The 57,671-nt window shown below is 36.1% G+C and carries 53 protein-coding genes and 3 pseudogenes; 19 read left to right on the top strand and 37 right to left on the bottom strand.

Features of this window, described 5'->3' with window-relative positions:
* Positions 1 to 488 precede the first annotated feature (488 nt).
* Entirely contained in the window at positions 489 to 1,148 is a 660-nt protein-coding gene (locus AACQ49_RS08835; protein ID WP_161778999.1) for a hypothetical protein, read from the bottom strand.
* A 684-nt stretch (positions 1,149 to 1,832) separates the two neighbouring features.
* Between AACQ49_RS08835 and AACQ49_RS08830 the strand changes: the two genes are divergently transcribed.
* Complete coding sequence (locus AACQ49_RS08830; protein WP_004248088.1) at positions 1,833 to 2,294, top strand: GNAT family N-acetyltransferase; 462 nt, start codon at positions 1,833 to 1,835, stop codon at positions 2,292 to 2,294.
* 164 nt (positions 2,295 to 2,458) lie between these two features.
* Here the strand turns inward: AACQ49_RS08830 and AACQ49_RS08825 are convergent.
* Positions 2,459 to 2,608: pseudogene (locus tag AACQ49_RS08825) on the bottom strand (alkene reductase); the annotation flags it as partial.
* A gap of 584 nt (positions 2,609 to 3,192) precedes the next feature.
* On the bottom strand, positions 3,193 to 3,603 hold the full coding sequence (locus AACQ49_RS08820; RefSeq protein ID WP_161747707.1) for an ArsR family transcriptional regulator: 411 nt from the start codon (positions 3,601 to 3,603) through the stop codon (positions 3,193 to 3,195).
* A gap of 81 nt (positions 3,604 to 3,684) precedes the next feature.
* On the opposite strand from AACQ49_RS08820, the gene AACQ49_RS08815 reads away from it, so the two are divergent.
* Together AACQ49_RS08815 and AACQ49_RS08810 are read left to right on the top strand one after the other, a co-directional pair.
* Positions 3,685 to 4,752 carry an alpha/beta hydrolase family protein gene (locus AACQ49_RS08815; RefSeq protein WP_049198709.1) on the top strand — a complete coding sequence of 356 codons (1,068 nt, stop codon included), beginning with the start codon at positions 3,685 to 3,687 and terminating at the stop codon, positions 4,750 to 4,752.
* A gap of 104 nt (positions 4,753 to 4,856) precedes the next feature.
* Positions 4,857 to 5,141: a VF530 family protein gene (locus AACQ49_RS08810; RefSeq protein ID WP_004242975.1), complete on the top strand. Its 285-nt coding sequence runs from the start codon at positions 4,857 to 4,859 to the stop codon at positions 5,139 to 5,141.
* A 12-nt stretch (positions 5,142 to 5,153) separates the two neighbouring features.
* Here AACQ49_RS08810 and AACQ49_RS08805 read toward each other — a convergent pair whose 3' ends face one another.
* Entirely contained in the window at positions 5,154 to 6,323 is a 1,170-nt protein-coding gene (locus AACQ49_RS08805; protein ID WP_004242974.1) for a XylR family transcriptional regulator, read from the bottom strand.
* 188 nt (positions 6,324 to 6,511) lie between these two features.
* On the opposite strand from AACQ49_RS08805, the gene AACQ49_RS08800 reads away from it, so the two are divergent.
* The 4 genes from AACQ49_RS08800 (at position 6,512) to xylB (ending at position 12,023) form a co-directional block, all read left to right on the top strand.
* The gene (locus AACQ49_RS08800; RefSeq protein ID WP_071233724.1) at positions 6,512 to 7,681 is read left to right on the top strand and encodes a MalY/PatB family protein; all 1,170 of its coding nucleotides are present in this window, start codon (positions 6,512 to 6,514) and stop codon (positions 7,679 to 7,681) included.
* A 6-nt stretch (positions 7,682 to 7,687) separates the two neighbouring features.
* On the top strand, positions 7,688 to 9,163 hold the full coding sequence (gene nhaC, locus AACQ49_RS08795) for a Na+/H+ antiporter NhaC (RefSeq protein WP_004242972.1): 1,476 nt from the start codon (positions 7,688 to 7,690) through the stop codon (positions 9,161 to 9,163).
* A 10-nt stretch (positions 9,164 to 9,173) separates the two neighbouring features.
* On the top strand, positions 9,174 to 10,490 hold the full coding sequence (gene xylA / locus AACQ49_RS08790) for a xylose isomerase (protein WP_161778998.1): 1,317 nt from the start codon (positions 9,174 to 9,176) through the stop codon (positions 10,488 to 10,490).
* Between the two features lie 78 nt (positions 10,491 to 10,568).
* Positions 10,569 to 12,023, top strand: coding sequence for a xylulokinase (gene xylB, locus AACQ49_RS08785; protein WP_004248082.1), 1,455 nt, complete (start codon positions 10,569 to 10,571; stop codon positions 12,021 to 12,023).
* A 61-nt stretch (positions 12,024 to 12,084) separates the two neighbouring features.
* Here the strand turns inward: xylB and AACQ49_RS08780 are convergent, their stop codons facing one another.
* From AACQ49_RS08780 to AACQ49_RS08740, 9 genes are all read right to left on the bottom strand, one after another.
* Complete coding sequence (locus AACQ49_RS08780) at positions 12,085 to 12,684, bottom strand: LysE family translocator (RefSeq protein WP_004248081.1); 600 nt, start codon at positions 12,682 to 12,684, stop codon at positions 12,085 to 12,087.
* Between the two features lie 359 nt (positions 12,685 to 13,043).
* A complete protein-coding gene (locus AACQ49_RS08775) occupies positions 13,044 to 13,307 on the bottom strand; it encodes a DUF3811 domain-containing protein (protein WP_161778997.1) in 264 nt (87 codons plus the stop codon).
* Positions 13,308 to 13,478: 171 nt separating this feature from the next.
* Positions 13,479 to 14,504 carry an aminotransferase class I/II-fold pyridoxal phosphate-dependent enzyme gene (locus AACQ49_RS08770; protein WP_161778996.1) on the bottom strand — a complete coding sequence of 342 codons (1,026 nt, stop codon included), beginning with the start codon at positions 14,502 to 14,504 and terminating at the stop codon, positions 13,479 to 13,481.
* A 137-nt stretch (positions 14,505 to 14,641) separates the two neighbouring features.
* Positions 14,642 to 15,994, bottom strand: a complete 1,353-nt coding sequence (gene yegD, locus AACQ49_RS08765; RefSeq protein ID WP_161778995.1) for a molecular chaperone — start codon at positions 15,992 to 15,994, stop codon at positions 14,642 to 14,644.
* 91 nt (positions 15,995 to 16,085) lie between these two features.
* Positions 16,086 to 16,484, bottom strand: a complete 399-nt coding sequence (locus tag AACQ49_RS08760; RefSeq protein WP_004242961.1) for a DUF6122 family protein — start codon at positions 16,482 to 16,484, stop codon at positions 16,086 to 16,088.
* A gap of 57 nt (positions 16,485 to 16,541) precedes the next feature.
* Complete coding sequence (locus tag AACQ49_RS08755) at positions 16,542 to 18,017, bottom strand: TolC family protein (RefSeq protein WP_004242959.1); 1,476 nt, start codon at positions 18,015 to 18,017, stop codon at positions 16,542 to 16,544.
* Positions 18,014 to 19,870 carry an FUSC family protein gene (locus AACQ49_RS08750; protein WP_062814303.1) on the bottom strand — a complete coding sequence of 619 codons (1,857 nt, stop codon included), beginning with the start codon at positions 19,868 to 19,870 and terminating at the stop codon, positions 18,014 to 18,016. Before AACQ49_RS08750 ends, AACQ49_RS08755 begins: the two co-directional genes overlap by 4 nt.
* The gene (gene mdtN, locus AACQ49_RS08745) at positions 19,857 to 20,897 is read right to left on the bottom strand and encodes a multidrug transporter subunit MdtN (protein ID WP_004242957.1); all 1,041 of its coding nucleotides are present in this window, start codon (positions 20,895 to 20,897) and stop codon (positions 19,857 to 19,859) included. Before mdtN ends, AACQ49_RS08750 begins: the two co-directional genes overlap by 14 nt.
* Before the next feature lie 3 nt (positions 20,898 to 20,900).
* Positions 20,901 to 21,182 (bottom strand): YtcA family lipoprotein, encoded by a 282-nt coding sequence (locus AACQ49_RS08740; protein WP_004242955.1) that lies wholly within the window; start codon positions 21,180 to 21,182, stop codon positions 20,901 to 20,903.
* A gap of 303 nt (positions 21,183 to 21,485) precedes the next feature.
* Here AACQ49_RS08740 and mnmH point away from each other — a divergent pair, with 303 nt between their 5' ends.
* The gene (mnmH, locus tag AACQ49_RS08735) at positions 21,486 to 22,574 is read left to right on the top strand and encodes a tRNA 2-selenouridine(34) synthase MnmH (protein WP_036973414.1); all 1,089 of its coding nucleotides are present in this window, start codon (positions 21,486 to 21,488) and stop codon (positions 22,572 to 22,574) included.
* 201 nt (positions 22,575 to 22,775) lie between these two features.
* Here the strand turns inward: mnmH and AACQ49_RS08730 are convergent, their stop codons facing one another.
* Complete coding sequence (locus tag AACQ49_RS08730) at positions 22,776 to 24,182, bottom strand: MFS transporter (RefSeq protein WP_020945657.1); 1,407 nt, start codon at positions 24,180 to 24,182, stop codon at positions 22,776 to 22,778.
* Between the two features lie 92 nt (positions 24,183 to 24,274).
* Between AACQ49_RS08730 and AACQ49_RS08725 the strand changes: the two genes are divergently transcribed.
* The 3 genes from AACQ49_RS08725 to yidZ all read left to right on the top strand — a co-directional run bounded on the left by AACQ49_RS08725 (position 24,275) and on the right by yidZ (position 27,337).
* Positions 24,275 to 25,066, top strand: a complete 792-nt coding sequence (locus tag AACQ49_RS08725) for a helix-turn-helix transcriptional regulator (RefSeq protein WP_004248073.1) — start codon at positions 24,275 to 24,277, stop codon at positions 25,064 to 25,066.
* Between the two features lie 125 nt (positions 25,067 to 25,191).
* Complete coding sequence (locus AACQ49_RS08720; protein ID WP_161778994.1) at positions 25,192 to 26,376, top strand: MFS transporter; 1,185 nt, start codon at positions 25,192 to 25,194, stop codon at positions 26,374 to 26,376.
* A complete protein-coding gene (yidZ, locus tag AACQ49_RS08715) occupies positions 26,369 to 27,337 on the top strand; it encodes an HTH-type transcriptional regulator YidZ (RefSeq protein WP_161778993.1) in 969 nt (322 codons plus the stop codon). Before AACQ49_RS08720 ends, yidZ begins: the two co-directional genes overlap by 8 nt.
* A gap of 73 nt (positions 27,338 to 27,410) precedes the next feature.
* Here the strand turns inward: yidZ and AACQ49_RS08710 are convergent, their stop codons facing one another.
* Both AACQ49_RS08710 and AACQ49_RS08705 read right to left on the bottom strand, forming a co-directional pair.
* Positions 27,411 to 28,811, bottom strand: coding sequence for an amidohydrolase (locus AACQ49_RS08710; protein ID WP_004242950.1), 1,401 nt, complete (start codon positions 28,809 to 28,811; stop codon positions 27,411 to 27,413).
* A gap of 56 nt (positions 28,812 to 28,867) precedes the next feature.
* Complete coding sequence (locus AACQ49_RS08705) at positions 28,868 to 29,323, bottom strand: YaiI/YqxD family protein (protein ID WP_049217077.1); 456 nt, start codon at positions 29,321 to 29,323, stop codon at positions 28,868 to 28,870.
* A 251-nt stretch (positions 29,324 to 29,574) separates the two neighbouring features.
* On the opposite strand from AACQ49_RS08705, the pseudogene AACQ49_RS18460 reads away from it, so the two are divergent.
* Both AACQ49_RS18460 and AACQ49_RS08700 read left to right on the top strand, forming a co-directional pair.
* Positions 29,575 to 29,802: pseudogene (locus AACQ49_RS18460) on the top strand (ATP-binding cassette domain-containing protein); the annotation flags it as partial.
* Positions 29,803 to 29,804: 2 nt separating this feature from the next.
* Positions 29,805 to 30,986 carry an MFS transporter gene (locus tag AACQ49_RS08700; RefSeq protein WP_161779008.1) on the top strand — a complete coding sequence of 394 codons (1,182 nt, stop codon included), beginning with the start codon at positions 29,805 to 29,807 and terminating at the stop codon, positions 30,984 to 30,986.
* 3 nt (positions 30,987 to 30,989) lie between these two features.
* On the opposite strand, the gene AACQ49_RS08695 is transcribed toward AACQ49_RS08700, so the two are convergent.
* A complete protein-coding gene (locus tag AACQ49_RS08695; RefSeq protein WP_004242940.1) occupies positions 30,990 to 31,877 on the bottom strand; it encodes a LysR family transcriptional regulator in 888 nt (295 codons plus the stop codon).
* 72 nt (positions 31,878 to 31,949) lie between these two features.
* Complete coding sequence (gene accA, locus AACQ49_RS08690; protein WP_017827718.1) at positions 31,950 to 32,912, bottom strand: acetyl-CoA carboxylase carboxyl transferase subunit alpha; 963 nt, start codon at positions 32,910 to 32,912, stop codon at positions 31,950 to 31,952.
* A gap of 262 nt (positions 32,913 to 33,174) precedes the next feature.
* On the opposite strand from accA, the gene ydeE reads away from it, so the two are divergent.
* Positions 33,175 to 34,359, top strand: a complete 1,185-nt coding sequence (ydeE, locus tag AACQ49_RS08685) for an efflux MFS transporter YdeE (RefSeq protein WP_161778992.1) — start codon at positions 33,175 to 33,177, stop codon at positions 34,357 to 34,359.
* A gap of 6 nt (positions 34,360 to 34,365) precedes the next feature.
* On the opposite strand, the gene AACQ49_RS08680 is transcribed toward ydeE, so the two are convergent.
* A complete protein-coding gene (locus AACQ49_RS08680) occupies positions 34,366 to 35,211 on the bottom strand; it encodes a helix-turn-helix domain-containing protein (protein ID WP_161778991.1) in 846 nt (281 codons plus the stop codon).
* Positions 35,212 to 35,407: 196 nt separating this feature from the next.
* On the opposite strand from AACQ49_RS08680, the gene AACQ49_RS08675 reads away from it, so the two are divergent.
* On the top strand, positions 35,408 to 35,953 hold the full coding sequence (locus AACQ49_RS08675; protein WP_004242934.1) for a GNAT family N-acetyltransferase: 546 nt from the start codon (positions 35,408 to 35,410) through the stop codon (positions 35,951 to 35,953).
* 68 nt (positions 35,954 to 36,021) lie between these two features.
* Here AACQ49_RS08675 and AACQ49_RS08670 read toward each other — a convergent pair whose 3' ends face one another.
* From AACQ49_RS08670 to ddlA, 6 genes are all read right to left on the bottom strand, one after another.
* Positions 36,022 to 37,305, bottom strand: coding sequence for a cystathionine gamma-synthase family protein (locus AACQ49_RS08670; protein WP_004248059.1), 1,284 nt, complete (start codon positions 37,303 to 37,305; stop codon positions 36,022 to 36,024).
* A 135-nt stretch (positions 37,306 to 37,440) separates the two neighbouring features.
* On the bottom strand, positions 37,441 to 38,241 hold the full coding sequence (locus AACQ49_RS08665; RefSeq protein WP_004248058.1) for a MetQ/NlpA family ABC transporter substrate-binding protein: 801 nt from the start codon (positions 38,239 to 38,241) through the stop codon (positions 37,441 to 37,443).
* A gap of 216 nt (positions 38,242 to 38,457) precedes the next feature.
* Complete coding sequence (locus tag AACQ49_RS08660; protein ID WP_161778990.1) at positions 38,458 to 38,979, bottom strand: carbapenem self-resistance protein CarG family protein; 522 nt, start codon at positions 38,977 to 38,979, stop codon at positions 38,458 to 38,460.
* 189 nt (positions 38,980 to 39,168) lie between these two features.
* The gene (locus tag AACQ49_RS08655) at positions 39,169 to 39,546 is read right to left on the bottom strand and encodes a lysozyme inhibitor LprI family protein (protein ID WP_223293445.1); all 378 of its coding nucleotides are present in this window, start codon (positions 39,544 to 39,546) and stop codon (positions 39,169 to 39,171) included.
* A 257-nt stretch (positions 39,547 to 39,803) separates the two neighbouring features.
* Positions 39,804 to 40,187, bottom strand: a complete 384-nt coding sequence (locus AACQ49_RS08650) for a VOC family protein (protein ID WP_012367917.1) — start codon at positions 40,185 to 40,187, stop codon at positions 39,804 to 39,806.
* A 35-nt stretch (positions 40,188 to 40,222) separates the two neighbouring features.
* Entirely contained in the window at positions 40,223 to 41,323 is a 1,101-nt protein-coding gene (gene ddlA, locus AACQ49_RS08645) for a D-alanine--D-alanine ligase (RefSeq protein WP_004242920.1), read from the bottom strand.
* A 472-nt stretch (positions 41,324 to 41,795) separates the two neighbouring features.
* On the opposite strand from ddlA, the pseudogene AACQ49_RS08640 reads away from it, so the two are divergent.
* Positions 41,796 to 43,538, top strand: a pseudogene (locus AACQ49_RS08640) (ABC-F family ATP-binding cassette domain-containing protein).
* A 94-nt stretch (positions 43,539 to 43,632) separates the two neighbouring features.
* On the opposite strand, the gene yqfB reads toward AACQ49_RS08640, so the two are convergent.
* The 5 genes from yqfB to leuE form a co-directional block, all read right to left on the bottom strand.
* Positions 43,633 to 43,962, bottom strand: coding sequence for a N(4)-acetylcytidine aminohydrolase (gene yqfB / locus AACQ49_RS08635; protein ID WP_004242917.1), 330 nt, complete (start codon positions 43,960 to 43,962; stop codon positions 43,633 to 43,635).
* A gap of 44 nt (positions 43,963 to 44,006) precedes the next feature.
* A complete protein-coding gene (locus AACQ49_RS08630) occupies positions 44,007 to 44,870 on the bottom strand; it encodes a methylated-DNA--[protein]-cysteine S-methyltransferase (RefSeq protein ID WP_036918307.1) in 864 nt (287 codons plus the stop codon).
* A 79-nt stretch (positions 44,871 to 44,949) separates the two neighbouring features.
* On the bottom strand, positions 44,950 to 45,561 hold the full coding sequence (locus tag AACQ49_RS08625) for a DNA-3-methyladenine glycosylase family protein (RefSeq protein WP_161778989.1): 612 nt from the start codon (positions 45,559 to 45,561) through the stop codon (positions 44,950 to 44,952).
* Between the two features lie 121 nt (positions 45,562 to 45,682).
* Positions 45,683 to 46,300 carry a pyridoxamine 5'-phosphate oxidase family protein gene (locus tag AACQ49_RS08620; protein WP_004242912.1) on the bottom strand — a complete coding sequence of 206 codons (618 nt, stop codon included), beginning with the start codon at positions 46,298 to 46,300 and terminating at the stop codon, positions 45,683 to 45,685.
* Positions 46,301 to 46,395: 95 nt separating this feature from the next.
* On the bottom strand, positions 46,396 to 47,043 hold the full coding sequence (leuE, locus tag AACQ49_RS08615; protein WP_004251219.1) for a leucine efflux protein LeuE: 648 nt from the start codon (positions 47,041 to 47,043) through the stop codon (positions 46,396 to 46,398).
* Between the two features lie 839 nt (positions 47,044 to 47,882).
* Here leuE and AACQ49_RS08610 point away from each other — a divergent pair.
* From AACQ49_RS08610 to AACQ49_RS08600, 3 genes are all read left to right on the top strand, one after another.
* Positions 47,883 to 48,641 (top strand): GNAT family N-acetyltransferase, encoded by a 759-nt coding sequence (locus tag AACQ49_RS08610; RefSeq protein WP_004242909.1) that lies wholly within the window; start codon positions 47,883 to 47,885, stop codon positions 48,639 to 48,641.
* Between the two features lie 314 nt (positions 48,642 to 48,955).
* Positions 48,956 to 49,354, top strand: coding sequence for a RidA family protein (locus AACQ49_RS08605; RefSeq protein WP_161778988.1), 399 nt, complete (start codon positions 48,956 to 48,958; stop codon positions 49,352 to 49,354).
* Positions 49,351 to 50,322, top strand: coding sequence for a threo-3-hydroxy-L-aspartate ammonia-lyase (locus tag AACQ49_RS08600; protein ID WP_004248049.1), 972 nt, complete (start codon positions 49,351 to 49,353; stop codon positions 50,320 to 50,322). The genes AACQ49_RS08605 and AACQ49_RS08600 overlap by 4 nt, the downstream gene beginning before the upstream one ends.
* A gap of 94 nt (positions 50,323 to 50,416) precedes the next feature.
* Here the strand turns inward: AACQ49_RS08600 and AACQ49_RS08595 are convergent, their stop codons facing one another.
* From AACQ49_RS08595 to AACQ49_RS08565, 7 genes are all read right to left on the bottom strand, one after another.
* Complete coding sequence (locus AACQ49_RS08595) at positions 50,417 to 51,328, bottom strand: dihydrodipicolinate synthase family protein (protein WP_161778987.1); 912 nt, start codon at positions 51,326 to 51,328, stop codon at positions 50,417 to 50,419.
* A 23-nt stretch (positions 51,329 to 51,351) separates the two neighbouring features.
* The gene (locus AACQ49_RS08590; protein ID WP_004242903.1) at positions 51,352 to 51,963 is read right to left on the bottom strand and encodes a dihydroxyacetone kinase subunit L; all 612 of its coding nucleotides are present in this window, start codon (positions 51,961 to 51,963) and stop codon (positions 51,352 to 51,354) included.
* Positions 51,963 to 52,958, bottom strand: a complete 996-nt coding sequence (locus AACQ49_RS08585) for a dihydroxyacetone kinase subunit DhaK (protein WP_004242899.1) — start codon at positions 52,956 to 52,958, stop codon at positions 51,963 to 51,965. The genes AACQ49_RS08590 and AACQ49_RS08585 overlap by 1 nt, the downstream gene beginning before the upstream one ends.
* A 132-nt stretch (positions 52,959 to 53,090) precedes the next feature.
* The gene (locus tag AACQ49_RS08580; RefSeq protein WP_004242897.1) at positions 53,091 to 54,578 is read right to left on the bottom strand and encodes a tripartite tricarboxylate transporter permease; all 1,488 of its coding nucleotides are present in this window, start codon (positions 54,576 to 54,578) and stop codon (positions 53,091 to 53,093) included.
* A gap of 18 nt (positions 54,579 to 54,596) precedes the next feature.
* A complete protein-coding gene (locus AACQ49_RS08575) occupies positions 54,597 to 55,031 on the bottom strand; it encodes a tripartite tricarboxylate transporter TctB family protein (protein WP_004242896.1) in 435 nt (144 codons plus the stop codon).
* Between the two features lie 30 nt (positions 55,032 to 55,061).
* Complete coding sequence (locus tag AACQ49_RS08570; RefSeq protein WP_004242895.1) at positions 55,062 to 56,006, bottom strand: tripartite tricarboxylate transporter substrate binding protein; 945 nt, start codon at positions 56,004 to 56,006, stop codon at positions 55,062 to 55,064.
* Positions 56,006 to 57,319 (bottom strand): PfkB family carbohydrate kinase, encoded by a 1,314-nt coding sequence (locus tag AACQ49_RS08565; protein ID WP_226900813.1) that lies wholly within the window; start codon positions 57,317 to 57,319, stop codon positions 56,006 to 56,008. The genes AACQ49_RS08570 and AACQ49_RS08565 overlap by 1 nt, the downstream gene beginning before the upstream one ends.
* Positions 57,320 to 57,671 lie beyond the last annotated feature (352 nt).

The following is a 57,671-nucleotide window of genomic DNA, read 5'->3' as shown; positions in this document are numbered from 1 at the left end:
AAAAAAGGAATATTCATAAAAATATTTATATTCCAATATGATTATCTTTATGCGAGTATCTCTATAGGAATAATTTACTTTAACTATAATGGAGTTTTAATTTTATCTATTCTGATGTATTAAATATAGAAATAAGACGAACAAGGAAATATACAAAAATCACTCTTATATATGAGATGTGTTATATATTATGAGCATGTCGTCATTTCCTATAATAAACCTCGGCTAGCAATGTAGCATCAGCATATAAATTAAAGAAAGTCGGTTGGTTGGAAATACTAAGTTACCGAATGAAAAGGGGATTTTATTTACTTGAACCAGTATCACGTCTTGTTGTGCGCCAGTCAACTATTTAGCCATCAAGATTCGCATAATGTGTGACGCTATGTTACAAAAGGATTCTGAGCGATTGCGGTAAAATGATGTTGGGGTTTACCGCAATCGGGAAGGTTCGTCTTTACACATAGAGTGCATTGTGCGAATCAAAATTATATTCTCTTTATGATAGAGAATATATCTATTCTGATAGAATTAGAGGTAATTAGCTTTAGTTCAGCCATTTTTTCAAGAGTTGTTATTAGTTCACGCATATCTAGTTTGATTTTCTTAGATAATGATTCATGTATTTCAAATACCATATATTGTCGCTTTTTATTTAAAAGCATAAGTACTTCATCAGCTATATTATTATATCTTTCTTCTATAACAACATTAACTTGTTGATTTATTACGCTTTCAAGTCGTTCCTCTATTTTATTGATTTTTATGTCATTTTCTTTTAGTTCACCAATATTTTCATCAAGAGTTATTTTAACTTCTCTTTTTATACTTTCTTTCATTTCATTTAGTTTATCTTCTAGTGTTTTTTCTTTTTCAGGGGAGTGATAAATATGTTGCCTCATGTCTCCAACTGTTTCTTTCATCATAGAAAAAGTATCTGAATATAATTTATCAAATAATTTTTCTAATTTATCTACACTAGATTGAATTTTATCGGAGGACTTGGTTGTTTCTTTAGCTGCTTGATCAGACATTCTGAAAAAAACAATTGATAACCAAATCGCTCCAATGGCAAGTATTAGAGATGCAATTGATGCAACAAAACTGATAATTTCAAAAATAGTTTGCATTGTGCCTATGGGATCCATTAAAAAATCTTATAGCGAAAACTAAAACCCCCGTGCTGTACTACGGGGGTAGTCTCAGGGTAATACCAAGGTTTTTGCATAAGTGATTAAAAAACACTCACACCAATTAATCATTTACATCAAAAATCTTTGTCAAATTTAATATAACATATTCTTATGTGTTTAATAGCATCAGATATCATATTTCTAATAAGGCTTTATTAAAATTCTTTCTAAAGTAGTATCTGATAAAAAGACAAAAAACATTGGGTTCCAACCAACATAATCAATCAGCCAAAAACAGAGATTTCAGCGACTATCCGTATTTACCTATTATGGTTCGTATAATGTATATTATGTTAAATGTGACGTAATAACCAATAACTTCATAAGATGGATCCTTTCAATTATTTAGCGCTTCAAAGCCCTATTGACTCAGCAGATACGTGTTAAGAATCTAATAACTTCACTTCTAGTCAAACCTGATAGTTTTAGTGATACCGCATTTACGTATAGATAAAAACAGATACTGGCCGAACAACTTATTCTCAACCAAACCTCTATCAAATATCTTGTGATGTGATTTCAATCTTCACCGCATGCACATCATTTCTTATTATATTTGTTGTTGCACTTCAGGTATTGAGATAATCTTTAGAATAAATTATTCAATTCTGCGCGGATCCCCAACAAGAACTTAATGATATGTCGATTAGTATTGATATAGCTAATGCCTCTGAAGCAAAAGAACTTACAACAATCGCTCTGGAATCTAAGCAATACTGGGGATACAGTTCTGACTTTATTGAGATGTGCCGTGATGAACTCACATTGAAAGAAGCCGATTTTGTTAACTCTTTAATTTTGGTCGCAAAAAATAATGAAAAATATTGTGGTTTTGTTCAACTCAAGTTTAATGATAACGCAGGACAAGGGGAGCTAGAAAAGCTATTTGTCGCCCCCTCTTTTATTGGCCAAGGGATTGGTAAAACCTTGTATGAACGAGCTGTGGAACATGCACGAAAGATGAATGTAAAAGAGCTAGTACTTGATGCAGATCCTAATGCTGAAAATTTTTATAAAAAAATGGGCGCAATAACGATGTACAATACACCTTCAGAGTCAATCCCTGGACGATTTATACCAAAAATGAAAATAACATTATAATCAATTGGTTAGGTTTGCATAGCCAATGATGGCTTGCACTAATTACTAAAGGCAAATTAACGATGCTTGTACTTCTGTGTAATGTAGTTTGAATAATAAAAAATCCGATATTGAATTAATATCGGATTTTTTATTTAATATATTATTTTATCAATAACGAATTGTTATAAAAGAAATGGATAGTCAGTATAACCTTCTGCGCCTCCACCGTAGAAACTTGCAGGGCGTTGTGGATTAAGCTCAGCGTTCTGCTGAAGCCTAGCAACTAAATCTGGATTCGCAATAAAATCGCGGCCAAATGCAACTGCATTTACGTATAGATAAGAAATATAGACTGACTTTAATTATCAGCAAACTTTGGAGAAAATATTCTGAAGTAGAACGAGGAATCATTTCAGGTGCGTATTAATAAGAACTCCCTAATACCATATATATCAATATTTATCAGTGTGCTTTTTTATTATGCTGAAATGGCTCATCAGCTTTTTTTTAATATATTTTCGCATGCGACGAATACCATTGCATTATTCGAACATATTAATATTATAAGTCACTACTACCTTGTCTATCTGATTGTTATAACACCTGTGTTTGTTTTTTTAAATGGAAAAATGAATTCACTATATAAGTGTTTGTTTTATTTTGTTTTTCCTTATTTTTTATCTCTATTTGCATGGTATACACATATCTACTTCGATTTACCCAAAAATTCTAACTTAGGAAGTGGGACATTACTTGGTGAATTTGGCTACATAACAGTGACTATCTATATCATATACGGTTCATTCTTAATCCCATTAGTTGCATGTTTGTGTGAGATTTTTATTCGATTACTCTATCGATATCTATACAGGTTTTATTAATAACTAATCTGTGCACGATATCCTCCACATCTAGATCATATTGTTATATTAAAATATTGGGCAAAAGCTTTATTGCCCTTTTCATTAATCGTCACTTCTCTATATCCTTGGTGGCGTTTTATCCAACCTTGTGTCTGTGCATGATTAAGTAATGCACTGCCAATTTGTCCACCTAGATGAAAACGCCTTTCACTCCAATCTAAACAAGGACAACAAATATTGCGCGAATGTTTTGCTTGGAAATTAAGTCCCATCAATTTAAAGCGTTTATCTCCGAATTCAGTTATTTCTGTTCCATCTTTTGTTATCCATTCTTCTTGGCAAAGTACCTGATAAATTTTAACGGCAATTTCACCGGCTAAATGGTTATAGCATGTACGTGCTTTTCTTAAATGTTCTGGGGTGGTAATTTTTGCTTGTGATACATGAACTGTTGAGAAGCTCATCAAATTTTCAATAACTTTTGCTATATCATCTGTAGTATTATCAGATTTTTATGTACAAAAACATAATGTAAGAGAAAAATAATGAAAGTTCATTATGCTGTAGGTAAATATATAATTGCTATATTTATTCTATTACTGCTTGTTATCACCACCCTATTATTTTTTACAAGCCATATTCAAGACTTTGACTATGAAAACAAAGATCAAGAAGAATTAAGTTTTCTATCTCAAGGAAACAGGCTATCAGGAACTCTTCTTACTCCTCAACATAAGACTCCGTCAGCGGTTATCGTTGTTATTCATGGTGATGGGCCTCAAGATCGTTATTCAAATGGTGGCTACAACCCTCTGTTCAATACATTTTTGGATGCAAATATCGCGATATTCTCGTGGGATAAAGCAGGCATTGGTGATAGTCAAGGAAACTGGCTACATCAATCAATGGAAGCTCGCGCTGAAGAAGCGGTAGCAGCATTAAAATTAATGCAACTTCGTTATCCCGAAGTTCAAGTAGGTTTTTTAGGGTTTTCTCAAGCAGGATGGGTTATTCCTATCGCCGCTAGTCAATCACAACCAGCTTTTTCTGTGATTATTGGTGGTGCTGTCAATTGGCGAGAACAAGGACAATATTATCAAAAATTGCGTTATGAACAGCAAGGAAAAACACCGGATGAAATTATACAATTGCTGGCAAAAGAACAAAAAGAAAATGATGATATTTTTGGACTACATGGTACAAAAGATCGTACTCGTCGCAATGATATGAGTGAAGATCGATTTAATTTTGTTGTTAAAAATTACTTAAGTGATTCATCAAGTTATTTAAGAAAAATGAATGGTCGTATATTAGCGGTATGGGGAAATAATGACTTAAACGTTAATGCTCAGCTTAATGCTTGTCGCTATCGTGCAATATTAAATACTCATCATCAAGCTGATATTGTTGTTTTCCCTCATGCTAGTCATGGATTACTCCGTGTGCCAGAATTTAATTACCAATTAGAAAGTGATTGGCCAATATACCGTCAATTACAATTTCTGTGGGCTGGCCGTAAAGCTTACACTGAAGGTTCGTTACCACTTATTATCGATTGGATAAAAAATAAAAATCCGGATTTCTCTCCCTATAATATGGATTGTAATTTATGATTTTTAACCATAATAACAATATAGATGGCTTTATACTTTGGTTGTCTCTTGCGTTACTTTCTTGTACTCTGCTACGCTTTATTATCAACCTATTTGAGTAAACTATGACAGAAGCTCGTTCTAAAGATCCACTACACGGTATCACGCTTGAAATGCAAGTTAATGCGTTAGTGGCTAAATATGGTTGGGTTAAATTAAGCCAACTAATCAAAATTAACTGTTTTAGAAACGAGCCAAGTGTAAAGTCGAGTTTGAAATTTTTGCGCAGAACCCCTTGGGCGCGCTCTGAGGTAGAAGCACTATATCTAAATCTTGTTGAAGAAAACCTTGATGATACAATCAATTATTCTGAAAGTGATCCTTGGGCAAATAGTCGCTATAAAAAATAATTGTTATTTTTATCAATTCTCATCTCTAAAATCCTTTGGTGTCATGCCAAACTCTTTTTTAAAAATAGAGTAAAAATATTGTAACGACGGATAGCCACACATCAAAGAAATCTCTTGTATTGATAATGTTGTTGTGGCTAATAAGTTTTTCGCCCTTTTCAGCTTCTCTTCATAAATCACGGCATGGATAGTCTTCCCTACTTCTTTCTTAAAACGCTGTTCTAAATTAGAACGCGACATATTTACAGCGTCTAACACTTGCTCAGTTTTTATTCCTTTACAAGCATTGTAATAAATATAGTGCATTGCTTGTACAACGGTAGGATCACTAAATGAATGAAAGTCTGTTGAGCGACGTTCAATGATTTTTACTGGAGGAACTAATATTCTTGGTAGTTGTTCGGTTGGATGCCCTTCTAATATTTGATGCAGAAGCTTCGCGGCTAAATATCCCATTTGTCGTGAACCTTGTACTACAGAAGATAACGCTATACGTGATAAATAACGTGTCATATCTTCATCATCAATGCCTATAATACTGATTTCTTCAGGCACATTAATATTTAAGTTATCACAGACTTGTAGTAAATGACGCGCTCTGGCATCGGTGACGGCAATAATGCCAGTTTGTGGTGGCAACGTTTGTATCCAGTCAGATAAACGATTCTGTGCATGTTGCCAATTCTCTTGTGTGATATCCATACCGTTATAAATGATGCCAGGGTATTTTTCGCGAGTAACTAATTGCCGGAATGCATATTCTCTCTCATTAGACCAATGCGGGTAGTTTTTTGCCGGTAATCCATAAAAAGCAAAATGTTTAAGCCCTTTTTGCTTTAAATGTAAAAAAGCTTGATGAATCAATTGGTAATTATCAGTAGCAATATACGGCACAGAAGGATAATCTTTTGCTTGATGATAAGAGCCACCGACACCAATAACAGATAAGGGTGATTGGCTTAAATGTTGAGTAATAATGGGATCGTCAAAGTCTGCAATAATGCCGTCACAAACCCAATGATTAATATTATCAAGACGGGTGCGGAAATCTTCTTCAATAAATACATCCCAATGGCACTGTGACGCCTGCAAGTATTCACCTACCCCTTCAACAACTTGTCGGTCATAGACTTTATTAGCGTTGAATAACAGCACGATACGAAAGTATTTATCTTTTTTCATATTAGATCACCCACTCTTCCATGTTGGCCATTAAACCACAGCTTTGTATTTGCCAGCATTCTCCTTCGTGGCTATGTGATTACTATCACACAAGTCAGATTTCGTAATAGCAAAGTAAAAAATAGGAATAACCAAGAGTAAGTACAACGAGTATTTTGTTGTTAAACCACATTGCCGAGGGGATTTTCATGAATCAGAATAACTTTAATAAATTAATTTCTAGGCAAAATACCTACAGTGCTAAATGGTGCAACAGTAACGCCAATGTTATTCCATTATCGGTTGCCGATATGGATATTTCTGCACCAGATTTTATTATTAATAAACTCAGTCAGTTTAATTTAGCCGGTATTTATGGCTATACCGATCTTAGCTCTGATTGGAATAATGTTGCGGTAAATTGGTTTAAATCTCAATATGCTTGGCATGTTACACCTGAATCTGTGGTGTTTTGCCCTCGCATTATCCAAGCCGTCTCTCTCTATATTCAAAATTTTACTCAAATTGGCGATAAAGTGACAACCTTGTCACCTGCTTATCATCCTATTAGCAATACAGTTTGTGTAAATCATCGCCAGCTACTAGAAAGCCCATTAATTTATCATAATGGGTGCTATGAAATAGATTTTGACGATTTAGAAGATAAATTTAAACAATCTGTCTGTTTTATATTGCTCTCTCCCCATAATCCAACCGGAACAGTATGGCAACAAGCTGATTTATTAAAAATTGCTAAACTTGCTGAAAAATATAAAGTTTTTATTATTTCTGATGACGTTCATGCTGATTTTGTTTTTGATAATGCCATTTATCGACCTATATCAACTTTAAGTAGCTATGTAGAGCAACACTCTTTTATTTGCACATCACCGGCTAAAACCTTCAATTTAGCGGGGCTTGAAATAGCCAATATTGTGATTGCTAATCCAGAATATCGTGAGAAATTTAAACAATGCTTAATTGCCGCAGGTATTCATAATCCTGGTTACTTCTCTGTCCCTGCTTTCTTACAAGCTTATACCTTACAAGGTCAACAATGGATCAAGGAGCTTAAACATTACCTTGCTGAAAACAGACTGTGGGTAAAAGAGCAATGTGCACGTTATTTTCCTGATTGGGTTGTCACTCAAAGCCATGGCACCTACATGCTATGGATCAATTATCAAAAAATGCAGTTAACCGAACAACAATTAAAGCATTGGTTTGTTTCATTAGCCGAAGTAGAAATGAGTTGGGGAAGCGGTTTTGGTGCGGCTGGGGATGGTTTTTTCCGCATTAATATTGCTACACCTCGTTCAATATTAGAAACCGTTTTTACTCGGCTTATTCGTACCTCACCTCACGCCAGTTTGGAATAAATTACAATGAAAACGCAAACGATAAATAATCCGAGAACCCCTACACTTCTCGAGTCACTGTTTCCTATATTTACAATGGTGGTGCTATTAGGCGGAGGTTACGCCGCTTTTGATTTACCTCCCGAACCACTAATGGTGTTATCAACCGTCGTCGCGGCATTATTAGTTAAACGATTAGGCTATCGTTACGACGAAATCTTAACGGCTATCTCACAAAAAATCGCCAAAACGATGCCGGCTTTGCTGATCTTAATTAGCGTTGGTTTATTAATTGGGACATGGATGGTGGGAGGAACCATTCCACTGATGATCTACTATGGATTAAAGATGATCAGTCCTGAAATGCTATATGTTACGGCACTGCTAGTGACATCATTAGTATCAGTTTGTACTGGCACTTCATGGGGCTCGGCGGGCACTATTGGCGTCGCTTTTATGGGCGTTGCTGTCGGTATGGAGGCTAATCTTGCAGCAACTGCGGGTGCCGTTGTTGCTGGTGCTTACTTTGGTGACAAACTCTCACCGCTATCAGGGGATACTAACCTCGCTGCAATGGCGGCCAGAATAGATCTTTATCAACATATCTGTCACCTGCTTTATACCACATTACCTTCCTTGATCCTCACAGCGATTATCATGACTGTTTATGGTATGAATGGCGATTTAGCAGGACAAGGAGTGCCTGAAAAAGTCACCTTAATTACCAATGGGTTGGAGAATATTTATCACTTCAACTTGATCCTGCTTATTCCTGTATTAGTCATTTTATATGGTTCGGTCACGAAAAAACCGACTATTCCAGTTATGCTGGCCTCTGCCGCTATTGCGATGTTGAATGCTTATCTTATTCAAGGATTTGGCTTACATGATATCGTAAAAAGTGCCGTTGATGGCTTTAATGTCTCCATGATCCAAGGTAAAGAAGTACCTGAATTATTAGGTAATTTATTAAATCGTGGTGGTATGAACTCCATGATGAGCACCCTACTTATCTGTTTCTGCGCACTCTCCTTTGCGGGAACTCTATCTTTAAGCGGTGCATTAGAAGTGATAGTTCATGCACTGCTAAAAATGGTGCATTCAACGGGATCGATGATCTTAGCGACTATTGCTTGTGGACTGACCATGATTGGTGTTACTTGCAATGGACAAATCTCTATTCTTATTCCTATCGAAATGTTACGTGGTGCGTATATTGAACGCGGTTTACACCCTAAAAACCTTGCTCGTACCGTTGAAGATTCCGCCACTATTTTTGAGCCTATCTTACCTTGGACTGCTGCCGGCGCTTATATGGCGGGCACATTAGGTGTTGCAACCCTAAGTTATTTACCTTGGGCTGTATTGTGCTGGAGTGGCATCTTCTTTGCCATGTTATGGGGTTTCACCGGTTTTGGCATTGCTAAATTAACACCAGAAGAGCAGGAAGAAATGACTGCTGAGCTTGGATCACATTCAGAATTACAACTTGATACTAAATAAGGACGGTTCCATGTCTTACTTTGATAAAATTGAACAAATTCAATATGAAGGTACCACCAGCGATAACCCTCTCGCTTTTCGCTACTATAATCCAGATGAAATTATTTTAGGGAAAAGAATGGAAGATCATCTGCGATTTGCTGCCTGCTATTGGCATAACTTCTGCTGGAATGGTTCGGATATGTTTGGTATTGGTACGTTTGATAGACCTTGGCAGACACCGGGAGAAGCACTAGAACAAGCAAAGCGTAAAGCGGATGTTGCTTTTGAATTTTTCCATAAACTCAATGTACCTTTTTACTGTTTTCATGATGTTGATGTTATCTCTGAAGGAAATAGCATTAATGAATATATCACCAATATGGCAGCAATAACTGAGGTATTAGCGCAAAAACAGCAAGAAACGGGCGTTAAATTATTATGGGGAACTGCAAATTGTTTTACTCATCCTCGTTACGGAGCTGGTGCTGCAACAAATCCTGATCCAGAAGTATTTGCTTGGGCGGCAACTCAAGTTTGTGAAGCGATGAAAGCAACAAAAATGCTGGGAGGCGAAAATTATGTGTTATGGGGAGGCCGCGAAGGTTACGAAACATTATTAAATACAGATTTACGCCAAGAGCGGGAACAAATTGGTCGTTTTATGCAGATGGTTGTTGAGCATAAACATAAAATTGGATTCCAAGGTACACTGCTCATCGAGCCGAAGCCACAAGAGCCAACTAAGCATCAATATGATTATGATACTGCGACAGTTTATGGTTTCTTAAAACAATTTGGTTTAGAAAAAGAAGTTAAAGTGAACATAGAAGCTAACCATGCAACTTTAGCGGGTCACAGTTTCCATCATGAAATCGCCACAGCTATTGCATTAGGTATTTTAGGCTCAGTCGATGCTAACCGAGGTGATCCACAATTAGGTTGGGACACAGACCAATTCCCCAATAGTGTAGAAGAAAATGCATTAGTTATGTATGAAATTCTCAAATCCGGTGGTTTTACGACTGGTGGATTAAACTTTGATGCCAAAGTACGTCGTCAAAGTAATGATAAATACGATCTTTTCTATGGGCATATATCCGGAATGGACACCATGGCAATGGCATTACGTATTGCAGCAAGAATGATCCAAGACGGTGGACTTGATAAATTTATTGCTCAACGTTATGCGGGATGGAGTGCTGAACTTGGCCAAAATATCCTACAAGGCAAATTAAGTCTTGAAGAAGTGGCAAAATATGCACAAAGCAATACCTTAGCGCCCCGCTTACAAAGCGGGCGTCAAGAGATGCTAGAGAGTTTAGTGAATCGTTATATTTTTGGTTAAGGGTATAAAAAGATAAACACAGCAGAGTAGCGCTGTGTTTATTGATTTAATTAACATAAGATCATGGGGTAAAACGTCATGTATTTAGGGCTAGACTTAGGCACATCAAGTGTTAAAGCGATCATCATGAATGAGCAAGGTGATGTCGTTGCCAGTCATTCTATACCTTTAACCCTCTCACGCCCTCATCCTCAATGGTCAGAGCAAGATCCACAAGCATGGTGGCAGGCAACTGATGAAGCGATAAAACAACTGAGTCGTACTCAACCTATGGAACAGATCCAAGCCATTGGTCTCAGTGGTCAAATGCATGGCGCGGTATTACTTGATGCGCAGCAAAATATATTACGCCCTGCTATTTTATGGAACGATGGTCGCAGTGTGAAACAATGTTTACGACTGGCAAAGCAGTACCCTCAATTTAAAGAAATTACGGGCAATTTAGTTATGCCTGGGTTTACAGCGCCTAAATTGCAATGGGTCGCAGAAAACGAAGCGGAGATCTTTTGTCAGATTGCTCATGTGCTATTACCAAAAGATTTTCTACGTTGGAAAATGAGTGGTAATTTTGCCAGTGATATGTCGGATGCGGCGGGTACACTGTGGTTGGATATGCAAAAACGCGATTGGAGTGATGAATTATTAGCGGCAACGGGGCTTTCTCGATGTCAAATGCCGACACTATTTGAAGGTAACCAGATAACGGGTTACTTACTGCCAGAAATTGCTAAAAAATGGCAAATGAAACAAGTACCGATTATAGCGGGCGGTGGTGATAATGCAGCGGGTGCAATTGGTGTAGGAGTATATCAACCGGGTCAAGGAATGCTCTCTTTGGGCACATCCGGTGTCTATTTTGTTGTCAGTGAAAAGTTTCTCCAAAACAGTGACAATGCGGTACATAGTTTTTGCCATGCATTGCCACAAACTTGGCACTTAATGTCGGTAATATTAAGTGCGGCTTCTTGTCTAGATTGGGTATGCCAATTAACGGGGATCAGTGATGTTGGTGCAATGTTTAAAGAAATAGAACAGCATGCACATTCTGATAGTTCCCTACTCTTTTTGCCTTATCTTTCTGGTGAACGGACACCTTATAACAATGCGGATGCCAAAGGCGTATTTTGGGGGTTAACTCACCAACATCAGCGTGCGGATTTATGTCGAGCGGTGTTAGAAGGTGTTAGTTTTGCGTTGAGGCAAGGAATTGAAGTAGCGGATAAGGCTGGACAACATGCAGACAATATAACGTTAATTGGTGGAGGGGCAAGAAGTGAATATTGGCGACAATTACTAGCTGATATTACAGGAAAAACCTTGGATTATCGTCAAGGTGGTGATGTTGGTCCTGCACTGGGAGCTGCTAGACTGGCGCAATTAGCGATAAATCCGGCTCATTTATCACAAATTATTCTTTCTCAGCCAAAACTTGAAACACGTCATGTTCCCAATTTAGAAAAACATAAGGCATATCAAGATAAATATAATGCCTTTAAAAAGCTCTACACACTTATTGAAACAATGAAAATATAAAACAATATTGCGTTAACATCAGGATTATACAAAGGGCGAGATGATACTTGCCCTTTTCTATTTATTGGAATAATACAGAAATAGCACTTAATGCTAATAAACCACCCATAATAAAATTAAATAGTTTTAATATTTTGGGATTTTTTAATCGCTCTCGTAAGCTATGACCAAAAGTGGCCCATATAGCAACACAAGGAAAATTAATTAATGTGAAAATAATAGCAACTAACAACATTGAAATATAAGGATATTGTGGTGAGGTATATAATGTTATCCCTGAAATCGCCATCATCCATGATTTAGGATTAATCCATTGAAATAATGCAGCCTCTAACAAGGTTAACGGTGAGCCTTGTTTATTACTATTTTGCTCAACAGAATGACTAATTGCCGTTTTCCAAGCTAACCACAATAAATACAGCGCTCCGAGATATTTTAATATATTGTAAATAATGGGCGATGATTTAATAAGTGCTCCTATGCCTATCCCCACAGCCAATAACATCACAAAAAAACCGAGAGACACACCGATAGCATGAGGCATTGTACGCTTTAAGCCAAAGTTAATACCTGATGCTAGAAGCATAATATTATTCGGGCCTGGTGTAATTGAAGTAACAAATGAAAATATGGCTAATGATAAAAAAATGTCGAAAGTCATATATAAAATTCTAATCAATAAATAATGAATAAGGAGATATTAAATTGGCTTTTCTTTTTTTATTTACCAACTAGTGCTTAATTTTATAGGAATGGTAATACTTAGCGCTAGAGAAATTCATTATTTTAGGAATTTGTCTATCCATATGGATAAGTTTCAGCTTTTATTCTATTATATGGAATTTTCTACGGTATGATAAGTTAAAATAACGATATTATATAATAAGGTAATTGAAGGTGACTTATTACTAGAAGATATAACCTGCCCTACAAATATATTATTCTGATACCTTTCAAGAAAATATAACTATTAGCCCTAATAAATATATTGATATATTAGGGCTAATATAATAGCTATTGCTAACGATACCCGCGACGATGGTTTTGGGCAGACCAGCTATAGGTTTCATCACTAGAGACTAATTTCTGTTTTTTCTTCTGGGAAAGGGCTTTTTTGCTGGCTTTTTCTACTTCGAGGGAGATTTCGGTAATAATAGCATCTTTCACTTTATTCATTTCGGCGTTAGTTAATTCAAGCCCCAATTTCTTTCTCTCTTGACCGATTCTGGTTCTAACGCGCATCTGTTGGGCATCTGTCATCTCTTGAAGAGTCAGCTTTTTCATACAATCACACCCTGTATTGAGAAAGGAGTCTTTAATATAACATCATTTCAACGACTCACAATCAATCAATTGCTTTTTTGATAGTAAAACGCGATCGAGATAGATATTACGCGCTTATTACACGCGTAATATCATAAAGTGAGTGAAGGATTAAACTAACAGATAGACCGATTAAATAAGTTTAAGAAATTTAACTTTAAAATCATCAATATCTTGTTGTGTTGTTGCCCAAGAAGTACAAAGGCGCAAACAGCTTAGCTGTGGATCGTCAAGTAATATGCGATGAAAAACAAACTGCTGCGTTAGCTTTTCTGCAATATCATTAGGTAAAATGACAAACACTTGGTTAGATTCTGGTGGTGCTAAAAAATCAAAACCATGCTCAGTAAAGAATGCAGCTAATTGTGAGGCCATCTCATTGAGATGTTTACCTAATTTAAAGTAGAGATCGTCACTAAATAATGCCGCAAATTGTGCCCCTAATAACCAACCTTTTGCCTGTAATCCGCCCTTTTGTTTTAAGCTAAAGCGAAAATCAGAATTTAATGCAGGATGACAAATCACTAATGCTTCTGCTGACATAGCACCAATTTTCGTGCCGCCAATATAGAAAGCATCAGTTAAGTGTGCGATATCTTCAATCGTTAGATCGCTGTTATCAGACATCAACCCTGTCGCTAAACGTGCGCCATCAAGATATAACCATAAATTATGTGCATCACAAAATTCGCGTAATGCTTGTAATTCGGTTTTACGATATACCGTACCAATTTCAGTGGCATTGGTTATATAAACAAGTTTAGGTTGCACCCAATGTTCATCGTTATGTTCAGCGAGGATCGGCTTCAATAAATCTGGGGTCAATTTACCATCAGCAGAAAAAGTGGTGATCACTTTATGGCCTGTTGCCTCAATCGCTCCCGTCTCATGAGTCGCAATATGCCCGGTGCTGACAGAAATTACTGCTTGATGTGGGCGTAAAAAGTGAGAAATAGCGGTTAAATTAGTGATAGTGCCACCATTAAAAAAATGGATCTGCGCTTCGGGTTGTTTAATTCGCTGTTTGATTAATTCTTTAGCTTGATGACAAAGGGTATCCATACCATAACCATCATAACGTTGACCTACTGTATCTGTAATTGCCTTCATGACCGCAGGATGTGCAATTTCATTATAATCATTTTGGAAGCGGTACACGTGTACTCCTATTTATGTTGTGTTTGGTCTGTCTATTATAGATAAAAGAAAAGCATATGGCCTTTAATTGACAAATTATCAAATAAACACCACATGCTGAGTCTAATATATTTAAAAATAGAGCGATTTAAAACCGTCTATTTAAAACAAACTTCACCCCAACGGGCTAATCCTGCGGTTACTGAGCCGAAATCATTACCTTTTACAATAGGCACATTAGGTAACTGTTGCTCGATAGCTTGACATAAAATCGGTGAACGCGCAGAGCCTCCCGTCATAAACACCACATCAGGTACTACGCCCCCTTGTTGTACGACATCATTGACCAAATCAATCATCTTATCTTTAGGGGATCCAATGGCTTCAACCATTTGCTGGCGAGTGATATTGGTTTCTAATGTTTCACTTAATAACGCGATGCTGGCTAAATAGGTATGGCAATCTGATAATGCCATTTTTGCCTCTTCCGCTTTGCGGACAATGCTATATCCTAGTGTTTCATTATAGACTTCAATTAAGCGTTTTATCTTTTCTGGCTCTTGGGCATCACGACGTAGTTGATTTAATGTCGCTAAATTTTGTTGAGAATAAAAATCTTTTTGTGCTTCAACATTATTGATGGCAATAGGATCCCAAAATTGTTTTAGCGGTAATTTTATGCCCGATGAAGTTAGCCCTGTCATGCCAAATAAAGGCATTAGCTGTTTAAAAGCTAGATAGATATCAAGATCATTACCACCCACACGTTGTCCACTATGCGCTAATAGTGTACTGGCACGATCGGTTTTACCCCGATAGCTAGGGCCCATTTGAATCAATGAGCAGTCCGTTGTACCACCACCAATATCAACTACCAAGACTGTTTGGTCTTTGGTTAATGTGGATTCATATTCTAAACCAGCGGCTACCGGTTCAAATTCAAATAAAACCTGTTTAAAGCCGGCTCGTTTAGCTGCATTAATTAAAATACGTTCAGCTTGCTTATTAGCAGCTTCTCCCCCTAACCCATTAAAGTTAATAGGTTTACCAATCATGGCATCAGTAATGGTTGTTTGTGTGCTTTTTTCCGCTTGTTGTTTTATATTGGCCATCATGGCGCACACTAAATCTTCAAAAAAGCTGATTTGTATCTCATGTAAGCCTGAGGCACCAAGAAAAGATTTAGGCGATTTGACGTAATAAACATCACGGGGATCTTTTAGATACAAACTTAATGCCGCCTGACCGAAAACAATATCCTCAGGCACTAATTCAATATCTTCATCACGATTAAACGCGATTGATTTTCTTAATAGTTGTTCGCCAATAGAGTTGGTAGGTTTAATATTTAAGTGGCGAAATAAATGTTCGGAAACAGATTCACGGGTTGGCGCACAAAGAGTAGATGGAATATAAACATTCTCACCTTCTAAAGGTAATAGCGTTGGTTTCCCCTCTTTCATTATTGCCACAGAACAATTTGATGTTCCATAGTCAAAGCCAATAAACATATCGCCTCCCAGCTAGACTTCGTTAAAAAAAAGACTGAGCACTCTACATCAAGCTTATTGTAATTACTACCAGATTGTGGTGTTTTGTCTTTTAATATTCGAATGGCGTTTCTGGCGAATAAAGTTTATTACAGCTTATTGTTATAGCCATATCAGGTTTTAAACCACCTAAATAACAATCAACAGAATCGGTTAATAGATGAAATAAGCACCCAACGGCAATGGCTTTCCATTTCCAAGAAGGAATAAACCATAAAACGATATAGACAATGGCAGCCCATAGAGTATGCAATGGATGAAAACCAACACTGCAACGATTGGGATCAAAGATTGGCGTTGCAAACAAATGGTCAATGTCTATTGCCATCGTACTCATCATAAGAAGCGCAGCAAGCCGCCAGTTTTTACCCCAAAATAGATAAGCGAGTGCTATTGGCGCTAAAAAATGTAAACCATAATGTATTATTGTTCTGGCGATTTCAAAGATCACAAAAGTCTCTATTGCTTTATTATTTGATAGGCAGCCCTTTTTATAAGGTGATTATCTCTATTTATCAAGGTGTATATTAGGTAAGCCCTGATCAATATCCCCTAAAGCAAAGGCTAAATCTACTGCGGCAATTAATGAGCCTGTATAAGCATCTATATGTGAGAGTTGTGCATTTAATAGTGCAATTTCTGCGGTATTAATCTCCGTTACTGTACCTAGTCCATTGTTAAAAAAATCGACACTGGCGGTATAACTTAATTGTGCGGTATCAACGAGATTTTTAGCCGCTTTGTTCGCTTCAAGGGCCGATCTTAACGCATTCTCACTGAGAGAGATCTCTTTGATTGCCGTATCTTGGCTTTTGCGCAAATTTTCTTGTGCTAATTGGATATCTGATTGAGCATTGCTCATTCGCGACTGACGCATGCCCCCTTCATATAAGGGAATACTCACGCCAATTAAAATATTCGACGATGAAGTTCGTTGGCTAATTTCAGGTAACCCCTGAACATCAAAATGCCCCGAACCACCAGCAAGAGCACCGGCGAGATACACTTTAGGAAAATAGTCAGATTCAACAGAGCGTGCCGTTTTTAATGCCGCTTGCTCTAATTCATAGTGAGCTAAAATATCAGGGCGTTGTGATAACGCTTTTTTTATCACATCGTGAGTCAATGGGGAAATATCATCAGGTAAGCGCGCGTCATTATCATAATTCACTTTTATCTTTTCAAAGGGAGAGACACCTATTGCAGACAGTAATAACTGATATTGATCTTTTTCATGACCTTTAGCTAACACATGTTGTAATTCTACTTGGGCAACTTGTTGTTTGGCTAAAGCAACATCTAATACGGTTGCTAATCCCCGCGCACGTTTTTGCTCTATGGCATATAAAATATCTTTGCTTCTTTGCAGTGCCTCTTGGGTAAGAGTGACTTTTTTAAGGGCCGCACCATAACTAAAATAGGCAACAGAAACATCATGAATTATTTTTTGATGCATCAGATTAAAATTAAGGTTTGTTGCCAAAGAAGCATGTTTAGCGGCATCGGCTAAAGCTCCTCGTTTGCCGAAGTCAAAAATAAGCCATCTAAAGGTTAACGCTGGAATAAAAGCACTGTTTGATGTTTTAATATCATCAACAATTGGATTGGCGGGTAAATCTACTTTTCCTCTTTGATAACCTGCCAATGCCGTTGCGGTAATAATCGGCAAATAAGTACTTTCTACCATACCAATATCGGTGGCTGATTTTTTCGCTAATAACCAAGCAATCCGTGTTTCAGGATTATTTTGCTGACCAAGATCGATAAGCTCTGCCAATCCATAGCTCGTTTTAGTGGTTTGCTCTTGCTGAGGTGTGGCGAGGTATTGCTCAGAAGCTGCCATATAGTTTGTATTATTATAAGGCATCGGTTGTTGTGCTGAGTATTTCCCATAATCGCTAGTATCAATACATCCAACAAGTAATAAACTTAACCACGATGATAGAATATATTTTTTATGATTAATGGCCGATTTTATCATCATCTATTTTCTCTTATTAACTGTTTAAATACTTGTTCTCTTTCATTGATGGGCAACATTTTTATTTCTTCAGTTAAGACATTTTTCTTAAAATCATCTGGAGATAAAGGCAGTGTATCGGAATACTCACCATTATCATCAAAAATAAACCTATCAGCATAACTATGGCGACTAATGTAAGAAATCTTGCTTAATGACTGTTTAAAAAACAAGGTGAATACTTTGTTTCTTTCTTTATCTTTTCTCTCAAACAGCAGTAAATCAATATTATCTTTAGATTGTGCAATAGTCTCATTAATAGAGGCGACTAAATCTAAACACTCACTTTTATTGGCAGAGCATCTTAACTTTGTATAGTCATCTAAAATCGTGGCGAGCTGTTTGTATATTGTATTGACGATACTCGCGGGCCAGACTCGAGTAAAAATGACATACATAACAATATTGCCTAATAAAATACCCAAAATACGGTCGGAAACCACATCCATATCAAAACTCGGTTTAAAGCCATGTAGTGTCGTTAGCAAAAAGGCTAAGCCTACTTGTACGCCAGCATAAGAGATACGTTCATTACCGGCGGCAACCCAGGCTGCAGGTAAAAGACAGAAGAAGATCAATACCATCAACTGAAAAATATCAGAAATATTAGGAATAATATAAAGCAGTGAGATCATGCCAATTAATGCGCCAATCAGACACCCTATTATTCTTAGTGTAAGTTTATGAACCGTTTCGCCCACTGAAGTAAGTGCAACCACATAGCAAGTGATCATCGCTGTATGGATACCTTGCCATTTAAAATAATCATAAAACAAATAACATAAAATAGCGGCAAGAGTTGTTTTAATAGCGAAGTATTTATGATTAGGATTACTAAAAGCATCGCTTACAAAAAAGGGTGTGGCTTTTTTAATGGGTTTAGTGGTTCGTTTTGTTAGCAAAATAGTATTAAATTTAGCCAATAAAGCGATTCTATTTATTGGCTGAAGACGTTGCACACTATCTTTAATGTTATCTAACGAGTGGTTGGCAAAACAGTCCGCAATATATTTACATCTTTTCGCTAACATAAAACGTAACGATGTTGAGGTATTGTCATCCATTGTTATTGACATAACTAATATTGCATAGGAGTTATCAACCATGTTTTCTAACCATTGGATATCTTCTTTACCTAATAGATAAAGGATTTTCATAACCATCAAATAACGTTGGCATTCTGCTTGTGTTCCTAGTATTTCACTCAGCGTTATCTGGTTAGTTTTTTTCCCTAAGAAAAAATCATGGGCTGCCATAAAGCGCGTTGAAATTTTATTAAGCAGTAATTTCCGTGGGCTAATACCAAAAAAATAATTGAATATAATCACCAATAGCATCGGCGAAACGGCCATTAATAACGCATAAAGCAATCCTCTGGTTGCAGCATCACCAAATGGGATATCTTCAATTAGCGTCATTAAAAAGGCGATCACCAAAGCAACTAAATTGCCTATATCACCAAGACTACTTGCTGAAGCTAAATACATAAAAATGGCTGAGAAAAAAGCCATAAAAAAGAAGCGTAAAATAATATTTTGAATAGTGAGATTAAACAGTACTAACGCCACACCAACCACAATGGAGCATAAAATAATGACCCCAAGGGAGAGTAATATATTTTGTACTGCATCCGCTTTAATCAAATAGATAATTAAATAACAGCTGATTGCTGATTCAGGGATTTCATAAACCATAGCGATCACGGCCATTAAGGCACACAGTAACGCTATGCGCCACGTAGTGGCGAACCGATAGTCAAAAGGTAATAAATCTTGTTTGACTTGTTTTGCTATCAGCGAAGATTTAACAGTCATCATCGTTAGGTACAATATTTACAGTAGCAGTGGCACCGATGCGCATGAGTGCTTCTGGTGGTTCAGTAATAATGACTTTGACAGGAAAACGCTGCTCAACCCGTACCCAATTTAATGATTTAGGTACATAAGGTAAGTCTCTTGGAATATTAATCAGGTCGGTCGACATGACTCCCCGACTAATCCCTTCAACTTTACCTTTAATGGGGTGTTGATTATCAATCATGGAGTAAATCACCACACAGCTACCAATTTTTATATTATTTAAATCTGTCTCTTTAAAATAGGCCGAAGCAAACCAAGTATCAGAGTCAATTAAGGTAAAAACAGATTGCCCTGATAAAATAAATTCACCGGGAGATAAAACGACCCCTGCGATATATCCATTACTTGGCGCCCTTACCTCAGTATTACTTAACTCCCACTCTGCCATGGCAAGCGATGTTTTTAATGACTTGACTAATGCTTCTTCTGAATCGGTATTATTAATAAGTGCTTCAGATGCCACATTCTGTTTCTGTGCTTGTTTTAATGTCACTTCAGCATCATGTTTTAACGTCCGAGCATCATCGACTTGTTGTGCTGTGACAAAGCCTTTTGCTAATAGAGGTTCTAATCGATTTAATGATTGTGTGGCTAATGATAAATTGACCTGCGCACGTTTTATTTGCTCTTGTGCCACTTCTGAATTGGATGTTTCCGCAATAATAATACGTTGCTTATTGCTTAATGTCGCTTGTGCAATCTGTAGTTGCTCTTTTGCTTGCTCTACCCTGAGTGCGTACATTGTGGGATCAAGTGTAAACAGTAAATCGCCTTTTTTGACTTTACTATTTTCTTTGACATAAACAGCAGCAATGCGTCCAGGCACCGAGGCTGAGATATTAATTTTATTTGCATCAATGATGGCATCTTCACTAAGAGGATTTAATGCCGATATATGAATACTTTGCCATAATAAAATGAGCGTTATCAAAAAAACAATAATGGTGATCACGCGTGCTAGGCTTTTTTTAATTTTTTTATCCATAGTTTAATAAGTAAAATAAAGTAAGGAGATAGTTAAAGAAATTGATAACATAATCGCAAAATAAAATAACAAAGGTACTGGCAATTTATCATCAATTCCCCAGTAGATAAGTAAAACCCGTAGACAAAAAGCACCTAATAGGCCAATAAATGTACATAACATCCAATAGGGAAAATAAGCACCTAGCATGGGAATAAAAGGAGAATGCCCTTGTGAACAGCCCGTCAACAATACAGTCATCACAGTTAAGCTGATAATTCGATGATGTTTTTTTATTAAGTTCAAGGTAATACACCTATCATTTTATGATTAAATCCATTCATAGCTATCAATACTATAATATTTTTAGTTGTAATAAAGTGACTTATATTATTTTGCTAAAAATAGCATAAGGTTATTGTAGTTGAATTATTTATGATCAATTCAATTTTCTTTATTTTAAATACGCTTTTCAAAATAATACCGCAGTGCTGGTTAAATAGAGTTTGATTTTATTACTCACAAAAACATGCTCTGTGTGTGCTATTAGGTAATTTTAAGAGTATAGTAGACAATCTTTCTGCCTGTTTAGATATTATAGTTTTTATTATGGAATCAACGCTTTCTGCTCAAAATATACGCCAACTCCTTGCCAATGAAACACCGATTATTGATGTTCGTGCGCCAATAGAATTCAATCAAGGAGCGATGCCCAACGCAATAAATCTACCTTTAATGAATAATGAAGAGCGTGCGGCTGTAGGGACTTGCTACAAACAACATGGCTCTCAAAAAGCGGTAGAGTTGGGGCATCAATTAGTTAAAGGCGAGATAAAAGCACATCGTGTTGCTGCTTGGCGCGAGGCTTGCGAGCGTTTTCCTTCCGGATTTATTTGCTGTGCTCGTGGCGGTATGCGTTCACACATTGTTCAAAAATGGTTAGCTGAAATAGGCATCGATTATCCTTTAGTTGAAGGTGGATATAAAGCGTTAAGACAAGCGACGATCGAAATGACCAATGAGCTAGTACAACGCCCTATTATCTTAATTGGTGGTTGTACAGGTAATGGTAAAACAACCTTAGTACGCTCTTTACCAGAGGGAATTGATTTAGAAGGATTCGCTCATCATCGAGGCTCCTCATTTGGTCGCACTGTTGAGGCTCAGTTTGCTCAAGCGACTTTCGAAAATTACCTTGCTGTCGATATGTTAAAAAAATCCCCTTATCATTCGCGCTGGGTACTCGAAGACGAAGGCCGTGCTATTGGTGCTAATGGTTTACCGGAAAGTTTGCGTATACAAATGGCAACAGCCCATTTGGTTGTGGTGGATGATCCATTTGAGCGGCGTATGGCAAGACTCAAAGAAGAATATTTTGATCGTATGACTCATGACTTTATTGAAGCGTATGGTGAAGAAAAAGGTTGGCAAGAATACAGTGATTATTTGCATCATGGATTGTATGCTATTCGACGTCGATTAGGTGCTCAAAGAGCCGCGGAGTTAACCCAATTACTTGATAATGCTTTAGCCGCACAAAAAATAAGTGCGAATACGGAAGTGCATTTTTCATGGTTATCGCCTTTACTAAAAGAATATTACGATCCTATGTATCGTTACCAGTTAAGTAAAAAACAAGATAAAATTATCTATACGGGTAGCTATGAAGAAGTTGAACAATGGTTTGCTAACCATTAACTCCCTAGATTTTCTGTACTAAAATAAAGCCCCCAATAGATATTGGGGGTTAATTATTTTTGTTAAAAAAGCACTATTTTCTCTGAATCAAAAGAGTTAACTGACAATTAATATTCTTAGTTCTACGACTATTCACTTCTTTTACACAAACAGTAAAATAACCAAATAGTTCTGTTAAAACGTATAACAAGATGACTAACTTTATAACGTATTCTTATGGTTTGTTATTTTTTTCAAGAAAAAAGCCGCACATATAGCCATTATAAAATTAAACAACATACTAAAACTAAACGCTATCTTATAATGTTCAATTATATTCGTTGATATAACCTGTGTGAGGCTAAATTGCAAAATGATGGAAACAGATGTTACCCCTATAGCAGCCCCAATTTGTTGTAATGTTGCCGTTAATCCGGAAGCAATCCCTACAAGTTCAGGCTTCACTTTTTCTAACACTAAATTCAGCATAGGAGTCATAATCATGCCTTGTGTAAAGCCAACTAACAATAAGAAAGGAATAATTAATGTAGTGTTCTTAGGGGTAATCAAATAATAGACGCCTAAAATAAGCAAAATATAGCTGAAGGCATAACAGACTGCGCCCCAATAGATAACATGTTCGCCAATACTTTTGATCCACTTCGGTGTGAATAAAGAGGAAAGTATAAAACCGATACTTGCAGGAACAAACATTAAGCCAGAATCAAAAACCGTACGATTAAACCCACTTTGTAATAATATCGACATTATCATAGGAAAAGCAGATGATGTTGAATAAACAAAAACAACAATAATGAGCCCAATAACATATTGATGATTAGTAAAGAGTATCAGATCAAATAGAGGTTGCTTCCCTTGGTATTTTAATTTTTTTTCATAACAAAAAAATAGTATTAATAGACTTATTCCAACAAGAAAAAATAATGAACTAAACCATTGCCAGTGCCAGATAGGAAGCATCAACAATGGTAATAACGTAAATGATATACTAAGTGTAGATAAAATGACTCCTCCTATATCCAATTTGATATGATCGGATAATTCATTTTGGGTAAGATAGCGCGAAAAAAATAATGCGATCACACCAATAAAAAGATTTATCAAAAAAATAGTACGCCACGCTAACCCAAATATATTTAATGATATTAATAATCCACCTAAGGCTTGCCCTGCTATAGCGGCAGCACCTAACGTCATACCAAGTAAGCCGAATACTTTTTTGGCTTGTGAGCTATCAAAATTAAGGCGAATACTTGAATATACTTGAGGGAATAACAAGGCTGCAGTTAGTCCTTGAAAACAACGGGCAATAACAAGTAAAACAGCACTTGGAGAAATTGCACATAATACAGATGATAACGTAAAGCCAAACATTCCAAAGCGATAGAGTGTTCGACGTCCATAAATATCACCTAATCGTCCACCTGTGATTAATAGCAAGCCAAATGCTAATTCGTATCCGACAATAATCAATGTGAGTTCGGTGAGTGTGGCGTTAAGTGTTTGTTCAATATTAACTATAGCGACATTAACGACAAATAGATCAAAGATAGTAACGAATCCAGCTAATAATAAAACAAATAAAGCGATACGTTGTTGTTTGCTCATTTCTTATCTCAATGATGAAAAAATAAGACTATAATAAGTTGTTTATCCTGATACAATTTAACCATTTATACTATTACTAAAAGCAATAGCCTATGACAGAAAGAAAAAGAACACGCCCCGAGCTTGCTGATTTTTTACGTACTAAAAGACAAAGTATTTCACCTGAGTCAGTTGGTTTACCTGGTACAGGGCGTCGACGCACTCCTGGTTTACGCCGAGAGGAAGTAGCTGCACTCTCTGGTGTCGGATTAACTTGGTATACATGGCTTGAACAAGGGCGGGATATTGGAGTATCAAGTCAATTTCTAGATAATTTAGCGACAGCTTTACACTTAAATAGCGCGGAAAGGCAGCATCTTTACTTATTATCACATATGAGAGAGCCGACAGAAACCGGCATAGTGGAATACCAAGTTCCTGATACGATTTTAAAAATTTTAGCTGACTTTCCTCCAGAATATATTTGCTATGTTTTAAATCTACACTGGGATGTTTTAGCTTATAATCAAAAAGCAGATCTATACTTCCATTTTTCGGACTACTGTACTGAAAATCGTAATTATCTCTATTTGTTATTTATGGATCCTAGATACAAAACACGCATCAATGATTGGGAGCATACAGCGGATAGATTACTTGCTAGTTTCCGGCGTGACCATGCAAGAGCTAAAAATGATCCAAATATTCGTAAGCTAATTGCTAAATTAAACTGTTCATCACCAGAATTTAAGCATATGTGGGAAAAACATGAGATCTACCCTCCCTGTGATGGAGTAAGAACATTAAATTTTGCTGGTAAAAACGAGCGTTATGAATACACCTCATTAGCATTTGATTTAGAAAAATATAATCGAATTTTAGTGTATATCCCTAAAGATAAGTAGAAAATAAAGGATATAAAAACTAAAAGCATGCTTATTTCCATTATGGAAATAAGCGATTGCTCTTTTATCATTAGGTTTTATTTTTTTTAGTTACTAGAATGCCACTTTCTAAAACGAGGTGGTTTATGACTAAATATGTTATCTTTAGTTTTTTTTTAGTATTGATTTATCCTCTTGGTGTTGATCTATACTTAACTGGATTAACAGCAATTGCTAGCGATTTAAATGCTTCTGAAGTGACATTGCACCATGCATTTTCAATTTATTTGATGGGAATGGTGTCATCCATGTTAATTGCTGGATGGTGCAGTGACAATTTAGGTCGTAAGCCTATTATTTTATTTGGTACTCTGATTTTTTTCTTAGCGTCATTAAGTGCTGGACTTTCGATAACGGAAAAACAGTTCTTGATTTCACGATTTTTTCAAGGTAGTGGGTCAGGTTTTTGTTACGTTGTTACTTTTGCGATATTAAGAGACACATTAACAGAACAACAACGTGCTAAAGTACTTTCTATGATAAATGGTATTACTTGTATTATTCCGGTATTAGCTCCTGTTCTAGGCTTTATTATTTTATTATATTGCGAATGGTCAATGATGTTCTATCTTATGGGGGCTTATTCCCTATTGGTTTTTATCTTTTGTTTTTTGGGGATAAAAGAGACTTACCATAAAAAAGAAATTAAAAATAAAAAAGTAAATCTATTTGTAATAAAACCAACAACAGACTCTTTTTTCACTCGCTATTTTTTAAGTCGTTTACTTATTTCCTGCTTAGGAATGGCCGTTATTCTTACTTATGTCAATATTTCCCCTATTGTAGTGATGCAACAAATGAATTATTCAACAGGAGAGTATTCAATATTAATGACATCATTAGCAATGATAAGTATGACCATTTCTTTTTTAATGCCAAAAATATTAATGAAATACCGCTATAAGCATATTTTATCAGTAGGGTTTATATGTTTTGGAATAGGTATTATTTTCCTTTTTATAGGGAAAAAGAGTGACATGCGTTGGTTTTTTATTACCTTTGCATTATGCGGCTCAGGATTTGCGTTATTATTTGGGATTATTATGAGCCAAGCACTTTCTCCCTTTAGCCAACGAGCCGGCGTTGCGAGCTCTGTGCTGGGTATTTCACAATTAAGTTTTTCTTCACTTTATATTTGGGTAATGGGGTGGATTGAAGTATCCTCAATAAATATGTTGGTGGTTATTTTATTTATCAGTTGTATTGTAGGTACTCTTTTTCTATGCTTTCCTCGGTTCACAGAACAAAAAAAGGTTAAATATAATGTCTAACAAACCATTACATAGAATTGATTTGAATTTGTTAGTCATATTTCAAATTCTTTTACAGGAGCGCAGTGTCACCTTGGCCGCTAAGTGGTTATCCATTTCTCCTTCTGCTGTGAGTAAAGCATTAGCCAAATTAAGGATATGGTTTGATGATCCTCTTTTTATCCGTAGTCCACAAGGGTTGATCCCAACACCATTATCGTTAAGTATTGAAGATTCTTTATCTGATTTTATTAATATTAGCCACCATATAGCCAATAAACGTAATACAGAAGTTCCTGTTGGACTTAAATTTAATTTAGTTTTAGAAACACCGTTACATCAGGTCATGTTACCTTCTTTACCACAACAAATATTATCTCATTACCCAAAATCCACACTTCAGATAAAAAATTGGGAATATAATTCCCTTTCTAATATTATTGATGGAGAAGTTGATATTGGGCTTGTTGGACGAGACTATTCACGCTCAAAAGAGTTACTAGAGCTACTTCCTGATGTGATTGATTATGAAATATTATTTGATGATATCCCACTCGTTTATCTACACAAAAATCATCCGTTAATGAAAATGAAGTGGGATCTTAATAATTTTTTATCGTTTTCTCAGGTGAGTACAGAATATGACAAACAAAGTCATTGGGCTTTGGATAATATCTTAAAAGAAATGAACAAAAGTCGTCAGATAGCAATTACTTATACTTCTTTTGAGCAATCTCTTTTTATGATATCTCAACCTGACCATCAATTAATTACTTGTGCACCAGGATATTGTCGTTATTATGTGAAAACACATTTTCCTGATATTGTAACATTACCTATACCTCTCCCCCCTGTGTTTTTAGACCAGCTTCATCTACCTTTTGTTTTGTTATGGCATAAGCGTAATAGCCATAATACAAAAATTATATGGCTAAGAAATACAATAAGAAAAAGTATTAACCAACAAATCTCCGATATCTGATAGTTTAAAATAAAAAAGGTGATTTGATATCAAATCACCTTTTATAAACTTATTAACGCTATATTACTATAATCTATTTAACAACTTCACCACTATCAACAACGGTTTGGCGTACTTTATTCGCGAAATTTTGAGCTTCACTGATAATCGCTTGTTCATCTACGGTTAACAGTTGGCGATCTTCCATCAAAATTTTACCATCTACAATGGTATGACGAACATTACTTCCATTCGCACCATAAACTAATGCTGCATATGGGCTATACATAGGCACCATATTAGGAGCTTTAGTATCAACAACAATAATATCAGCAAGTTTTCCCGATTCTAAAGAGCCTAATTTATCTTCCATATGTAATGCCTTGGCTGAGCCTATTGTTGCCATTTCAACGACGGTTAATGGTGGCATTGCGGCGCGATCTTTATTCTCTAATTTATGAATTTTGCCTACTAAATTTAACTCATTCATCGTTGTGAGTGTATTGCTCGACATTGGACCGTCAGTCCCTAAACCAACACGAACACCTTTTTCTAGCATGGCAACAACGGGCGAAACACCTTTGGCTGATTTGGTATTAGCACTAATATTATGAGCCACACCTACATCATATTTTTTTAATAAATCAATATCTTGCTCATCAACCATAATCGCATGAGCGGCAATGACTTTATTATTTAAAGCGCCAATATCTGCCATATATTGAACTGGGCTTTTACCATCGGTTCGTTTTGCAATTTCTTCTTTCTCTCTATCGGTTTCTGCTAAATGGATCATCACAGGGGCATCAAGCTCTACCGAGAGTTTAGCAATTTTTTGCAGGTTCTCTGTGGTATTGGTATAAGGTGCATGAGGTGCAAAGGCAGGAATAATGCGCGGGTGATCTTTATATTCATTAATAAAATTGACAGCATATTGAATGCCTTCTTCAGGGGTTTGTGCATCAGCCACCGGAAAATTAATCACTGATTCACCTAAGATGGCTCTATTTCCCATCTTATCAACCGTTTTAGCGACTTCATCTTCAAAATAATACATATCAACATAGGTAGTTACTCCCCCTTTTACCATTTCAACATTGGCGAGGTTTGCTCCCACGCGAACCATATCGCGAGACACCATTTTATTTTCTAAAGGGAAAATATAACGATGTAATCGGTCTGGCACGTCATCGGCTAAAGAGCGAAAAACCGTCATTGATGCATGTGTATGGGTATTAATTAATCCTGGCATCACGATATCACCATCCACATCTAACACTTTGTTGGCTTGGTATTCTTGTGTTAACTCAGGCCCCCCAACGGCGATAATTTTATTTTCTTTTACAACAACCGTTCCTTGTTCGATAACCTGATTTTGTGCGTCCATTGTTAACACTGTGCCATCGACAATCATTAAATCAGCCTGTTTGGCTGCGTGACTAGTAAAAGAAACCGCCATAACAGCGAGTGCAAGTATTGATTTAGTAAATGACATAACTACCTCTCGGATGGTAAGAATATTCAAAAGTTTATTATTTTATTGATAATTTATTATTTTTTACGTTTTTGCTGTAGTAACCATTTATCCAACTCATTAGCAAAAAGTTGCCGGTCGCGCTGTGATAAACTTGCTGGTCCTCCTGTTTGAATGCCACTTGCTCTCATCGTATCCATAAAATCACGAATATTTAATCGTTCGCGGATTGTTGACTCTGTATAACGTTCACCTCGAGGATTGAGTGCCATAGCCCCTTTTTCGATCACTTCAGCCGCTAAAGGAATATCGGCAGTGATCACCAAATCATCTTGGTTTGCACGTTGTACAATTTCATTATCAGCCACATCAAAACCTGCAGAAACCTGCAATGTGCGCAAATAAGGCGATGCGGGTATACTTAATCGCTGATTTGCCACAAAAGTGATCACCACTTTTTCTCTATCTGCTGCCCGATAAAGTATCTCTTTAATAACTTTAGGACAGGCATCAGCATCAACCCATATCGGCATAGTAACTCTCTTTGATTGTTTCTTTTTGAAAATTAATCCTATTAAAATAACACATTCCCACTCATATCGTTATTTAAAGCAGATAAATCACATAGTCTTTTTGAGTTAAGTGTTAAGTGATTAACGCGTAAAAGTGCATGATATCGTAAAATAAGTCATCGGCTAACCTTACTCTACTGTCTTAATGGGGTAAGTTTATGGCATAATGCCGCCCCATTATCTTTATCATTCACTAATCATGAGTATTCGTCTTGTTAATAAGTAATAATATCACTATGCAGTTTGGTTCGAAGCCACTGTTTGAAAACATTTCTGTTAAGTTTGGTGGCGGTAATCGCTATGGTTTAATCGGTGCTAACGGCAGCGGTAAATCCACCTTTATGAAAATTCTCGGTGGTGATCTCGCGCCTACTAGCGGTAACGTATTCCTTGATCCTAATGAGCGCTTGGGTAAGCTAAAACAAGATCAGTTTGCTTATGTATTGCAGCTGCAGCCCTTATTCCTGGCGCATTATCACTTATTACACATGCCTTTCCTGTTGATATTGAACGTATCCGTATTATTGGTATTTGGTCTTCGGTTAGTGCATTATCGCTGATTATTGGCCCTATCCTTGGTGGTGCATTAGTTCATGCCAGTGGTTGGGCAAGTATATTTCTTATTAATATTCCTATTGGTGCTATTACAGTATTACTAGGCTGGTATGGATTAAGTGAAAGTGCCGATCCTGAGGATGTTGCGTTAGATCCCCTAGGACAATTAACCAGTATCTTGGGATTAGGTTTACTAACCTATGGTTTTATTGAAGCTGGCTCTGTAGGTTGGTCTGATTATCGTACTGTATTCGCATTAATTGTCGGTCTGATTTTTATTACCCTGTTTGTTATAGTCGAAAAACGTATTGAACGCCCGTTATTACCGCTATCGTTATTTAAAGATCGCTCGTTTTTCCAATATAACCTTTCCTCTTTTACTTTGGGATTTGCCACTTATAGTAATGTCTTTTTTATCGCTTTTTTCCTACAAAAAGCACAAGGCTGGAGTGCATTAGAAACAGGTTTAAGAATGGCTCCTGAGTTTATCGCCATGGCTCTTTTTTCTATATTATTTGGACGGTTCTCTCGTTATATATCTGTCAGAAAATTAATGATCTTTGGCTTTTTGTTGATTGCAATATCTTCTTGTTTATTGGCAACATTAGCAACAACTAGCCCTTACGCAATAACAGGAAGCTATTTATTTATCTTAGGTGCAGGAATGGGATTAGCGACACCCGCAATCGGAGTTTTAGTGATGAAAAGTGTAGCACCGTCTCGCTCGGGCATGGCGTCTGCAACCATGAATGCATTAAGACAAACCGGTATGACAATGGGAATTGCGTTATTAGGTACATTAATGATACAGCAAGCAATTAATTATATGATGATACAAAGTCAAGCATTAGGAATAGTGGCAGAACCGATTAATATTATTACGTTAGTAACAGAAAATAAAACCGCTTCCCTAGATAATCAGTTGGTTGCCCTATTACCTGAAGCATTTAATTCAGGATTTGCCTATGCCATGCTAACCGCAGGACTTTCCTGTTTTATTACTCTGTTTATTATGCTTTTTCCTTGCAAAGAGAAACAAGGTGCACTTTCTCAGCAGATAGCGGATTAATTATTATAAACGCTGAGTTAAAAATGCAAGAAAATGTTCAATATTACGTGAAAGCGAACGACGACTTGCATATATCGCGACTAAACTAATTGATGCGGGCTGTTGAGGAAAAGAAATAGCTCGCAATTTGCCTGCCTTTATCGCATCAAGGCAACAATGTTCAGCTAAAATAGCAAAACCTAAACCTTTTAATACGGCAGCTTTGGCTAAGATAGCACTATTTACACGATAACAGCTATTAATTGTCACTTTTACAGGGTTCTGCTCTTTATCAATAAAGATCCACGGCTGCCCTTCTAATGCACTTAAACTGGAAATACAAGGTAATTGGCTTAGTTGTTCAATATCTGTAGGGATACCCGTTTTTGCTAATAAGCTCTCTGAGGCAACAACAATACTACGCCACGACTTTATGAGACGTGAATGGTAGCTACTATCGGCTAATTGGCCACGATGAAATGTTAGAAGTAAATCAATATCATCTTCTATAACATTTCTTGGCATTAGCTGCGTATCACATTGAATGGTTAAGTTAGGATGAAGTGCAGCAAAATCCGCTAAAATATCGGCAAGTAACTCACTACCATATTCACTGGGTATCGTGAGTCTAAAGGTTCCTGTTAATGGGCCATCACTCGTTATATGTTCTACAACATTATCTAATTCATATAAGGTCTTTTTGGCTTGCTGATACAAGATTTTCCCTTGCTCAGTTAAACGCATTTTTCGAGTGGTTCTATCAATTAATCGGCAGTTAAGCTGTTGTTCTAGCTGTTTTATTGCCCTACTGACATTAGATGTTGGCATAGAAAGCGATCGTGCAGCACTGGCAAACTGTGCTTGCTCTGCAACCGCAGAAAAAATACGTAATAAATTAAGGTCAATTGACATAAAAATACTGCCTATATGGGGAGTATTGAATATAGGCAGTGTAACATTGATTGCTCTCTCACTTGAAAAGAATTAACAATAACCATAGGACATTAATTTTTGATAACGTTTCTCAAGCAGTTTTTCTTTAGAATAACTATTCAATTCTGTTAAATCTGCGAGAAGCTGTTTTTTTACAAATTCAGCCGCTTGCTGGTAGTGGCGATGTGCGCCTCCCAATGGTTCAGGAATAATCGAGTCTATAATACCCAATGCCTGTAATTTAGGTGCCGTCATTCCCATGGTTTGGGCGGCAATAGGTGCTTTATCAGCATTTTTCCATAAGATAGAGGCACAGCCTTCGGGCGATATGGCAGCATAAGTACTATATTGCAACATATTTACTCGATCCCCCACACCTATTGCTAATGCACCACCAGAAAAACCTTCCCCTGTTATTGTACAAATTATCGGTGTTTTTAATCGGGACATTTCAAGAATATTTCGTGCTATGGCTTCTGATTGCCCCCGCTCTTCAGCGCCAACCCCCGGATAAGCACCCGCGGAGTCAATAAAAATAATCACTGGTAAATGGAAGCGTTCAGCCATTTTCATCAGGCGTAATGCTTTCCGATAACCTTCTGGTGATGGCATACCAAAGTTTCTTTTTACTTTCTCTTTAGTGTCTCGCCCTTTTTGTTGACCGATAATCATCACTGGTTTTCTATCTAAACGCGCTAACCCTGCAACAATCGCTTTATCATCAGCATAAGCACGATCGCCGGCCAACTCTTGGAAATCAGTAAAAATAGCTTTGATATAATCTAATGTATAAGGGCGCATAGGATGACGTGCTAACTGTACTATCTCCCAATCCCCTAAATCAGAAAATATAGAGCGTGTTAATGAAAGGCTTTTTTGGCGAAGTTTGGCGATTTCTTCGTCTATATCAACTGCCGTTGTTTCATCTTGAGACTGTTTAAATGCAAGTAATGCATCTATTTTCTCGTCTAATTCAACAATAGGCTTTTCAAATTCAAGATGAATAATAGACATAATTTGCCTCTTAGCTAAATCGGGTTATATCAAACTATTTAGTCTAGAGAAAACTAACTTATTGTTATAGAGATATTTTTGATAAACAGTGTTATCAAAAATGGGATAATAAAATAGGTAGTGGTTAAAAAAATTTATTTTCTAGCTTTTATCTCTATACAGTTATTTATAAGTTATGTATAAATATACAGCTTGACAGTTTTCACCAGAAAATTACCAAACACAACAATAATCCATTAATACAAATAATTAAAATGATAATATGTTCTCAAAAAAATCTCGTTCTACAACTGCACTACTGTTTTCATCACTTATTCTGACTATAGGAAGAGGTGCAACACTGCCTTTTATGGCGATATACTTATCACGACAATATAAATTGCCTGTTGATGATATTGGTATCGCAATGTCTATTTCACTGACTACGGGGATAGTATTCAGCCTTGCCTTTGGTATGCTGGCAGATAAATTTGAAAAAAAACGTTATATGGTTTTTTCTATTATTACCTTTATTATCGCATTTTCTGCTATCCCAATGGTCAATAGTACTATTTTAGTGGTTATCTTTTTCTCAATTATTAACTGTTCCTATTTAGTCTTTTCTACGGTATTGAAAGCTTATTTTTCTGAAACTTTATCAATATCAGCAAAGCCTAAAATATTTTCACTAAACTATACTTTTATTAATATCGGGTGGACGGTTGGCCCACCTATTGGCACATTATTATTAATGTATGGTACTCAATTACCTTTTTGGTTAGCGGCAATATCCGCCAGTATTCCTTTATTTATGATCCAATGTTTTGTGCAACGTTCAGTGGTAGACCATTCCACAGAAGAAAATAGTGTAAAGTGGGATCCGAAAATAATGCTAAAAGATAAAGCATTAGGCTGGTTTGTGCTTTCAACTTTTTTTGGCACATTAACTTTTGGTACATTTGCTTCGTGTATTTCGCAATACCTTTTAGTTGTTTATGATGCTAAATTGGCTGAATCTGCTATTGCGGTGATCCTCCCCGTCAATGCGGCCATTGTCGTCTCATTACAATATATCGTCGGTAAACAAGTGGTTGCTGAAAGACTACGTAAATTAATGACCTTAGGCACACTCTTTTTTATCTTAGGATTAGCGGGCTTTATGCTGGCGGGTGATAATTTAATTTTCTGGGCAATGGCGATAGCAATATTTACCTTTGGTGAACTGATTTATGCACCTGGTGAGTATATGATGATCGATAATATTGCGCCGTTAGGAATGAAAGCAAGTTATTTCTCTGCACAATCTCTAGGTTGGTTAGGTGCTGCATTAAATCCACTTGCTAGTGGTTATATCCTGACAACCTTGCCCCCTATTTCGTTATTCACTATTTTAATGGGGATCGCAGTACTAGCTTGGCTTTGTATGCTGCAAGGTATGAACTACAGTGAAAAAAGAATAGCTGCTTAATATATTTTATTGCCGTTGATATTGTTGGCGATATCCAGATAAGGAACAATCAGTCTCGCGCTTAAAATAACGGCATAGATATGAGGGATCGTCAAAATGGAGTTTTATGGCGATCTCATTTACTGATAGCGTAGTGTGCGTCAATAACGCTTTTATTTTAAGAATTACTTGTCTATTAATCAGCGTCTTAGGAACATCATTAAAATATTGTTTAGTGAGCTGTGATAGATAAAACGGTGTGATGCTAAGGCGATTTGCATAATAGGCAACGTCTTTGTGCTGGTGGCTATGTTTTATAACTAATTCCCAAAATTGCCAACATAAGTGCTCTTTACGGCTGAATTCTTTTTTAGATAAGGAATAATGAGATGGTATTAATTCTGTTATCGCAAAAAAAAGATTTTGTAACTGCCCTCTCAACATTAACTTTCTATGATCAGTATAACTTTTATCTATATATTTTAATTGTTCCACCCAATTGTTTATGGCGTTTAAGTGAGCCGTTGAAGGGCGACAAATGGGGTTTTCATGCAAAAATGTAAACAAACTATTTGAAAGTGCATAAGCGATCTCAGAGGCAAAAGATTTCTTAAGAAAACAATAAAAAATACGAAAATTAGCTGATTTACGTTGCAATGTGACCATTCTATCATCACCGAGTATCACTATATCATTCGCTTTAATGGTTTTTGTTTGAAAATCTATATTAATAACAGCCCTGCCATCTAAACAAATAATAACCACAACATATGATAATGCTAATGGATAGCCTAATTCATTATGCATATCGCTTTCACCAATAACGGCATACTCCGAAGGGATATTTAACTTTAATAATGATTGACTAAACATAAATTATTCACTCTATTGCATATTGCTACTGTTTTTATTTTTAATGATCTCAATGTTAATCACAAGAGCATTAATGGATTTAGTTGTCAAAAGTACCGATAACACCTTAATTAATCCATTCAGTTTTATATTGGCTCTCTTTAAAATACGATCATCCTAACATAATGAAACATACGTTATAACAGAGCTAAATTGTATGAAAAAATTACAAACAGAACGATTATTATTACGTCCATGGCGAATATCAGATGCAGAGAGCCTCTATTATTATGCGAGGGATAAGCGAGTAGGCCCTATCGCTGGCTGGCCAGCACATAAAAGTGTTGCTGAAAGTACCGAAATTATCCAGACTATATTTATGCGTGATGAAGTTTATGCTGTCACATTGCTCGATGATGATAAAGCGATTGGTTTAATTGGCTTATCTTTTTGCCATGAAAGCAATTTCCCTATAGGGGATAATGATGCCGAAATTTCTTATTGGATTGGTACTCCTTTTTGGGGGAAAGGACTTATTCCTGAAGCAGTGAAAGCGCTTATTTGTCATAGCTTTGAGACTCTACAATTAGATAATCTATGGTGTGGTTATTTTGCAGACAATGTAAACTCGAAGCGAGTACAAGAAAAGTGTGGATTTAAATATCATCACATAATTAAAGATCAGTATGTGGAGTATTTAGACGAAATAAGAACAGAAGTTATTTGTCGTTTAACCAAAAGTGAATGGCAAAAACAACAATAAAAAACAGCAAAGCAAAAAAACAACGGATTATAAATCTTATAATCCGCTGTTTTGCTATTGTTTATCCATTAAACATGATCTAATGCTTGAGATAAGTCAGCAATAAGATCATAAGGATTTTCAATACCAATAGATAAACGAATGGTTGTTTCTTGAATACCTATATTGTGGCGTAATTCCATAGGAACACCTGAATGTGTGGTAGAGCCAGGATGACATGCCAATGACTCGGTTCCTCCCAAACTCACCGCTAATTTAAATATTTTCATCGCATTGAGAAAACGAAAAGCTTCTGCTTCACCACCAACAATATCAAAGGAGAATGTTGATCCTGCGCCTGTGCATTGTCTAGCAAATACTTGACCTTCAATACTATTTTCATCTACAAAAGGTAAATAGTGGATCACTTTCACTTTTTCATGGTCACGTAGAAATTGTGCAACTAATAGCGCATTTTGATTGGCTTTTTCCATGCGAATTTGCAATGTTTCTAAAGAGCGGCCTAACATCCAGCAAGAATGCGCATCAAGTTGTGTCCCTATTGCACCTCTTAATAGGCGAACTTGATTAATAAGCTCGCGTGATCCCATTGCAGCACCGGCGACTAAATCAGAATGTCCACCCACATATTTTGTTAATGAATAGAGTGAAATATCAGCGCCTTGCTCTATAGGATGTTGATAAACAGGTCCTAATAAGGTGTTATCGCAAATAATAATAGGTCGATAGCCTTGGCTTGTTTCTAATTTATCCGCAACGATTTTTAACGCTTGAATATCAACCAGTGAATTAGTTGGATTGGCGGGAGTTTCGGCAAATATCACCGCAACTCTCCCTTTTTGGCTAGCCATTTCAGCTTGCGATTGGATATGTGCTAAATTTAAACCATCTGTAAATGGTGTTGCTTGAATACCGAACTTAGCGAATGTTTTGGCTATTAATGTTTCTGTTCCACCATAAAGTGGTTGAGAATGTAAAATAACATCGCCAGGTTGTGTAAAAGCCATTAATGTCGTTGTAATAGCTGACATTCCCGATGAAAAGAGGACACATGATGCTGTGTTTTCATAAACTGCTAATCTATCCTCAACGATCTCACTATTAGGTTGGTTAAAACGAGAATAGACTAAACCCGCTTTTTCTCCTTCTGGAAGGGGTTTTCTTCCACTTACCGTATCAAAAAAATTTTTCCCTTCTTCTGCACTTTTAAAAATAAATGTCGATGTTAAAAATACAGGAGGTTTGACAGAGCCTTCCGATAACAATGGATCGTATCCATAGCTCATCATTAACGTTTCTGGAGATAATTGATGTTCGCCAATATATTGTTTTTTCAGTTGAGAACTAGACATTTTTTATTTCTACTATTTATGAATTATAAAGTTTCTATCATCATACTGAAAAAACTTCATATTGTTAGATTGTTTTATTAGGTATAGAAACTCATAGTTATATTGAACTGTTTGTTTTTTAACCTGAAATATGTTCTACCACGCCTTAACCGCGTCCCCTTTATACATTTCTTGCACCTTTAATTCGACTTGTCTTGAATGTAAAACAGTAATTAATTTCTTTATTTTTTCATCATTCATATTATCTATACGAGTAACAACAACATTGGCATAAGGCGAATGTTTATTCTCCATAATTAAGCCGTCGCGGGTAGCAAGTAAGCCAATTTGAGAGGAAAAATTATTGTTGATAACCGCCATCGTAACCTCAGGATCGTCAAGGGCTTCAACTAACATGGGAGTTTCAACTTCATGAAATATCAAGGCATTAGGATTATCAATAATGTCTTCAACGGAAGGTAAAAAACCAACTCCCTCTTTTAAAGAAATGAGGTGATTTTCTGCAAGTAATAATAAAGCTCGCCCTTTCATACTTGCTTCATTAGGAATGGCAACCACATCACCATATTCGAGTTCGCTAATATCGCTTATTTTCTTTGAATACGCGGCTAACGGGAAAATGTACGTTTTGCTGGCAATATGAAATTTGTAATTGTGGGCTTTTATCTCTGATTGTAAATAAGGAATAGATTGAAATACATTTACGTCTACTTCTCTATTTTCTAGGGCTTTATTAGGACGTTCATAGTCGTTAAATGCAATAACTTCAACATTTAATCCTTCGGTAAGTTTAGCTAAACGGATCACTTCATCCCAAATGACTTGGTCTGGTCCAGTATTGATTGCTACTTTGACGACATCTGTATCTTCTTGCGAACAAGAGACAGAAAATAAGCTTATTGAGGCTAGAAGCAAACCTGTAATAATTTCCTTCATAACTCCCTCTTAAAAACGGAACATGACAAACACAAAATTATCAGCATATTGATGATTAAGAAATATCCTAAGTGTAGATTAATAACAAGGAATGCCAAATGATACAAGTGATCGTACTATATAAAGAGAGGTATATGAGAGGGAATAAGATAATTAATTGATATTAAAGATAAAAATAATTCAATAAAGTCAACGTATTTACAACCTACGCGTGTATCAATTTCGAATTAATTTATTTATGCAGGGATCAACAAAAGCATCATCAATACTAAGATAAGTAGAACTGGTTACGCAATATGCAGAAAATGCCCATTTATATTGTTTATCTTGTTTCGTGATAGTGTAACTTGAAAAACGTATAGGTGTTGATTGTAACATATCATTACCTATTTTCTCACCGCTGACTAAGATAACTTGATTTTTTTTCTCTATAAATTTGAAGTTAGAGATTTTAATATCGCTGTTTTCAGCTTTATTATCAAATAAGCTAAGAGCATTATCATAAATTGAAGGTACAATATAAACTTGTTCATCTGCATCTTTTATATAAACCGTGACCATATTAATTGATGATGCATCATTTAATATACGCTTAGATTTAACGACAATATCTTTTACACCATCACCGTTAAAATCAATCAAATTAATACCGTATGTAAGTTTTATATCTGCAGAAATAGCAATAGTGGATAAGGATGTAAGCAATACTGCTGCGCCTAATTTCGTCATTATATTCATATCATATCTTCTATTTTTAATTGCTACTTTATAATTTAGAGTACTTTACAGGTGGGATTAGTCAAGTTATTTAATGTTTCAAAATAATACAAAAATAGTAATTTTATATAACTAAAAACGATAGATTTTGATAAAAAACAATACTTTTAAAATGAGTAGCCTATTTTCAAGATGAAAAGTACTTTAGTCTTAATATAAGGCAATATAGTTTTTCAGATCATTAATTCTTTCTATGGTTTTATCTTTTAAGCAGCTACTGTAAACCATCGGAGCCAAACTGCCACCTTGGTAATAGTCTGCCTCATATTGACATGAGAGGTCACGAAATGTCATCCAAACTGACTGTGCATGCTGTAACTGTTGTTGTCGTTTAGTTTCTAATTTCACATAATATTGTTGATAAATTTGTGACAGCTCTTCATCTTTTTGTTGAAAATCTTGGTATGCACATTGGTTAATTTCTGTTTGTGTTTCCGCATTACGACAATCAAAATTATCCGCTTGTAAATGTATTGACCAAAATAATATCCCCCCTGATATTGCACTTACAAAAATAACTTTTTTCATCATACCATCCATTGTTACCTGAAAAATAATTGAATAATGCTAACATTATTATAATAAGAAAGGCTATATTATTAAATTATATCTATTATTTTTTATTTTAATCAGGCGAAAATAGCCACAAATAGGTCTATTTATTACTATCATATTTGGAGGGTTCATTTTTTGAATATAAATAATTTAGAATATTTAAGCTAAAAAGAACACTTGTAGCTTTTTAGCTAAATATTATTATATTTTATTTAGAATATGTGGTTAATCTATTCAATAATATTAGCAATTTCCAATAAGTTATTATCTGGATCACGTAAGTAAACTGACATAATAGGCCCTGTAGCCCCTGTTCTTGGTACAGGACCCTCTTCTATATTTATACCCTGCTGCTTTATATGCTCTATCACGTCTAACAATGGCGTTTCAGTAATAAAACATAAATCCGCAGAGCCTGCCGTTGGTTTAGCAGCTTTAGGCAAAAACTCTTTTCCTAGCTGATGAAGATTGATTTTTTGATGACCAAAAGCAAGGGCTTTACGCCCTTGTTTAAAAGTAATTATCTCAAAACCTAATACATTATGATAAAAATGACAACTCGCCTCGATATCAGCCACGGTTAATACTAGGTGATCAAGGTGTGTAATTTTCATCTGAACCTCACTTCGCTGTTAGAGTATTATTGTGATTAAAGCTCACACTTAGTTTTTAATACGGCTGTTTTTTTATGATGTTCTAGCGCTAATTCAATTAATTTCGTGATGAGTGATTGATAATCTAATCCCGTACTTTGCCACAGTTTAGGATACATACTGATATTAGTGAAACCTGGTAAGGTATTAATTTCGTTGATAATAACTTGATTATCTTCGGTTAAGAATACATCAACGCGCGACATACCTAAACAGTTTAAAACTTGGTAAGCTTTCAATGCCGTTTGGCGAATATGTAAGCTAATCGCATTATCTAAATCAGCAGGTACTACTACTTTTGCACCATCATCATCAATGTATTTTGTGTTATAAGCATAAAAAGCATCATTTAACACAATTTCACCACAAGGGCTAACTTCAGGCTCTTCATTACCTAAAACGGCACACTCTATTTCACGGCCAACAATAGCACTTTCGATAATCACTTTAAGGTCGTATTCAAATGCCATGGATAATGCAGCATTAAACTCGGCTTCATTATTGACTTTGCTGATACCAACAGAAGAACCTAAATTTGCTGGTTTAATAAATAAAGGGAGCCCTAATTGTTCAACAACTTCATTATAGGAAATATCATTTAATTGGTGAGCCATCAGTGTAATAAATGGTGCAACCGCTAATCCTGCATCATCCAGTAAGCGCTTAGTGATATCTTTATCCATACATGCTGCAGAACTCATGATATTAGGGCCTACATATGGCATATCAATCATATGTAATAGTCCTTGTAGGGTGCCATCTTCACCATAAGCACCATGCACAATAGGAAATACCACATCTATTTGTGCAAGAGGTTGCCCATCAGTTAAAGAGATAAATTGCTGACGGGTACTGCCAGGAATAATAGCCACTGGACGCAAAGGTTGGCTTAATGAGATAGTTGAGGGGTTATCGCTATTAATTAAATAATTGTCTTCAGCATATTCATGCCATTGCCCTTGTTCATTAATCCCAATTAAACAAAGGTCGAATTTCGTTCGATCTAATTCATTGATAATATTTTTTGCTGATTGTAATGAAACTTGGTGCTCGGTTGATTTTCCACCAAAAATAATAGCGACTCTTAATTTACTCATTTTCTAACCTTTTATAGGACAGCTATAGCGAATAAATAGCAATATATCATGATAAAAACACGCAATGTAGGGAGATAGTTCTTATCTAGGAAAATTTACGATAAAATGATGAAATTCTATGATTTAGTGTGCAAAAAATAACTATTTTTGATATTAATTCAGCAACGCCTATTCCCTCCTCTTTCACACAAAAAGACACGGTTTCTCATCATTGCATTCTTGCAATCAATAAACCTGTCTTGCTAAACTCACTTTACCGATTAACTGATAAATTTTAAAAGGAGGCTAATTATGTTGTTGTGTGATCTTATTGAATACTCACACTTCTTTGGTAATCGCCATAGCTCAGGCTTTCACAGTTCTTTACTGCGTTAACCTGCCTGAGCGACGTTAACTATTACCTCTCCTCAGCTTACTGGGTTATCGCGTGATATTACCCAAAGCATTTTTATGCTTAAAAAATGAGTAAGCTATGAGCACATTATTATCTACACAAAACCTCTCTTTTCATAATAATCACGGTATATTGCTGAGTAATATTTCTTTGGCCCTCACTAAAGGTGAGAAAATTGGTTTAATTGGCTACAACGGTTGTGGAAAAAGTACACTATTAAAACTTTTATCACACCAATTAATACCAACAGATGGCTCTATTACTATCGCCAATCAAGTCATTATGGCTTATGTCGAACAACAGTTACCAAGTGAGCTACAGTCAATGCGTCTCATTGATGCGGTTCTTCATAAATTACCTGAAGAGCTACGCATATCTGAAAGTTGGCGCAGTGAATTATTATTAAGTGAAATGGGATTTAAAGCCAATGAAATCAATCTATTAGTCTCACAATTAAGTGGTGGTCAACATACTCGTTTATTACTTGCGAGAGCATTGATTTTACAACCAGACTTACTGCTATTAGATGAGCCAAGTAACCACTTAGATCTACCGACTATCTTGTAGTTAGAAACATTTTTAACACAGTGGCGAGGAAGTTTTATTCTTGTTTCACATGACAATAGGTTGTTAGATAAAGTGACCAATTGTACGTGGATCATTCGTGATAAAACCCTATCTGTTTTTCGCTTGCCCTGCTCTCAGGCAAGACAAGAGCAAGAAGCACAAGATATCAGTGCGCAACATCGTTGTGATGCACAACAAAAAGAGATAGATCGTATTGCACAAAGTGCGAAGCAATTGGCCATCTGGGGAAAAGTGTATGATAACGAAAGTTTGTCACGTAAAGCCAAACAAATGGAAAAACAAATTGTTCGTTTAAAAGACGAACAAGCCGATGTAACAGAAGGCAATCAATGGACGTTACAGTTATCAGGAACAATATTACGGGCAGATAGATTGCTTGAGCTGCATCAGCTTTCAGTGATCCCTGCGCCAGATGCACCGATTTTATATACCATCGATAATCAACGGATCAAAAGTGGTGATCGAGTCGCTATTGTTGGTGCTAATGGGACAGGTAAGTCATCATTATTAAAAATGATTTGGTCATCATTTCATGGTTCAACCACATCAACAGAAAATGTGATCAGGCTTCATCCCAGAGTTGAGTTAGGTTATTACGATCAAAGTCTCGCACAACTTAATGATAATGATACTCTTGCCGATGCACTAAAGCCCTTTGCACCGCTATTAGATGAACAAAGGAAAATGGCATTAATAAATGCAGGTTTTGTTTATTCTCGCCATAATCAGCAAGTAAAGTCATTAAGTGGTGGTGAACGAGCTCGTTTACTTTTTATTGGTCTCAGTTTGGCAAAATATTCATTATTAATGCTAGATGAACCAACAAATCATCTTGATATGGAAGGTAAACAGGCATTAGCTGAGCAAATTCAACAATTTTCAGGGGGAATTTTACTCGTCAGCCATGATAGAGAATTGATAGAGAAAAGCTGTAATCGTTTTTGGTATATTCACAATGGTATTCTTAGCGAACATCATGATATTGAAACAATTTATCAGCTTATTTCTCAACAAGATATGTCATCGGTCTCTAATGAGCAAAATGGCCATCATGCTCCATCTGTTGAAATAGTAAAACATCATAATGAAGATGAATTGCTAATGAAATTGATAGCACTTGAAGATAAATTGAATGCTGATTTAGCAAGAAAATCTGCTCATCAAAAGCCTATGTTACAGGCTCAATGGCAAGCAGAAATAGAGATCTTAAAGCAGCAACTTGATTTAGCTTAATTTTTCTAACGATTAACCTATTGATTTTAAGTTATAATACAAAGCGGAGGAACTCCTCCGCTTTTATTGGTATTAACTAATAAGAGAGAACTACTTATTGTATTAATTTATATTCTATTAAATAAAGATTTTCCGTTGTAGGATAAATGTCTTTAATTAAGGCCTTTAAAGTAGGCAAATTCATACCCTCTTGTTGAGCATGAAATTCATTTATCTCATTAAAGTTTAAGGGTGATACAGAAATAATTTGTAACTTTCCATAATAAGTGCCATGTTCATTAGATAATAAATCAACAATAGTGTTTGGTTTATAGTGGCTTTCTGCTTCATCCCTAATTGTGATCACTTTAATACCAGCTAAAATTGAAGGGATTAAACGCTCAAAAAATGTAATATCTGTTGGTACAATCGCTGTTGATGCCATTTTATTTCATCTGTTATAAATTGATATTATGTTTATTATAACGGTTAATCGCTCTTGCTAATAGCCAATCTATCATGCTGATGATGAAGGGATTTTTCTCTTTGTAATAATTTTTCTTTGCGCTCAATCCCCCAACGATATCCAGATATTTCACCATTTTGTCTGATAACTCGATGGCAAGGGATCGCCACTGCTAGTTTATTTGATGCACAGGCATTCGCCACTGCTCGATAAGATTTTGGCGAACCAATTTTTTGAGCAATTTCTTGATATGTCATGGTACAACCAAAAGGAATATCTAATAATGCCCGCCAAACTTTTTGTTGGAATACTGTTCCTTGAATATCAAGTGGTAATGCCAAAGGTTGTGTTGGCAGTTCAACAAAACCAATGACTTGGGCAATCAATTTTTCAAACTCTTGGTTTGCACCAACAAGTTCAGCTTGAGGAAATTGTTTTTGTAATTCATCTAATAAACACGCAGGATCATCGCCAAGTGTTATCGCACAAATGCCCTTTTCACTTTGAGCTACAAGGATATGGCCTAATGAGCAGATCCCTACAGCAAAAAAAATCACGATATTTTGTCCACCATTGCGCCAATGGGTTGGCGTCATACCTAATATGGCTGTCGCATTTTCATAAAATCGGCTATTCGCATTAAAGCCTGATTGATATATCGCATCTGTAATTGTTTTATCGCCAGCTAATGCTTTCTTAATTAGTTTGTGCCGATAAGCATTCGCATACTCTTTAGGTGTAATTCCCATTATAGATTTAAATCGTCGATGGAAATAATATGGGCTGGATTGAATATGTGCGGCGATGTCGGCAAGAGAAACATCACCCTGATTTTCTTCAATAAAACGGCAGGCTTGTTCAATAAGTTGATAATGTCTCTTTTCCATTTTAGTTCCTACATTTATGTATGCTGGATGAAGTCCATTATCAATAAACTTCTATTTAGATCACTCCGATTATTGCTCTTTAGTCTGCGCTTTCTTTAGATAATGCCCATAAATAGAGTGAAGCCGTTGAACCATAAGGAGAATAACGTTTACGATAGCGTTCAAAGCGTGTTCTATCTAAGCTTTGATGGCGATATAAACGCATGATACCACGCTGAATAGCTAAATCCCCCCAACTTAAAATATCAGGACGATTAAGTGATGAAATTAATAACATTTCAGCTGTCCAAATACCAATACCTTTTAATTTTATCAGGGTATTGATCACCGCTTTATCAGACATAGCGGTGATTTGGTCTAAATCTAACGTATGATTTATAACTGAGTCAGCGATACCTTTAATATAGCCGGCTTTACGCATTGTCATTCCACATTGCTGAATATCTTGCACTGATAAACTAGCAATATGTACAGGAGTATAAATACCATCACATAGGGTAAGTAAGCGTTGCTGAACCGTGGTGGCAGCCGCAACAGAAATTTGCTGTTCAATAATATTTTTAATTAATGCGGTAAATAAATCAGGGGTAAGTGGACGTTTAATTTCCCCTATTCTTTCCATCACCGCGGCTAGACGCTTATCTTTTTGTTTTAAAAAAGAGATCTCTTTTTCACCATACTGAAAATACATAAAATCACGCTACTAATTAAGGTATTTATATAAAACAGTATAGCGTGCACTTCCCCCTGTTATGCACTCTGTTTCTTGCTCTTTTTAGCAAATGTTAATATAAAAAGAGCAAACTATATGATTAATATAATGTTTTCATAATACGTTCAGGCAATTGTGCATCATATTTATCACCATCAAATTGTTGATGAGAAATGGATTTCAATATTTGTCCCGGTGCTGGAATAGTTGATTTATCAGCTAAATATTTGTTTTCCCACAAACCTGAACGAATAAGTGCCCTACCACATTGGAAAAATACGCGCTCAACATGGATGCGCAAGACTGAGCGAGGTAGTGCATTGTTATATTTAAAGCGTGCGAGTGTTTCTTCATCTATTAAAATTTCCGCATGACCATTAATTCGTAATGTTTCATTAATGCCGGGGACTAGCACTAATAAAGCAATCGCGGGATTAATTAACAAATTGCGCATGCTATCAATGCGGTTATTACCACGTCTATCGGGTAATAATAAAGTATGATCGTCTTCAATATGAATAAAACCTGGCTCATCGCCACGAGGAGAAACATCCATACCATCAGCACTATAAGTGGCTAATGCAACAAATGGTGTAGCTTCAATATAAGGGCGATAAAGGGGGTGAATAAAATCCACTTCTTTTAAGACCGATGGTTCGGCAGGTTGACCATAAATCTCTTCCAGTGTTTTCAGATCTTTTACAATGGTATTTTTCATAAGGTGGCCTTGTTATCATTTAGCTCATTCTTCATCATATACAAATTTCGTATAAAAAAAAGGTCACCATAAAATGTGACCTTTTCATCAATCTATTAAGCCGTTAAAGCGAGTTTGGCACCAAATAATAAGAACACAGTACCAATGCAACTATTCGATAATGATGCTAATCGTTTGTTATGCTTAACCTTATTAGTAATAGCAACGCCACCAAAAATAAGTACAGATAAGTAAAGCATGCTACATATTTCTAATATTACACCTAATACAAAAAAGGGAACCCCTGCATTTTCATATTTAGGATCAATAAATTGAATAAAAAATGACACATAAAAGATGATCATTTTTGGATTTAACAAACTTAAGAAAAGCGCTTTGATATATAAGCCGTTTTTCGCTTTTACAACCTCTACTGCAACCTGTTCCGGCTGCTCTTTTTTCTTATGGAATGTCGCATAGAGTGTTTTTAAACCTAAATAGGTTAAATAAAGTGCACCGGCATACTTGATCACAATAAAGAAAACGGGTGAAGTCTTGACTAATGAAGCAACCCCCAAAAATGCCAAAAAGATTAATAATGCATCACCCGTAAAAACACCAAGAGCGGCTTTATACCCCCCTTTCACGCCATGCTTCGCACTCGAAGTTAGGACGAAAATTGAATTTGGACCTGGTACTAGTGTAATAAAAATAACGCCTAAAAGGTATGTCCAAATATTTGAAATACCAATACTTTCTAACATATGACGCCTTTTTTAAAAAAATAATATGCTGTATATGTGGGCTATCATATCGATATTAATTTTTTTGTAAAACAATAAACTTATATTTAACGATAAATAAGTAAATTAAACTGGTTTTAGAGCTTAAATATAGTCTAATGATTCATTTTTTCATTTATGTTTGGATTATATGACTGGTTTGAATGCGGGTAATAGTATGGTGCTGAAATTGCTTTTTTTATATAGATAAAATTCTTAATAAAGCATTTTAATAAGAATTATTGGCTGGGTTTTTGGTTATTTATGGGGAGAACAACCTATTGTATCGTTAATGTTATAGTCTATTTATCTATTTGTGATGAGAATCACTGTTATAAGCCATTTTTTATATAGAAATAACCATATATCTTTATGAAAAATAATTATTTTTTATAAATTTTGCATTTTTTAGCACATAAAGTGAGTATAATATTCACAAGGATTTACCAAAGTGATTATTCTTTAGTAGATCTATCCCTATTGTAGATTACCGATAACGTAATCTTACACATATTACATTGAAATTAGTGATATACATCACCCTGAGCAAATGCTAAGCCACTAAGATGACTTTTTATGGTAACTTTAGTGATACCGGAAAACGTATGATAAAAAGGCTATAATTGCTCAGCAACGACTACTAAAGATGGAACATCGATTATAGCCCGATGCCCTATTTGCTAAAAGATTTACATGTAGCAACAGACACATTGGTGACACTGTCACTTTTATTAGGTGAGTAAGTTGAACCAAATTAATCTACACAAGCGGATCCTCTGTTAGCCTCTTATCGCTTATCATGATTTATCTAGAGAACCATTATGGATGCACAACTGTATAAAGAGTTTAAAATTATAGAAAAAGCGTTTTGGTCAGAGATATGTGAAAACAATATTCGTATTGGTGATCATACCCACTGCTTTATGACACCGATGGACGCGCCTATTTTTAATTTTATCTATCTTCGTCAAGGCGCTAGCGAAAATACTTTCCAACAAGCAAGTACGCTGTTCTCCTCGCAAAAAAAAGGTCACATGCTGGTTCTGCCGGAATCTCTGTTGCCTGAATTTGAAGAGATAATAAAAAAAGCAGGTTATACGGGTGACGGTATGACAACCGCTATGTATCTCTCATTGTCTGATGCGACTTATCCCCCCTATAAAAATAACCCGTGCGATATTATTTTAACTAACCATGATCTTAAACAGTGGGCGCAACCATTGAAAACCGCCTTTCCTGTTGGTGACGATACGATAACTAATGAATATATTCGTTATCACCAAAAAGCGTTAGATAATGGTGCGACGATCCTTCATTATGCATTATTAGTTGCAGGGCAGCCTGTATCATCATTAACGCTGACATTACATGATAAACTAGCAAGATTTGACGATATTGGGACGGATATTGCCTATCAAGGCAATGGTTATGCCACACATTTAATTACTCACGTATTAGAGTTTTGTCGAGAGCAAGGTGTCGAGCGTTGTTTCTTAGATGCGTCAGCGGATGGTCTAGCGCTATATCGTAAATTTGGTTTTAAGCCACTTTTTAACTATTTAAGCTTTATTAACGAATAACCGCATACATTAAGAAGGCTCAATCAAGTTATTGAACCTTCTTTCAACCTTTAAAAGGCCTACGACAAAGCAAATGCTAATGCTATGTTATCTATGTTAAAATAACACCATTAAGCCATTACTTTCCCTCCAAACAGTGGCGATTAATTTTACCTTGCTAATAACTACTTTCTATATAGCTATCATAGCTATCGTCAATTTCCTCGTATTTATTATTTGATTTACTAGCTAAAACTACACTATTGATCTAGAGTTAGACATAATGTATAAGTTGTTATACATTTAATCTAACCAGAGTGAAATAGGAAAATACTATGAGTTCACATCTTGTGATGCAAAATATTGAAGCTCTTTCATCGCCAGGGGGGCACTACTCTCATGTTGTTACAGCCAATAATATGTCCTTTATTTCAGGCCTATTACCTTTAGATAAAAACGGCGTCCCATTAACGGATAAACCTATTGAATTTCAAATTAATCAAGTGCTTGAAAATTTAAACGCTTGCCTTATAGGAATAAAAGCACAAAAAACCGATATTGCCCAAGTTAAGATGTATATTACAGACATTAACGAATGGCCTGTTGTCAATGAGTTATATGCAAAATGGATTGGTGAGCATAAACCGGCCAGATTAGTCGCGGGCGTAAAAGAGCTTCATTTTGGCAGTAAAATTGAAATTGAAGTCATGGTGATCAAGGAGCAAACTTTATGAATAAATTAGCGCTTCCTACTTACCAAGATGTGGTTGAAGCACATCAACGTATTTTGCCATATCTTAATAAAACACCTATCTTAACCTCTCGCACTATTAATGAGTTAACGGGTGCTCAATTCTATTTTAAATGCGAAAACTTTCAGCGCATAGGCGCTTTTAAATTTCGCGGAGCAATGAATGCATTATCACAATTTACGGGCGAACAACGCAAAAATGGTGTGATAACTTTTTCATCAGGTAATCATGCTCAAGCTATTGCTCTATCGGCAAAATTATTAGGTATTCCAGCTACAATTATCATGCCTGAAGATGCCCCCACAGCTAAAATGCAAGCAACAAAAGGTTATGGTGGCAGAGTCATTCTATATAACCGTTATACACAAGATCGCGAAGAGATAGGACAAAAGCTTGCTCAAGAAGAAGGATTAACTTTAATACCACCTTACGATCATCCTCACGTTATTGCCGGTCAAGGTACTGCAGCTAAAGAGTTATTCGAGGAAGTTGGTGAGTTAGATATGCTGTTTGTTCCCTTAGGGGGAGGTGGTTTACTTTCAGGTTCATTATTATCAACCAAAGCCCTTTCGCCACATTGTAGAATTTTTGGTGTTGAGCCTTTAGCGGGAAATGACGGACAACAATCATTACGCAAAGGTGAGATAATTTATATTGATACGCCAAAAACTATTGCAGATGGCGCACAAACTCAGCATTTAGGCGATTATACTTTTGAGATCATTCGCAACAACGTAGACGATATTTTAACAGCAACAGATGAAGAACTAATTTCTGCTATGCAATTTTATGCTCAGAGAATGAAAATCATTGTAGAGCCTACAGGCTGTTTAAGTTTAGCTGCAGCTCGTCAATTTGGTGATAAGTTAAAAGGCAAAAAAATTGGCATTATTATCAGTGGTGGCAATGTCGATATTATGCAATATGGTCATTTTTTATCACAAAAATAATTGAATAACTAGATGTTATTTATTATAAAAAAGCAGTATAGCTTGTTTTTTATACTGCTTAATATAATAAAGATATTTTGAAGTTTAGTCTCTGTTAATTAATTGAAAAAGCGATCCCCGCTTCTTTGCATAATTGCATTAGATCTTCTTTCAATTGTTGGTTTTCTTCAGGTAATAAATCAAGTTGAGGTAAACGCATATGACCACCATTTAAGCCACGCATAGTTAATGCTGACTTAAATATCGCCATGTTCGCGCCTGATTTCAAAGCATCACTAAATTTCACACAAAATTGTTGCCAGTGCTTCGCTTCTTGATAATTACCCGTAATATAGGCTTGATACATATTCACAAATGGCTCAGGGAAAACACAGGCACATCCTGAAACCGTGCCATCACAGCCTGCATCTAATAAACCAAGGAATAATTTATCGTAGCCATGAAGTACTGAAAAATTATCTGCAACCGCTAAATAGCCAAGTGTCGTATTGTTATCGGCAAAACTGTATTTTATACCAATCACATTTTTGCATTGTTGCTGAATTTTAGCCGCTAATTCAGGCTTGATATTATTAGCCGCACATTGTGGAATGTTATAAAGATAGATTGGGAAATTTTCTGGTACGCTATTGGCGATAGTCACAAAATAGTGCTCTAATTCTCTGTCTGTGGCAGCAAAAAATTGTGGCGTCACTACACCAATACCATCGGCACCAATTTCTACAGCATGTTTGGCGAGTTCAATGGTTTCTGTTACCGTCATTGCGCCAACATGAATAAAAACAGGTAAACGTTTATTTGCCGTCTCTACTACGGTTTGTGCCACACTTTTACGCTCTGATGCAGATAAACGCAACATTTCTCCGGTCGTGCCACAAGGATAAAGACAATCAACACCTTTAGTGATCAACATATTAGTTAATGCAGACAACGCGTTGATGTCCACATGATCATTTGAATCAAACGGAGTAACCATCGCCACTGTAACGCCAAATAATTTTTTCATGTAAGAGCCTTTTATTTATTCAATCAAATTGCTTCAACAATAACGTTAATCGCTAACATTCCGGGATCGTCTAATCCTATCGATTTTTCTGGGAACATACGGGCACGTCCCAATAAATTAGGCTTAGGGCGAAATTCATTTAGCGTATTATTAATACTTTTTAAAGCAGTGGGTTTTAGTTCAGTCAGAGATGAGATCGACGCTAGATCTTCAGATAAATGATAAAGAATATCTAATACTGACTTTTGCCCTAATTCCCCTTTTCCTCTCGCCATCATGCTTTGGTATGCGACCGTCAATAGTGGGGAAATATCAGTAAGCGCTATTTCTTGCAGGTGGTTTTCTTTGCAATATTTGGCCATTGCCATAAAAGCCGTTGCTTGCAAAGTACCAAAAGAAGACGCACAGGCTTTTTGTAATGATTTGCTGCATTGAAAAAGCGCTTTACTTAAATCGTCAGGCCAATCTTGGGCATCGTTAGCAATTTGTCGCCATCCTTTTTGCATGGTTACCCCTAAATCACCGTCACCAAGTTGGCTATCTGCTTCACATAGTCTATTTTGAGACTGTTCACAGGCAATTGCGATACGTTGTACAGCAAGTTTTATATTATCGAGTGTAATATTAGTCATCATCACACTCTCCAAAATGCACAGTGAGCAGGTGCATTCAATAAAGCTTCAAGCTCATCATCAAGTTTACAAAAAGTTAAGCTAGCACCGGTCATTTCCATTGATGTTGCATAACGGCCGACTAATGGATGAATGATAGTCGCCCCTGTATTATCAATAAGTTGAACAACTTTATTATATAAAATATAGAGTTCTTCTAAAGGCGTTGCACCTAACGAGTTGACTAGAACTGAGACTTTATCACCCTTTTTTAGTGATAATTCGGTTTGTAAACGTTGAAACATTTCTTCTGCAATATCATCTGCACTACGTAATTTATCGCGCCAAATTCCTGGTTCACCGTGGATCCCCATTCCCATTTCCATTTCATCGTCAGCTATTTCAAAAGTAGGATGTCCAACAGCGGGTAAGGTGCAAGATGTTAAGGCACAGCCTATTGTTCGCGTGTTTTCCATGGTTTTTTGAGCAATGCGGGTCACCTCATCAAGAGATGCCCCTTCTTGAGCTTTGGCCCCTGCCATTTTAAAACCATAAATCATTCCAGCCACACCACGACGTTTATGCGCTTCTTCTGGTGTTGCAGAAGCAATATCATCTGTCGCTAACACCGTTGTACATCGAATATTATCTTCAAAATCTACCGTTTCAGAGGCCATATCAAAATTCATAATATCGCCACCATAATTACCATAGAGCAGTAATACCCCCTGCCCATTATCCGCAGCGCGTATCGCATCAGCCATTAGATCTGCTGACGGTGAGGCAAATACATCACCGACTGCGGCGGCATCTAATAAACCTTCACCTACATATCCGGTGAAAACGGGAAGGTGCCCTGATCCTCCGCCAGTAACAATTCCCACTTTAGCTTTATCTGAGCTGTTAGCTCGCGTAATTAAACGTGGTTGTGGTTGACGATAAATATCATTATGTGCAAGGCATAAGCCAGCTAATGTTTCATCAACATAATTTTCTGGTTTATTTAATATCTTTTTCATAAAAACACCCGATATTTTTATTTATCTACGGATATTGCCCTCTTAAATTAAAAATTAATTATTTAAGAAGCATTTTCCCTGGTATTGGATAGAATATGTGTATATTTTTGAAAATAATAAATAGCTTATTAGTTATTTGGTTTTAAATGCGCTCCTAATTTGCATAGCGACAATTAATAGGAAAACACTGGCTAATACAATTGAAATAGGTCTATTAACAAAATTAATTAGCTCTCCGTCCGATTTCATCAACGAAGAAAGTAAATTCTTCTCTAGCATCGGCCCTAAAATCATCCCTAATATAATCGGTGAGATAGGAAAGTTACGCTGTTGAAGAAAATAGCCGATAACTCCCATCACCATCATAACCACAATGGATGACATCGTATTGGTAATAGCAAATGAACCGACAATACTAAATAAAATAATTGCTGGATAAAGAATTGCATTATCAATAGCAACAATTTTCTTTAAAAAATTAACAACAATAAAAGCTATAGGTAATAAGATTAAATTCGCAATAAAGAAAATGATAAAAACGGCGTACAGTTTATCTGGATTAAATAAAAAGAGAGTTGGTCCAGGTTGCATATCTTTCATATACAATACACCAATGATAATAGCTGCCGCAGAATCACCGGGAATACCAAAAACCAATGAAGGTATCCAACTTCCTGCTAAACTAGCATTATTACTTGCTGATGCATCAACAATACCTTCTTCTGAGCCTTGCCCATACTTTTGCGGTTTTTTTGATAATTTTTTAGATACTGCATAAGAGATCCACGCAGCGATATCGGCACCAGCACCGGGTAAAGCCCCTATCAATGTACCAATAATACCACTACGGAAAATGCCCCCTTTACGTTGGCAAACAACCTTTCCCACCCCTTTAAAAATATTATATGAGCTATTATCTGTATTAACTGCTAATTTAATTTGCTTTTCTTTCCAGCGATCGACGTAATATTTAATCGCACCAGAGATAGCAAATAGCCCTATCATGGCGGGAATAAAACTAACACCTTGCATTAAAGAGACTTCACCAAAGGTAAAACGGGCTTGTCCTGTAAATTCATCGTAGCCAATAGTGGCTAAAGCAATACCGAAAAACAGTGCTAGCAAACTTTTTCTAATTTGAGCGCCAGAAACAATAGTGGCGCAGCTTAATCCAATTAAAGTAAGCCACATATATTCGTAAGAGCTAAATTTAAGTGCAAACTCGGCTAACAACGGAGCGGTTGACGCTAAAATAATTGTGCCGATCACCCCACCAATAACGGAGCTTGTTAATGACATCCCTAATACACGATTAGTTTTACCTTCTTTAACCAATGTATGGGCATCGTTAGTATAAGCTGCAGAGGCGGGTGTTCCGGGAATATTTAATAATGCCCCTGGAATATCGCCGGCAAATATCGAGGATGCACCTACGGAGATCATCAGTGCTAATGCAGGAATTGGATCAAGAAAGAAAGTAAAAGGCACCATTAAAGCAATTGCCATGGTTGATGTTAATCCCGGAATTGCTCCAACAAATAAACCAAATAAGCAAGCGCCGACGACAACAAGTATTGTCGTGTAATCAATATAAGCTAATGCGCTAATAAATATATCCATACTGTTTTTCTCTATTTATTAAAATAATTGAGGTAGCGGTACTAACAGTACAGCGGTAAATAAATAGTAAACGCCTAATACAATTCCAGCAGAAATAATAAAACTAAATATCGGTTTTACTTTTGCGTATTTCATCATTAATGGTGCAATAACAATAAATCCTGTAACAATAAAACCAAGGTATTCAGCAAAAAACACATAAAATAGAATGATACCAATAATTAATAACACAAATTTTATTTCATGCCATGTCACCAAAGGTGTATCCATTTGCTGCTTTTTTGCAAAAATATCTAATAATGAAAAAATAATTATTCCTCCACCAATTAGTGAAGGCATAAAAGCCGCACCATATTCACTAAAATCACCTAATGAATAGGCGCTATAAATAATAAGAAATAATCCAAATAGGCAAAATATAAATGATAATATATGACGATTTAGCATAGGCATAAAAACGGCTATTATCAGCCGTTTCCTCAGTTATTTTTTTATAATTTCGCCAAACTTTTTATCTTCATTGGCCATAAATTGTGTCGCATCATCACCATACAATTCAATGACTTCAAATCCTTGTTTATTAGCAAATTCAGCTAATTCACCTGAAGCATAAACTTTCTTCATTGCTGCGGTAAGCTTATCTTGTGCTTCTTTATCAAGTCCTTTAGGGGCAACTAACATATTCCATGCTTGTAAATCCCAATCATAACCTGTTGCTTCTTTAAAGAGAGGAACATCAGGATAAAATGCCGATTTTTCATTAGACATAATGGCCATATGTTTGACTAATCCGGCTTTGACCATACTGTCAGCCTCACCTAATGAAGACGTTACAATATCAACGCCCCCTGAAGCTAACTCTTGTAATGCAGCACTAGCTCCTTGGGAAGGAATAAAGCGGATTGCGTTATCAGGTAACCCTGCTGCACGTAACATACCAATATTATTAAGATGCCAGATAGAGTTTAATCCACTCCCTGACGCTTTTAATTTCCCTGGGTTGGCTTTGGCATAATCGATAATTTCTTGTGCATTATTAAAAGGCGATGATTTTGCAACTTGTAATCCACCGTAGATTACCGCTAAACGTGTGATCGGGGTATAATCTTGATAGGTTAAATTAGTCATCCCCTGATGATGCATCATCGCAATTTCAACCGTGGCAATACCTAATGTGTAACCATCTGGCTTGGCATTTTTAATAGCATCATGTCCAACAACGCCACTTCCTCCGGTCTTATTAACGACATTAACCGTCACACCTAATTCTTCTTGTAATCCTTTTGCTGCTAAACGAGCAACGGTATCTGTATTGCCACCAGCAGCCCAAGGAACAATAATCGTAATAGGTTTTTCAGGCCATTGTGCAAAAGCAGGAACAGTAAAAACAGAACTGCATAGGGTCAGAGCTAAGAGAGTTTTTTTCATTATATGCACCTTTTCTCATTGCAGATTACTTGTGGTCGAATATCTTCAATTCTTAATTTAAGACGTGCTTGTACTTGTGACAGTGAAGGCATTGAAGTCACCCCTTTTTGTTCTATAAATGCAGACAAGAAAGCACTAGCAAATAAAACACTTTCTGGCATTGTGCCTCCTGCGGCTATTTTTGAGGCAAATGCACCATTAAAAGCATCTGTTGCTGCCATCGTATCAACACGTAGAGAAGGTAGTGGCGGAATATGAAAAGTATTCCTCCCATCAAAATACACCACGCCTAATTCATCTATGTAGATAATCACTTTTTTCTTTTCGTTACCGGCAATAATCTCTACGGCTTGCTTGGCATCATTAATCGTATTAATTTCAATACCTGACCAATCTGAAGCTTGGTAAGCGTTTAACGTAATAAAATCTACATATAAATAAAGTTGTTTTAAATCATCGCTATACGGAGCGACATTAAGTATGACGGTTTTATTAATAGAATGAGCAAAAGAAGCGGCTTTCACATTAGCATCAATATTAATTTCCCCTTGCAGTAATAACACGTCAGCTTCACTAATATAAGGCAGTGATATATCGACCTCTTGCAGGGTAAAAGTGTTATTTGCGCCTAAATAGGTAGCCGTAATATTATTTTTGGTTTTATCTGCTAAATAGCTAATTGAGCTACCTGTTGGCTCTATTTCTGTTTGAAAAATAGTAAATGAATCAATACCGCTCTCTTGCAAATATTTATAAGCATATTTACTAAAATGATCTTCACCGACTTTAGTAATTAAATGCACTTTTGCATCAGAAAAACTGGCAGAAATGGCTTGATTCGTCCCTTTTCCACCCGGACCTATTGAGTTTCCTTTTGAATTTACCAATTCCCCTACACGAGGAAATGCATCAACATTAGCAATAATGTCCACCACAAAAGAGCCTAATACACACACTTTACCTTCTGGTGTTTTCTTTTTATGTTCTTTGACGATCAATAAATCGTGTAGTAAGCATGAGATATCAAAACTATCACTAAATTTACTGATCTTTTTTATTTCTTGTTTCCCTAGTATGGCGCCACCATGACAACGTTTGATCAACCCTTCATTTTCGAGGTATTTCAAATCACTGCGGATCGTTTCTAATGTGACGTTGAATCTTTCCGCTAGCTGAGCCACTTTAACTTTTTTCTGTTCCCTAATAATGCTATAGATTTCCTGTCGTCTTTCTTCTGAAAACATATAAAGTGCCTCCGTATCATTAATACGAGAATAAGGATATCCAGCCGATGATTTTGCGATAACATTCAAAACAAAAAACCAAAAACGGAAGCAAAACCAAATCCGAACAACTTAGATCACATTTTTTTAACAGTAATTCAATTGTGATAGCTGGAAAATGAGAGATGAAACGAATCTTTATCTGATGAGCAGTTTGTTAAGCGTAAGAAAAATCAGTCTATTATAAGTGCATTGATTTTCAATGTTCTATTTTAGAACCAGCTGATTTTGTAAATACCATGTTAAATGAAGGTTTATTTGTTTTATTACATAAGAGATTATTGATACGCAGTTCAAGCTACCCGACATTTTTTAATGTTTACTCGATATCAAATGACACTTGTTAAATAACAATAATAAAAAAAACACAGATGTAATCATT

It is taken from the genome of Proteus sp. G2675, assembly GCF_963886535.1.
Lineage (GTDB): Bacteria > Pseudomonadota > Gammaproteobacteria > Enterobacterales > Enterobacteriaceae > Proteus > Proteus mirabilis.
This window is presented reverse-complemented; position numbering and strand designations above follow the sequence as displayed.

What these genes read in the sequence shown, in the direction of transcription:
- AACQ49_RS08835 (WP_161778999.1), bottom strand. Translation starts at nt 1,148, where the DNA reads ATGGATCCCATAGGCACAATGCAAACTATTTTTGAAATTATCAGTTTT.
- AACQ49_RS08830 (WP_004248088.1), top strand. Translation starts at nt 1,833, where the DNA reads ATGTCGATTAGTATTGATATAGCTAATGCCTCTGAAGCAAAAGAACTT.
- AACQ49_RS08820 (WP_161747707.1), bottom strand. Translation starts at nt 3,603, where the DNA reads ATGAGCTTCTCAACAGTTCATGTATCACAAGCAAAAATTACCACCCCA.
- AACQ49_RS08815 (WP_049198709.1), top strand. Translation starts at nt 3,685, where the DNA reads ATGAAAGTTCATTATGCTGTAGGTAAATATATAATTGCTATATTTATT.
- AACQ49_RS08810 (WP_004242975.1), top strand. Translation starts at nt 4,857, where the DNA reads ATGACAGAAGCTCGTTCTAAAGATCCACTACACGGTATCACGCTTGAA.
- AACQ49_RS08805 (WP_004242974.1), bottom strand. Translation starts at nt 6,323, where the DNA reads ATGAAAAAAGATAAATACTTTCGTATCGTGCTGTTATTCAACGCTAAT.
- AACQ49_RS08800 (WP_071233724.1), top strand. Translation starts at nt 6,512, where the DNA reads ATGAATCAGAATAACTTTAATAAATTAATTTCTAGGCAAAATACCTAC.
- nhaC (WP_004242972.1), top strand. Translation starts at nt 7,688, where the DNA reads ATGAAAACGCAAACGATAAATAATCCGAGAACCCCTACACTTCTCGAG.
- xylA (WP_161778998.1), top strand. Translation starts at nt 9,174, where the DNA reads ATGTCTTACTTTGATAAAATTGAACAAATTCAATATGAAGGTACCACC.
- xylB (WP_004248082.1), top strand. Translation starts at nt 10,569, where the DNA reads ATGTATTTAGGGCTAGACTTAGGCACATCAAGTGTTAAAGCGATCATC.
- AACQ49_RS08780 (WP_004248081.1), bottom strand. Translation starts at nt 12,684, where the DNA reads ATGACTTTCGACATTTTTTTATCATTAGCCATATTTTCATTTGTTACT.
- AACQ49_RS08775 (WP_161778997.1), bottom strand. Translation starts at nt 13,307, where the DNA reads ATGAAAAAGCTGACTCTTCAAGAGATGACAGATGCCCAACAGATGCGC.
- yegD (WP_161778995.1), bottom strand. Translation starts at nt 15,994, where the DNA reads ATGTTTATTGGCTTTGACTATGGAACATCAAATTGTTCTGTGGCAATA.
- AACQ49_RS08755 (WP_004242959.1), bottom strand. Translation starts at nt 18,017, where the DNA reads ATGATGATAAAATCGGCCATTAATCATAAAAAATATATTCTATCATCG.
- AACQ49_RS08750 (WP_062814303.1), bottom strand. Translation starts at nt 19,870, where the DNA reads ATGATGACTGTTAAATCTTCGCTGATAGCAAAACAAGTCAAACAAGAT.
- mdtN (WP_004242957.1), bottom strand. Translation starts at nt 20,897, where the DNA reads ATGGATAAAAAAATTAAAAAAAGCCTAGCACGCGTGATCACCATTATT.
- mnmH (WP_036973414.1), top strand. Translation starts at nt 21,486, where the DNA reads ATGGAATCAACGCTTTCTGCTCAAAATATACGCCAACTCCTTGCCAAT.
- AACQ49_RS08730 (WP_020945657.1), bottom strand. Translation starts at nt 24,182, where the DNA reads ATGAGCAAACAACAACGTATCGCTTTATTTGTTTTATTATTAGCTGGA.
- AACQ49_RS08725 (WP_004248073.1), top strand. Translation starts at nt 24,275, where the DNA reads ATGACAGAAAGAAAAAGAACACGCCCCGAGCTTGCTGATTTTTTACGT.
- AACQ49_RS08720 (WP_161778994.1), top strand. Translation starts at nt 25,192, where the DNA reads ATGACTAAATATGTTATCTTTAGTTTTTTTTTAGTATTGATTTATCCT.
- yidZ (WP_161778993.1), top strand. Translation starts at nt 26,369, where the DNA reads ATGTCTAACAAACCATTACATAGAATTGATTTGAATTTGTTAGTCATA.
- AACQ49_RS08710 (WP_004242950.1), bottom strand. Translation starts at nt 28,811, where the DNA reads ATGTCATTTACTAAATCAATACTTGCACTCGCTGTTATGGCGGTTTCT.
- AACQ49_RS08705 (WP_049217077.1), bottom strand. Translation starts at nt 29,323, where the DNA reads ATGCCGATATGGGTTGATGCTGATGCCTGTCCTAAAGTTATTAAAGAG.
- AACQ49_RS08695 (WP_004242940.1), bottom strand. Translation starts at nt 31,877, where the DNA reads ATGTCAATTGACCTTAATTTATTACGTATTTTTTCTGCGGTTGCAGAG.
- accA (WP_017827718.1), bottom strand. Translation starts at nt 32,912, where the DNA reads ATGTCTATTATTCATCTTGAATTTGAAAAGCCTATTGTTGAATTAGAC.
- ydeE (WP_161778992.1), top strand. Translation starts at nt 33,175, where the DNA reads ATGTTCTCAAAAAAATCTCGTTCTACAACTGCACTACTGTTTTCATCA.
- AACQ49_RS08680 (WP_161778991.1), bottom strand. Translation starts at nt 35,211, where the DNA reads ATGTTTAGTCAATCATTATTAAAGTTAAATATCCCTTCGGAGTATGCC.
- AACQ49_RS08675 (WP_004242934.1), top strand. Translation starts at nt 35,408, where the DNA reads ATGAAAAAATTACAAACAGAACGATTATTATTACGTCCATGGCGAATA.
- AACQ49_RS08670 (WP_004248059.1), bottom strand. Translation starts at nt 37,305, where the DNA reads ATGTCTAGTTCTCAACTGAAAAAACAATATATTGGCGAACATCAATTA.
- AACQ49_RS08665 (WP_004248058.1), bottom strand. Translation starts at nt 38,241, where the DNA reads ATGAAGGAAATTATTACAGGTTTGCTTCTAGCCTCAATAAGCTTATTT.
- AACQ49_RS08660 (WP_161778990.1), bottom strand. Translation starts at nt 38,979, where the DNA reads ATGAATATAATGACGAAATTAGGCGCAGCAGTATTGCTTACATCCTTA.
- AACQ49_RS08655 (WP_223293445.1), bottom strand. Translation starts at nt 39,546, where the DNA reads ATGAAAAAAGTTATTTTTGTAAGTGCAATATCAGGGGGGATATTATTT.
- AACQ49_RS08650 (WP_012367917.1), bottom strand. Translation starts at nt 40,187, where the DNA reads ATGAAAATTACACACCTTGATCACCTAGTATTAACCGTGGCTGATATC.
- ddlA (WP_004242920.1), bottom strand. Translation starts at nt 41,323, where the DNA reads ATGAGTAAATTAAGAGTCGCTATTATTTTTGGTGGAAAATCAACCGAG.
- yqfB (WP_004242917.1), bottom strand. Translation starts at nt 43,962, where the DNA reads ATGGCATCAACAGCGATTGTACCAACAGATATTACATTTTTTGAGCGT.
- AACQ49_RS08630 (WP_036918307.1), bottom strand. Translation starts at nt 44,870, where the DNA reads ATGGAAAAGAGACATTATCAACTTATTGAACAAGCCTGCCGTTTTATT.
- AACQ49_RS08625 (WP_161778989.1), bottom strand. Translation starts at nt 45,561, where the DNA reads ATGTATTTTCAGTATGGTGAAAAAGAGATCTCTTTTTTAAAACAAAAA.
- AACQ49_RS08620 (WP_004242912.1), bottom strand. Translation starts at nt 46,300, where the DNA reads ATGAAAAATACCATTGTAAAAGATCTGAAAACACTGGAAGAGATTTAT.
- leuE (WP_004251219.1), bottom strand. Translation starts at nt 47,043, where the DNA reads ATGTTAGAAAGTATTGGTATTTCAAATATTTGGACATACCTTTTAGGC.
- AACQ49_RS08610 (WP_004242909.1), top strand. Translation starts at nt 47,883, where the DNA reads ATGGATGCACAACTGTATAAAGAGTTTAAAATTATAGAAAAAGCGTTT.
- AACQ49_RS08605 (WP_161778988.1), top strand. Translation starts at nt 48,956, where the DNA reads ATGAGTTCACATCTTGTGATGCAAAATATTGAAGCTCTTTCATCGCCA.
- AACQ49_RS08600 (WP_004248049.1), top strand. Translation starts at nt 49,351, where the DNA reads ATGAATAAATTAGCGCTTCCTACTTACCAAGATGTGGTTGAAGCACAT.
- AACQ49_RS08595 (WP_161778987.1), bottom strand. Translation starts at nt 51,328, where the DNA reads ATGAAAAAATTATTTGGCGTTACAGTGGCGATGGTTACTCCGTTTGAT.
- AACQ49_RS08590 (WP_004242903.1), bottom strand. Translation starts at nt 51,963, where the DNA reads ATGATGACTAATATTACACTCGATAATATAAAACTTGCTGTACAACGT.
- AACQ49_RS08585 (WP_004242899.1), bottom strand. Translation starts at nt 52,958, where the DNA reads ATGAAAAAGATATTAAATAAACCAGAAAATTATGTTGATGAAACATTA.
- AACQ49_RS08580 (WP_004242897.1), bottom strand. Translation starts at nt 54,578, where the DNA reads ATGGATATATTTATTAGCGCATTAGCTTATATTGATTACACGACAATA.
- AACQ49_RS08575 (WP_004242896.1), bottom strand. Translation starts at nt 55,031, where the DNA reads ATGCCTATGCTAAATCGTCATATATTATCATTTATATTTTGCCTATTT.
- AACQ49_RS08570 (WP_004242895.1), bottom strand. Translation starts at nt 56,006, where the DNA reads ATGAAAAAAACTCTCTTAGCTCTGACCCTATGCAGTTCTGTTTTTACT.